Below are 55102 nucleotides of genomic sequence, written 5' to 3' on the forward strand. Positions count from 1 at the left end.
GTGCTTGCAGCAGCGGCAGTTCGATTTCGAGCAGCGTGGCGAGCGACATGGCGGATTCCCGGTGCGGCGGATCCGGAATTATGCGCCCGTGATCATGTCAGCGCGCGGTATCGGCCCGATACCGCTCGAACGCCGCGATCGCGTCTTCGACGGTGACCAGATCCATCACCTCGTCGAACTCGATCTTGGTGCCCCACTTCAACGCGTCGGCAGGTTTGCCAAGGTATTTGCGCGCGGCGGCGTCATAGCGGTCCACGCAGTAGCGGATATCCGAATAGGGGCCGCTGCGGCGCGGATTGCTGGCCGCGTGCAGGCCCAGCACCTTGGTGCCGACCGCGTTGGCGATATGCATCGGGCCGGAGTCCGGCGTGACCAGCAGGTCGGCGCGCTCCAGCAGCGCGGGCAACTGCTTCAGCGTGTCCTTGCCGACCAGGTCCAGGGCCGGCGCGCGCATCGCGGCGAGAATCGCATCGGTGGTGCTGCGCTCCAGATCGCTGCGACCGCCGCACAGCACCACCCGCCAGCCGTGGCCGGCGGCGTGATCGGCGAGCGCGGCGTAACGATCGGCATGCCAGTTGCGGCGCACGTGGCTGGAGCACGGGGAAATCATCAGCACCGGCGCCCCGTCCTGCGGCCATTGCGCGGCGGCCCAGTCGCGCGCTTCCCGCGGATAGGGCAGGTCCCAGATCACCTGGTCCTGTTTCAGGCCCAGCGGTTCGCAGAAGCTGCCGATCGCGTCCAGTACATGGATGCCCGGGCGGTCGGGGATGCGCTCGTTGATGAAGAGGCCATGCAGATCCTTGGAGCGCGCGTGGTCGTAGCCGATGCGCCGCCGGGCCGGGATGAAGGCCGACAGCACGTTGGCGCGCAGGGCCACCTGCATCTGCAGCAGCACGTCGAAGCCGCCGGCCGGCAGCTCCCGGCGCAGGGCGCGCATGCCGGCCAGGCCGCTGCGCTTGTCGTAGGTGTGGAAGGTCACGCCCTCCAGGCCGTCCAGCAGCTTGTGCCCGGCCTTGTCGATGACCCAGTGCAGGCGGGTCCGCGGCCAGTGCCGCTGCAGGGTGCGCACCAGCGGCACCACGTGGGTCACGTCGCCGAGCGCCGACAGGCGCAGCAGGCAGATCGATTGGGGGATGGCGGACAAGAGTTGTTAGACTCGCTGGATGGTCAGTTTCGACGCCACGGAATCCCTGACGCCGTTCCGCGAAGGCCGCGGATACGGTGCGATTCTGTTCGACCGCCAGCACCTGCGGCAAGCCAATCCGGACTGGTTCGTGCCGGAGAAGTGGGGCGATCGCGCCCAACCGGTCGGCGACGGCGGGCGCGGCGGGGCCTGGTTCATCGAAGCGCCGTCCAGCCAGTGCGTGCTGCGGCGCTATCTGCGCGGCGGCCTGGCCGCGCGCGCCAGCCGGGACCGCTACCTGTGGCGGGGCCCGGACAAGACCCGCAGTTTCGCCGAGTTCCGGCTGATGCGCGCGCTGCTGGCGCGCGGCCTGCCGGTGCCGCAGCCGGTCGCGGCCCAATACGTCCACGAAGGCATGTTCTACCGCGCCGCCCTGCTGATGGAGCGGCTGGCCGGGGTGACCTCGCTGGCCACCCTCGCGCAGGAACTGCGCGCACCCTGGGAAGAGGCCGGCCGGCTGATTGCCCGCTTCCACCGGGCCGGGCTCCAGCATGCCGACCTCAACGCCCACAACATCCTGTTCGACGAGCAGGGCAAGGGCTGGCTGATCGACTTCGATCGCGGCCGCCTGCGCATTCCTGCCACCGGCTGGCGCGAACAGAACCTGGCGCGCCTGCTGCGCTCGTTGCTGAAGCTGCGCGGATCGCGGTCCGGCGAGGACGTGCGCCAGGACTTCGCCCGCCTGCGCCGGGCCTATGATCAGGCCTGGTCACGGGGTTTCTGAGATGGACTGGCGGCTGCGCTTCCATGGCGTGGGCAGTGCGACGGCGGTGGCGCTGGGGTCGGCGATGGCCACGATCGAGCGCGACGGCCGCCCCTGGCTGACCGTCGACTGCGGCGGCGAAGGCCTGACCGCGTTCCTCGAACACTATGGCGAATGGCCGCAGGCGCTGTTCGTGACCCATGTGCACCTGGATCATGTGGCCGGCTTCGAGCGCCTGTTCGTCGGCCACTATTTCGAGCCTTCGCGCCGGGGCCGCGTACGCCTGTACGTGCCCGCGCCGGTGGTGCCACTGCTGCACCAGCGCGTGGGCGAGTATCCCAACGTGCTGGCCGAGGGCGGCGCCAATTTCTGGGACGCGTTCCAGCTGATTCCGGTCGGCGGCGCGTTCTGGCACGAGGGTGTGCGGCTGGAGGCATTTCCGGTGCGCCACCACTGGCCGGAGACCGCGTTCGGCCTGCGCCTGCCCGGCAGCCTGGTGTGGACCGGCGACACCCGGCCGATTCCGGAGATGCTGGCACGCTTCGCCGATGCCGATGAAGTGATCGCGCACGATTGCGCGCTGCACGGCAATCCCTCGCACAGCGGGATCGAGGATCTGGAACGCGAGTACCCGCCGGCGTTGCTGGCGCGCTGCGTGCTGTACCACTACGCCAGCGCCGCCGATGGCGCGGCGATGCGCGGGCGTGGTCACCAGGTCGCCGAACCCGGGCAGACGCTGTCGTTGAAGCCGCCGCGCGATGGGATGGAAGCGCGGTGAACGCGATCCCGCCGCCGCCGGAAGATCGCCTGGGCCGGCCGTTGCGCGACCTGCGCCTGTCGGTGATCGAAGCGTGCAACTTCCGTTGCGGCTATTGCATGCCGGCCGACCGGGTGCCGGACGACTATGGGCTGGACGCCGCCTCGCGGCTGTCCTTCGACCAGATCGAAACGCTGGTGCGTGCCTTCATTTCGCTGGGCGTCACCAAGCTGCGCCTCACCGGCGGCGAGCCGCTGCTGCGCAAGGGCCTGCCGGATCTGGTCGCCCGCCTGACCCGCCTGCCGGGCCTGGACGACGTGGCGCTGACCACCAACGGCACGCTGCTGCGCGCGCAGGCGGCGGCATTGAAGCAGGCCGGCCTGCGTCGCCTGACCGTCAGCCTGGATGCGCTGGATCCGGACGTGTTCGCAGCCATGTCCGGCGGCCGCGGCCGCGTGCAGGACGTGCTGGCCGGCATCGACGCGGCGGTGGCGGCCGGATTCGAGCGGCTCAAGATCAACTGCGTGGTCCAGCGCGGCCTCAACGAGCGGCAGGTGCTGCCGCTGCTGGAACACTTCCGCGGCAGCGGCCACGTGGTGCGCTTCATCGAGTACATGGACGTGGGCACCCGCAACGGCTGGCGGCGCGACCAGATGGTGCCGTCGGCGGAACTGCGCGATCGCATCGCCGCGCGCTGGCCGCTGCATCCGGTGCAGGCCAACTACCGCGGCGAGGTGGCCGAGCGACACGCCTTTGACGACGGCCAGGGCGAAATCGGTTTCGTCAGTTCGGTCAGCGCGCCGTTCTGCGGCGACTGCCACCGGGCGCGGGTGTCGGCCGACGGCCACCTGTATACCTGCCTGTTCGCCAGCGAGGGCGCCGACCTGCGCCCGGCGCTGGCACGGGGCGAGCACGAGCTGACGACGCACGTGGCCTCGCTGTGGCGCTCGCGCGAGGACCGCTACAGCGAGCAGCGCGGCCAGGCCGGCGCCCGCCATGGCCGGCCGGTCGAGATGTACCTGATCGGCGGCTGATCCCGGATGTGCGCCGCCCGCGCCGGACGCTACCATGTGCGGCCTGGACCGCATGCCGACCCATGAAGAAACCGACCCCCGCGTTGACGCATCTCGACGCCGCCGGACGCCCGGCGATGGTGGACGTGTCCGCCAAGCCGGCGACCGCGCGCGAGGCGAGCGCGGAATGCCGGGTGAAGTTTCCGGCCGCCGTCGCGCAGCAACTGCGCGCCAATGGCCTGCGCAGCGCCAAGGGCGGCATCGTCGATACCGCCATCATCGCCGGCACCATGGCGGTCAAGCGCACGCACGAACTGATTCCGTTCTGCCATCCGCTGCCCATCGACGGCTGCCGCATCGCCATCGACTGGCATGACGAGCGCAGCCTGGACATCCGCTGCTCGGTGCGCACCATCCATCGCACCGGCGTGGAGATGGAGGCGTTGACCGGCGCCACCGTGGCCGCGCTGACCGTGTACGACATGTGCAAGGCGCTGTCACACGCCATCGTGCTGGGACCGGCGCGGCTGCTCGGCAAGCGCGGCGGCAAACGCGACGTGGGGACGCTGGCATGAGCCGGCGGCTGATCGTGCGTTACTTCGCCAGCCTGCGCGATGCCGCCGGCGTGGCCGAGGAAACCCTGATCACCGGCGCGCCGGATCTGCGCGGCGTCTACGCCGAGTTGCAGGCGCGCCACGGCTTCCGTCTGCCCGTCGCCCACCTGCGCGTGGCGGTGGACGGGGATTTCGCCCGTTGGGAGGACGCACCGCGCGAAGGCAGCGAGGTCGCGTTCATTCCGCCGGTGAGCGGAGGCTGAGCCATGCCGCGTTTTGCCCTGAGCGACATTCCGTTCGATCCGGCGCCGTTGCGCTCGGCGTTGCTGGACGAGCGCGCCGGCGCGTTCGCCGCCTTCGAAGGCTGGGTACGCAACCACAACGATGGCCGCGCCGTGAACGGCTTGCGTTATGAAGCCTATGTGGAACTGGCGGAGAAGGAAGGCGAGCGGATCCTGGCCGAAGCCTGCGAACGGTTCGCCATCCACGACGCGCGCTGCGTGCACCGGATCGGCGAACTGGCCATCGGCGACCTCGCGGTCTGGGTCGGAGTGAACGCCGGCCATCGCGACGCGGCCTTCGCCGCCTGCCGCTGGATCATCGACGAAGTGAAATCGCGCGTGCCGATCTGGAAGCACGAACGCTATGTGGCCGGCGATGCCGGCTGGTTGCACCCGACACCAACAACGGATTGAGGAAAGGATGCTTACGCGGAACAGGGGACAGGGACGTTTGCTGTTGTGGTTGGCGTTGTGCGCGCCGTTGTCCGGATGGTGCGCGGATCTGCTGGTCAGCAACCAGTCCGCCGACAGCGTCTGGCGGTTGTCCGCGCAGGACGGTCGCAAGCGCGGGGAATACCGCACCGGCGATTCGCCGCATGAAATCGCGATCTCGCCGGACGGCCGCACCGCGGTGGTCAGCAACTACGGCAGCGAAGTGTCCGGCAGTACGCTGTCGGTGCTGGACCTGCACGCAGGCCGCCCGACCCGCACCATCGATCTGGGCACCCATGGCGCGCCGCACGGCATCCGTTTCCTGGACGCCGGGCGCGTGGTGGTCACCGCCGAGGGCAGCGCCAGCCTGCTGCTGGTGGACGTGGACGAAGGCAAGGTGACCCGCGCCATCGATATCGGCGACGGCATCGGCCACATGCTGGCCGTCAGCGCGGATCGTCGCCATGCCTACGTCAGCAAGCTGGGACGCGGCACGGTCAGCCGCGTCGATCTGGTGGCGGGCAAGCTCCTGCTGGAGCGACCGGCGGGCAAGGGCGCCGAAGGCATCGCCCTGCGCCCGGATGGCCTGGAACTGTGGGTCGCCAATCGCGACGAGGGCACCGTGACCGTGCACGATCCCAACACGCTGGCGGTGCGGCGGCGCATGTCCAGCCGCGGCTTTCCGTTGCGCGTGGCGTTCACCTCCGATGGGCGCCATGCCTGCGTGGTCAACGCCCGCAACGCCGAACTCCAGGTCTTCGACGCCCGCACCAAGCTCGCGCTGACCCGCGTGCCGCTGACGCGCGAAGGCATGGACATCCGCGACACCGCCCTGGGCCGAGGTGCACTGCCGATCGGCATCACCGTCGATCCGGTGAAACCTCGCGCCTACATCGCGCTCAGTGGCGGTGATCGCATCGCCGTGGTGGACACCCAGAAATGGCAGGTCATCGATTACTGGGTCACCGGCCGCGAACCCGGCGCGGTGGTCCTGTTCCCGTAGAGCGGAGCTCGCTCCGCTTGAACGGTCCGAGTACCGGTGACCTTCTGCCGTCGAGCAAGCTCGGCGCTACAGGAATCTCCACGCCCCGTAGAGCGGAGCTTGCTCCGCTTGAACGGTCCGAATACCGGTGACCTTCCGCCGCCGAGCAAGCTCGGCGCTACAGGAATCTCCACGCGCCGTAGAGCGGAGCTTGCTCCGCTTGAACGGTCCGCATACCGGTGACCTTCCGCCGCCGAGCAAGCTCGGCGCTACAGGAATCTCCACGCCCGTAGAGCGGAGCTTGCTCCGCTTGAACGGTCCGAATACCGGTGACCTTGCGTCGCCGAGCAAGCTCGGCGCTACAGGAATCTCCACGCCCCGTAGAGCGGAGCTTGCTCCGCTTGAACGGTCCGAGTACCGGTGACCTTCCGCCGCCGAGCAAGCTCGGTGCTACAGGGTCGGAAAAGGCGATGACCCCGCCGGTTGACCTCGGCGCCCGCATCAGTCGATACCGTTGCTGCCTTCCGGCCCTGGCGGGGTTTTCAACCTAGCGTCGCGAGGGACCGACGGGGTCACCATAGACGAGGGCCGCGCTGCGCGCGGCCCGTGTATTGCTCGAAATCTGGCGGAGAGAGGGGGATTCACTCGGCGCTGCGCACCTCGCCCTGCGGGCGGCTTCGCCGTGCAAACCGCTGCGCGGTTTGTCGAACCCGGGGTTCTCACCCCCTCTCCAAGTCCCGGCGAAACATCACGGACATGGAGCCTTCACTACGTCATTCAATCTGGCGGAGAGAGGGGGATTCGAACCCCCGAAGCGCGGTTTAGACGCTTACACACTTTCCAGGCGTGCTCCTTCAACCACTCGGACACCTCTCCGGGTCCCCAGGGACCGGCCGGTCCGCGGGGAGTCGGGCATTCTACGGAATTTCCCCGGGCAGGGCAAAAACATCCGGAGGGTTCACCGGGCCTCGCACTGGACGTCGTAGGCGGAGACGGTGGGCGGCTCGTCGCCGAGCGTGGTCACGTGCAGTTGCGCGCCGTCGGCACGTTCATAGTTCACCGCGCAGAAGCCATAGCCGGTGCCGGAGCAGGTCTCGAATTCGGTCAGGCCCTTGGCGCGATAACCCGCGGCGGCGTCGAAGCGGTCTTCCTCGTCCGTCGCCGCTGGCGGAGCCGGGTGCCAGCCCGCCTTGGCCAGGACCTTTCGGGTTTCCGGGATGTCCATGCCACGGAGATTGGGAATCACCAGGTTGCCGCAGAATGTTTCCCGTTCAGCCACCGCCACCACTTCAATGGCGTCCGCGCTGAAGCGGAGGTCGGCCTGGGCCAGGTTGGGGGGCGTCCGGTCGGTGATCCGGACCCGATCCGGCAACGTCGTCCCGGCGACGCCACCAATCGGACCGCCCACATATTCGTCCTCGGCCGGATCGCCATACACGATGGCCGCCAGCGCCGGGCCGCGGAACACGAACACGTTGCCGTCGGCGATCAAGCAGGTGCCGCTGGTGCCTTCGCCCCCGCGGCTGAAGGCGCCCACGCTGGTATACCCGCCGCCCTGGACCTCGCTGGTGACGTACCAGCCGCGCGCGGCGACGGCGCGGCCGGCCGTGGTCTTCGGTTCGGTGACCTGCATCCGGCAGAAATGGCCTTCCTCCAGCACCTGCGGCTTGCGTGGCGCGGGCAGCGCGTCGCGGGCGGCGATATGCAGGCCCTTGACCTCGCTGCGGACCGCCGGCGCGGCGGCGCTGGCCGAAAACACGGTGAACAGCAGGCAGCAGGCGGCCGGAACGGCCCGAAAACGATGGAACATGCGGATCCCTGTCATGGACGCGTCCGGCGTCCGTCCTGGCCGGCAGTGTATCCATCGGTTCCGGCCTTGACCGCGACCGGGTGTGGCAAAATCCACCGATGAGCTATCTCGTCCTCGCCCGCAAGTGGCGTCCGAAGCGCTTCGCCGAACTGGTGGGGCAGGAACACGTGGTCCGCGCGCTCAGCAACGCGCTGGACACCGGCCGCGTCCATCACGCCTTCCTGTTCACCGGTACCCGCGGCGTCGGCAAGACCACGATCGCCCGCATCTTCGCCAAGTCGCTGAATTGCGAGAAGGGCACCAGTGCCGATCCCTGCGGCCAGTGTGCGGCCTGCCTGGACATCGACGCCGGCCGCTACATCGATCTGCTGGAAATCGACGCCGCGTCCAACACCGGCGTGGACGACGTCCGCGAGGTGATCGAGAACGCGCAATACATGCCCTCGCGCGGCAAGTTCAAGGTCTACCTGATCGACGAAGTGCACATGCTGTCGAAGGCGGCGTTCAACGCGCTGCTGAAGACGCTGGAAGAGCCGCCGGAACACGTCAAGTTCCTGCTCGCCACCACCGATCCGCAGAAGCTGCCGGTGACGGTGCTGTCGCGCTGCCTGCAGTTCAACCTCAAGCGGCTGGAAGAGCCGCAGATCGCCGGCCAGATCGCCAAGATCCTGGGTGCCGAAGGCATCGAGGCCGACGACGGCGCGATCCGCCAGATCGCCAAGGCCGCCGACGGCAGCCTGCGCGACGGCCTGTCGCTGCTGGATCAGGCCATCGCCTATGCCGGCGGCGCGTTGCGCGACGAGGGCGTGCGCACCATGCTCGGCACGGTCGATCGCACCCAGGTCGGCGCGATGCTGGAGGCGCTGGCCGAAGGTGATGGCGAACGCCTGTTGCAGGTGGTCGCCGCGCTGGCCGATTTCTCGCCCGACTGGGATGGCGTGCTGGAAGCGCTCGCCGAAGCGCTGCATCGCATCCAGGTGCGCCAACTGGTGCCCGGCGCCGGCGCGGACGGCGAGGGCGTGGATGCGGATAGATTCGCATCGCAACTGCGGCCGGAAGTGGTGCAGCTGTGGTACCAGATGGCGCTTGGCGGACGTCGCGATCTGCCGCTGGCGCCCAGCGCCCGCGCCGGTTTCGAAATGAGCGTGCTGCGCATGCTGGCGTTCCGCCCGGCGCCCGCGACGGGCGAGGGCAAGGGCGAAGCCGTGCCGACGACGCGGCAAGCGGCGTCGATGCCCGCCGCGACGACGAGCGCCGCTTCCAAACCTTCGGAAACCGCGCCCGTGCGCGCGGTGGCCGACCAGGCAGCCCCCGCCGCCACACCGCGACCCGCTGCCGCGCCGATGCCCGCGCCGGCCGCCGATGACGACACGCCGCCGTGGCCGGTCGAACCGTCGCGCGCCGTGTCTTCCGCGCCGGCGGCGATTGCGCCTTCCCAGGCGATGGCACCGCCACCATCGGCACCGGCCCCGGTCGCCGCAACCCCGACATCGACGCCGAAGCAGGAAGCCCATCCCGCCGATCGCGACTTCGCCTTTTCCTCCGACATCGGCATCACCAACGCCGATGTATGGATGCACTTCGCCAGCAACAGCGAACTGAAGGGCGCCACCCGCCAACTGGTCGAGAACGCGGCGTTCGTCGGCTACGACAGCGGCGTGCTGCAGCTGTCGCTGGATCCGGGCTTCGACTACCTGCGCTCGGAGCGTTCCGTCCGCGATCTCGGCGACGCCATCGCCCAGCGCTACGGCACCGCGCCGAAGATCGTGTTCCAGGCCGCGCCGGCGGGCTCGGAAACGCTGCGCCAGCGCACCGACCGTGAACGCGGCGAACAGCAGATCGCCGCCGAGCAGGATTTCATGAACCACCCGGACGTGCAGCGCCTGATCGAGCAACACGGCGCGAAGGTCGTACCGGATTCCATCCGTCCATTCGAAGAGTAAGCACACATGCGTGGAAACATCGCCCAACTCATGCAGCAGGCGCAGAAGATGCAGGAAAACCTGCAACGCGCCCAGGAAGAGATCGCCAAGCTGGAAATCACCGGCAACGCCGGCGGCGGCATGGTCAGCGTGACCCTCACCGGCGCCAAGGAGTGCCGCAAGGTCCGCATCGATCCGTCGCTGCTCGGTGACCAGGAAATGCTGGAGGATCTGGTGGCCGCCGCCTTCAACGACGCCTCCAACAAGATCGACGCCGAATCCAAGTCGCGCATGGGCGCGCTGACCGCCGGCATGCCGATGCCGCCGGGCATGAAGCTGCCGTTCTGAGCCCACGGGTGGACGACGTGCCGACGGGTTTCGATGAACGCCCGCCGCGCGTGAACCGCTTCCGACGGATGCATGCCATGCCGCCCGCCGCGCCGGGCGGCTTCTTTTCCTTCGCACGTCCATGTCCCTGTCCCTGCTCGAACAACTGATCGAATCCCTGCGCGTGCTGCCGGGCGTGGGCCAGAAGACCGCCCAGCGCATGGCCTACCACCTGCTGGAGCGCGAACGCGAGGGCGGCAAGCACCTGGCCGAGACCTTGTCCGTGGCGCTGGAGCGGATCGGGCATTGCAGCCAGTGCCGCGATTTCACCGAGGGCGAGATCTGCGCGATCTGCGCCAGCGGCAGCCGCGATCGGCACCTGCTGTGCGCGGTGGAATCGCCCGCCGATCGACTCGCCATCGAGCAGGCCACCGGCTATCGCGGGGTGTACTTCATCCTGCAGGGCCGGCTGTCGCCGCTGGACGGCATCGGCCCGCGCGAACTGGGCCTGGAACAGCTCGGCGAACGCCTGAAGCAGGGCGAGATCAGCGAGCTGATCATCGCCACCAATCCCACCGTGGAAGGCGAGGCCACCGCGCACTACCTCGCGCAGCTGGCCCGCCAGCACAACGTCAAACCCAGCCGCCTGGCCCACGGCGTGCCGCTGGGTGGCGAACTGGAATACGTGGATCGCGGCACCCTCTCGCACGCCTTCGGCTCGCGCAGCGAGATGCCCTGAAGCACTTCCACCCTGTCTTGTGGGAGCGACGTAAGTCGCGATAGCTCTGGTCGGTTTCGTCTGTTCAACCCGCCATCGCGACTCACGTCGCTCCCACAATGCATCGATGTCGACCGCCAGGCACTATGCTTGCACCCACCCCATCCCGGACCGCGCCATGACCCAGAACGACACCCTGTTCGGCAAGATCCTCCGCCGCGAGATTCCCGCCACCATCGTCTACGAAGACGATGAGGTGCTCGGTTTCAAGGACATCGCGCCGCAGGCACCGGTGCACGTGCTGTTCATTCCGAAGCAGCTGCTGATTCCCACCATGGACGACCTGTTGCCGGAACAGGCCGCGCTGGTCGGCAAGCTGGTGCTGGCGGCGGCCGAATACGCGCGCCGCGAAGGCTTCGCCCAGGACGGCTACCGGGTGGTGATGAACTGCCGCGAACACGCCGGGCAGACCGTGTTCCACCTGCATCTGCACCTGCTGGCCGGCGCCCCGCTGGGCCACTTCGGCGTCCCCGGCCGCTGATCTTCCACGCGGTGCCCACCGCAAGCCGTCATTCCAGCGCAAGCTGGAATCCATGTCCGCGCGATGCCCGGACACTCGGCGTGGTTCCCCCTCCCGGGAAAATGGATTCCGTCATTCGCCGGAATGACGAGGAAAGGGGCAGTCCAGTGATGTGGGACACGACCAAAGAAAAACGCCGCTCGATGAGCGGCGTTTTGCATCCGGCCAATCCTCAGGCCACGGAGGCGATCACCACCAGCCCCAATAACCCCAGCGCGGTCCCCAGTAGGGACCCCAGAACGGGTCATAGAACGGCGACGGACGCACTTCGACCTCGCGGACTTCCGGCCACAGGTAGACCACGTCGGCGTCCACCCTCGGCAGGCGGTAGTCGTACTCGCCGATGCGGGTGTTCTCGTAGCTGTTGATGCGGCCGACGAAAGTCACTTCGCGGCCCGGCGCGAACACGGCCGGATCGTAGAAGCCGGAGCGGCAGGCGAGGAAGCGGCCGTCGGTCGCGTCCGGCGCCGATTCCATCGGCCGGCCGGTGGCGTTCAGCGGACGCGAGACCAGCTGGAAGCAGGTGCTGTCCTGGCCTGGCTTGGTTTCGATGATGCGGCCGCCCCAGCGCACCTGCGAACCCACCTGCGCGCCGGCGACGGCATCGCGCGGCGTGACCGGGGTGAAGGTGCCTTGCAGTGGTTGCGGGGCGGTGGCGCAGGCGGCGAGGGCCGCGACGGCGCCGGCTAGCATGAGGTGACGAAGTTTCATGGAAATCTCCTTCAGGGCCGATGGCGGCGCAGGTCGCGAACCAGCGCGGGAATGTCGCTCACGGCGGCAGCGTAGCGCGCCTCGGCGAAACGTTGGCTGAGCGGCACCAGCACCGCGCCGGCGGCCGGATGGCTGGCGGCGACCCGTCGCGCCCAGTCCAGCGCCGGCTCGTGGGGCTGGCGGCCCAGTCCGATCCGCGCGTAGCGCGCGCCCAGCGCGTGCCAGGCCCGCAGCAAGGGATCGCGCTCGCGTTCGCCGCGGGCCAGCAACCAGGCCATCGCACCCACGGCAAGCAGCGCGGCCAGCGCGAACAACGCGCCCAGCCGGCTGGCGTCCAGCGGGGGAAGACCCAGCGCCCTGAGCATGTGCTGCTGGCGGCGGGCGTCGAAACCCAGCACCAGATCGTTCCAGCCGCGCCGCAGCCAGTCGCCGGCGTCGAACAGCGGATTGCGCTGGAACACCGCGCCGGTGTCCGCGCCCAGGCGATCTTCCAGCGTGTCGAAGATCCGCTCCGGCGCCACCGCGGCGGTGGGGTCCACACGCACCCAGCCGCGCTGCGGCAGCCACACCTCGCTCCAGGCATGCGCATCCATCTTGCGCACGATCCAGTAGTCGCCGAAACGGTTGCGATAGCCGCCGGCGTAACCCACCACGACCCGCGCCGGAATGCCCGAGGCGCGCATCAGCGTGGTGAACGCGGAACTGAAATGCTCGCAGTACCCGCGCTGCTGGTCGAACAGGAACTCGTCGACCGCGTCGCGTCCGGGCAGCGGCGTATCCAGGGTGTAGCCGAAGTCGCGCCGGATCCATTCCAGCGCGCGCCGCACGATGGCCGGATCGTCGCCGCCGGCTTCGCGCCGCCACTGCTGCGCCAGTGCATGGGTCCGCGGATTCAGGCCGGCCGGCAACGCCAGGGCACGTTCGCGCAATGGCGCAGGCAGTCGGGTGTCGAAGCGCGACGGCGGCGCCGAAGCCACGCGCCAACGGGTGACGCCGTTCATGGGCTGCGTGGCCACCAGCGCCCGATCCCGATCCAGTTGCGCATCGGCGGGGGTGGACACCGGCAGATCCAGCGCCACCAGCCAGCGCTGCTCGGTCGGTTCCACCATCATCTCGTAGTCCCAGCGCGGTGCCTGTGCCGACACCGCCGGCGCCGCCGGCAAGGTCGCGATCCACGGCGAGCGCGTCCACTCGCGACCGTCGTAGTCCCACAGCACCAGTCCGCGCCAGTACATCTCCTCCGGCCTCGGCACCGCGCCGAAGAACTGCACGCGCAGGGCCGGGTTGTCGTCGGCCATCAGGTCCAGCCAGCCGCCCGGCGACATCCGATCGGACAATCCCGGCTGGGCCAGCGCGCGCTCGGGTACACCCCACAGCGGGGAAGGAAAGCGCGGGAAGAACCAGAACGTCGCCAGCATCAGCGGCAATCCGATCAGCAGCAACCGGCCCACCCGCCACAGGCGCTGGCGCAGGGACACGCGCGGCATCGGCGCATCGGCTTCCGCGTCGGCCAGTTGCGACAGCGCCAGCAGGCCCGCCGCCACGCCGAGCGCGGCCAGCAGCAGGGTGAGCGGTCCCTGGTCCAGCAGGAACGCCGAGAACGGCGCGAACAGCGCGAATCCCAGCAGGCTGCGCGCATCGCGCAGGCTCACCGTCTCCGCCGGCTTCAGCGCCAGCATCGCCGCCAGCAGCGCGCATCCGGTGTCGCGGCCGAAGCGCATGCCCATCACCGCCAGCACCGCGCCGATGATCAGCAGTGCCAGCAGCAACCGCAGCGGGCCGGGCAGCGCGCGCCGCCAGGACAGCGCGGTCGTCGCCACCGCCAGCGCGCCGATGCCGGCCGCCACTCCGGCCGGCAACTGGATCAACAGCGCCAGCAGGCACAGCCCGGTCGCAAGCAGCGCCCACAGGCGACTGCCGGCGTCCAGCGTCCCGGCGCGGGGCGTGGCGGCCTTAGCCATGCGGCAACAACGCCAGTGCGCGCAGGCAGGCATGCCGGTGCGCGGGGCCGCGCGAGGGGCCCAGCGCGACGTCGCCGGGCAACCGGAGCCGGTAGCGGCGGCCCTCGCGCTCGGCCAGATCCACCCAGTGGGCGAGCCGGCGGATGCGTTGTTCGCCCGGCAGCGCGGCCAGCGCCGACCACGCCAGATCCACTTCCAGGCCCACCGGCTGTTCGAACTCGCGCACCAGCAGGTGCTCGCGCCGCGCGGAGGGCTTCCAGGCAATCGCGCGCAACGGATCCCCGGCGCGGTAGGCGCGCAGATGGTGCACGTCGTCGCCGCTGGCCTGGCGCCGGGCGCGGCTGCCGCCACCCTCCGAGTCGGGCAGGGGAGGACCGTTCGGTTCCGGCGACGGATACACCAGCAGCCACTGGCGCGGCCAGAACCAGGCCCAGGCGCGCGCCAGGCCAAGCGGTTGCGTGGTCCAGATCTCCAGCCGATCCGGATCCAGCCAGCCGCGGCGCGTCGTGGGCACGATCAGTTCCGCCACCACCGCGTCTCCGGTGATCACCGGCACGCCGCCGGCGATCTCCAGGCACGAGAGCCGCAGTCCGCGGCGCTCGCGCTGATCGCGCGTGGACAGCGCGACCTGCACCCGCAGCGGTTGCCCGGCCGGCACCGGTTCGGCGGACACCGCGTCCAGCTGCAGGCCGGACAGTTGCAGGTGCGCGGCGATCAGGCTGGCCAGCCCGGCCGAGGCCAGCAACAGCGCCAGCAGCAACGCCGGGTTGTTGTTGTAGTTGAGCGCGCCGACCAGCATGGCGGTCACCAGCACCGCATAGAACAGCCCGAAACGCGTGGGCAGCACATACACCCGGCGACGGTCCAGCCGGGCCGGCAGGGGCTCGGACTGGCGCGGCCGCGCGAACCGCGACAGGCGCCGGCGCAACCGTTGCCGCAGCGTGTCCGCCATCGACTCAGTCCACCGCCACCGCGTGCAGGATCGCCTTGGCCAGCGCGGCGGTCGAATCGGCTTCCGCCTCGGCGACCAGCCGGTGCGCGGCCACCACGCCGAACAGCGCCTGGATGTCTTCCGGCAGCACATGCGCGCGGCCGAGCAGCAGCGCATGCGCGCGTGCCGCGCGCAGCAGCGCGATGCCCGCGCGCGGCGACAGGCCCACGCGCACGCCCGGATGATGGCGGCTGCGCGCCAGCAGCGCCTGCACGTAGACGATCAGCGCGTCGCTGGCGTGCACCTGGTTCACCGCCGCGCGCAGCGCCAGCACGTCGTCCGAACTCAGCACCGGCAGGGTCTGCGCGATCAGCGCGCGCCGATCCTCGCCGGCCAGCAGCGCGCGTTCGGCATCCGCGCCGGGATAGCCCAGCGCCAGCCGCAGCAGGAAACGATCCAGCTGCGAGTCGGGCAGGGGATAGGTGCCCGACAGATCCACCGGATTCTGGGTGGCGATCACGAAGAACGGATCCGGCAATCCATGGGTCACGCCGTCCAGCGTCACCTGGTGCTCGGCCATCGCTTCCAGCAGCGCGCTCTGCGTGCGCGGCGGCGCACGGTTGATTTCATCGGCCAGCAGCACCTGGGTGAACACCGGGCCGGGATGGAACTGGAATTGCCGCGCCGCGCCGTCGTAGATCGACACGCCCAGCACGTCGGCCGGCAACAGATCCGAGGTGAACTGCACGCGCTGGAAGCCCAATCCGAGCGTGGCCGCCAGCGCATGCGCCAGCGTGGTCTTGCCCAGGCCCGGCAGATCCTCGATCAACAGATGCCCGTCGGACAGCAGCGCCACGAACGCCAGCCGCACCTCGTATGCCTTGCCCAGCACCAGTGCGTTGACTTGTTCCTGCGCGCGCTTGAGGGCATCGCGAAGGGCATCGGATAGCATAGGCGGCGTGGGCGTGGTGGGCATCGCGTGCTCGGGACCTGACCGTTGGGATGAAGAGGAAGTGTAGCGGCATGCAGGACGTGGCAAGCGCAAGGAAAACCTTTCTGGCGGTCTGGCTGATCGCATCCGTGATCAAGGTCGTGATCGCGGCCCGCCTGCCGCTGTTCGTCGACGAGGCGTTCTACTGGCAGGAAGGCCGCCACCTGGCCGCCGCCTATTCGGATCTGCCCGGCCTCACCGCCTGGCTGACCCGGCTGGGCACCGAACTGGGCGGTCAGCACCGCCTGGCCCTGCGCGCGCCGTTCCTGATCATGGCCGCGCTCATTCCCTGGCTCATCGCCCACATCACGCGCCGCTGGTTCGACGAGGCCGCCGGCTGGCAGGCCGGCACCCTGACCGTGCTGATGCCGCTGTCGGGCACGCTGGGCTTGCTGGCCCTGCCGGACGTGCCGATGGCGCTGGCGGCGGTGCTGTGCCTGGATGCGGGTGCGCGCCTGCTGCGCGAGATCGACGCCACCTCCGCCGCCGAACTCGCGCTCGGACTGGCCATCGGCGCGCTCAGCCATTACCGCTTCCTCGGCGTGATCGGCGTGGGTTTCGTCGCCCTGCTGTGCCTGCCGGAAGGACGCCGCATCCTGCGCGACCCGCGCATCTGGATCGCGCTGGCGGTCGGCGTCGCCGCGTGGGCGCCGCTGCTGGCATGGAACCTGGAATATGCCGACGCCGGTCTGCGCTTCCAGTTGGTCGATCGCCATCCGTGGTCGTTCCAGCCCACCGGCGCCTGGTTCGTGATCATCCAGGCGTTGATGGTCACGCCACTGCTGTTCGCCGCATTGATGATCGCGGGTTTCCGTGCCAGCCGCGGGGCCGCCGGCGTGCCCTCGCAATGGCGCTACTTCGGCCTGCTCGGCATGGCCTCCACGCTGGGCTTCTTCGCGCTGGGTTTCTTTGCCGACGTCGAGCGGGTGAGTTTCCACTGGCCGCTGCCCGGCTACCTGGCGCTGATCCTGGCGGTGCCCGCGCTGATCGCCGGCTGGCCGCGATTCTGGCGGCGCGCGCTGTGGATACTGGCCGGCGTGGGCATGATGGCGATGCTGGGGTATTACCTGGTGGCCTCGGTGCCGTCATGGCGCGAGCGCTTCGCGGCGGAGAAGTACTACCCCTACAACTTCGCCGGCTGGTCGCACCTGGCCCGCGCCGTACGCGAGGAACGCGCGCGCCTGCCGGCCGACACCACGCTGCTGGCCGGCAGCTTCAAGGTGGGCGCGGAACTGGGCTTCGCGCTCGACGATCCGGACATCCGCGTGCTCGATCATCCGCTCAACCGCAAGCATGGCCGCGCGCCGCAATTGCAGCTCTGGAAACTGCAGGACGACGGCACCCGCGACACGCCGGTGTTGCTGGTGATAGGCCATGGCGACGTGCAGTACAAGCACCTGCTGGACTACTACCACACGCTGTGCGGGCAGGTCGGGCCGCTGCCGCGGCCGCGCGTGGTCAACATCGACCACGGTCACCAGCGTTTCCTGCTGTTCGCCTTGCCGAAGGAAAAAGCAAAGGGCGCCTGCGTGGCCCCGGCGATGGCCTGGATCGACGCGCCGGTGTCGCGCGCCGGCGTGTCCGCGCGCTTCCCCGTGCAGGGCTGGGCGTTCAAGGAAGGCGTGGGCCTGAAGGGCGTCGAAGTGCTGATCGACGGCAAACCGGTGGCCAAGGCCGAATACGGCAGGCCCGAGCCGGGCGTGGCCGCGTTCTGGCGCATCTCCAACGATCCGCAGCACCCGCGGGTCGGGTTCCGCGCGGACGTGGATGCGTCGGCCCTGCCGCCCGGACGGCACTGGCTGGGTCTGCGCCTGCACGGCAACGACGGCAGCGTCGAGGACTGGGAAGAGCAGCCGATCGATATCGAGCCGTGACTGGGCGGATTGCGAGAGCGGGCCGAGGCCCGCGCTACAAGGGGGACCCGGTCAGGGCAACTGGAATCCCGCCTCGCGCAGCAGGCGCGACAGCGCGATCAGCGGCAGGCCGATCAGGGCGGTCGGATCCTGCGAGTCGATGGCCTCGAACAGGGTGATGCCCAGGCCCTCGCTCTTGAAGCTGCCGGCGCAGTCGAATGGCTGCTCGGCGTCCACATAGCGTTCGATTTCCTCCGCCGACAGCGTGCGGAACCGCACCGTGGTCACATCGCTGGCCTCATGCCGGCTCTGGTCCCGCAACAGGCACAGCGCGGTGTGGAAACGGATGGCCCGGCCGGACATGGCGGTCAGCTGGGTGATGGCCGCCTCGCGGTGGCCGGGCTTGCCGATGGCCTGGCCGTCCACCTCGGCCACTTGGTCGGCCCCGATCACCCAGGCCTCGGGGTGGTGGGCGGCGATCGCAGCGGCCTTGAGACTGGCCAGTCGGGCCGCCAGCGCGGCCGGAGCCTCGCCGGGCGCGGTCGCCTCGTCCACGTCCGGGCGGGCCACATGGAAGGGCAAACGCAGCCGTTCCAGCAGTTCGCGGCGGTAGCGGGAGGTCGAGGCGAGCAGCAGGGGCATCATGGCGGGCCGGGAGACGGGGGCGGGCAGTCTGCCGAGCGGGGCCGCGTCCGGCAATCCCTTATCCTGTGACCGTTGGACAGGTTTGACAGCTCGGCGCGCAGTCCTTAACATTCAGCGGCTTATGTCCGCGAATACGCCCGAGATGTTGGATGCTTGGCGCATGGTCGCGGCACGGCGCAGTTTTGAAGGTCGCCTGCCGCTGTCGTCCATGACGCGCTTGCAGGGTCTGCTGAACGATACCGATGGCGAAGCACGCTACACGATCGAATTCGATCAAGACGCGCTGCGGGTGCCTTACGTGGAGTTGAGGATCGAGGCGCAGTTGCCGCTGGTGTGCCAGCGCAGCCTGCAACGATTCCTGCTTCCGGTCAGTCTCGTGCAGCGGCTGGGCCTGGTGCGCGACGAGGCCGACGAGGCCGCGTTGCCCCCGGACTACGAAGCGCTGCTGGTGCCGGAGGACGGCATGCTGCACCCGGCGGATCTGGTGGAGGACGAACTGGTCCTCGCCGTTCCGGTGGTTCCGGTCAATCCGGAATCGGACGCGGTGGAACGTGACTGGCCGGCGCAGGAAGAGGAATTGGCAAAGGCCAACCCGTTCGCGGCGCTGGCCTCGCTGAAAAAGAACTAGCCGCTTCGGCGGTCTGGCAATACGAATCGCAGATTCATTTCAAGGTTTATAGCTGGAGCAATCCCATGGCTGTGCAGAAATCCCGAGTCACCCCGTCCCGCCGTGGTCAGCGCCGTTCGCACGACGCCCTGACCGCCAAGCAACTGTCCACCGATCCGACCTCCGGTGAGACCCACCTGCGTCACCACGTGACCGCCGACGGCTACTACCGCGGCAAGAAGGTCATCGCGACCAAGACCTCGGCCGTCGAAGAAGATTGATGCGCTCCCGGCGCGTCCGCTTAATCGCGGACGCGCCCGCCATCATCGTCGTGGTATCCAGGGCCCCGTTGCGGGCCAGCAACGGGAGCAGGCATGAGCCAGCAATCCAACGGGCGTATTTACGCGCGTATCGCCGGAACCGGCAGCTACCTGCCTGAGAAGGTCCTGACCAACGACGACCTGGCCAAGCTGGTCGACACCAGCGACGAATGGATTCAGACCCGCACCGGCATCCGCGAGCGCCACATCGCCGCGGAAGGCCAGACCGCGGGCGATCTCGGCTACCAAGCCGCCCTGCGCGCGATGGAAGCCGCCGGCGTCGAGGCCTCCGAGATCGACATGATCGTGGTGGGCACCACCACCCCCGATCTGATTTTCCCGTCCACCGCCTGCCTCATCCAGGCCCGCCTGGGCGCCGAAGGCTGCGCCGCGATGGACGTCAATGCCGCCTGCTCGGGCTTCCTGTACGCCCTGAGCGTGGCCGACAAGTTCATCCGTTCCGGTGACGTCAAGACCGCCCTGGTCATCGGCACCGAAACCCTCAGCCGCATCGTCGACTGGACCGAGCGCACCACCTGCGTGCTGTTCGGCGATGGCGCCGGCGCCGCCGTGCTCAAGGCCGACACCGAAACCGGCATCCTCAGCACCCACCTGCATGCCGACGGCAGCAAGAAGGAACTGCTGTGGAACCCGGTCGGCGTGTCCGCCGGTTTCGACAACAATGCGCCGAACAACGGCAGCCGCATCCACATGAAGGGCAACGACGTGTTCAAGTACGCCGTCAAGGCGCTGGACTCGGTCGTGGACGAAACCCTGGAAGCCAACGGCCTGGACAAGCACGATCTGGACTGGCTGATTCCGCACCAGGCCAACCTGCGCATCATCGAGGCGACCGCCAAGCGCCTGGAGATGTCGATGGACAACGTCATCGTCACCGTCGACAAGCACGGCAACACCTCCTCCGGCTCGGTGCCGCTGGCGCTGGACGAAGCGATTCGCTCCGGTCGCGTGCAGCGCGGCCAGCTGGTGCTGCTGGAAGCCTTCGGCGGCGGTTTCACCTGGGGCTCGGCGCTGCTGCGTTACTGATCGCAGGCGACGTTCTCATCCGCGATATCGCAAAGGGCGCTCTTCGGAGCGCCTTTTGTTTTCGGGGAGAGGCAAGTCGCCGTGCGCGAAAACACCGCGTCATCTCGCACCCTGTCGCGCGTGTTTCGCATCCGCGAATTCGCCATCGTTACAAGCGGGCGAGGTGGCCGCCATCGAGTGACGTCATTGGGTGCGCAGGGTTCGCGCTGGAAGCTCGCGACTGACGTCGCTCCCACAGGAAGCAGGTGTGGGGGCGATGGTTCCGGAGGCGTGGGGAGGGGCCGCAATACGCCTGGGTACAGACAATCCGGCGCTTTCGCACGTATCATCCCCGCTCGTTTTTTTCACCGGACCCCCGCGTGACCTCCACCCCGCTCGCATTCGTTTTCCCCGGCCAGGGCTCGCAGTCGCTCGGCATGCTGGCCGAACTGTCGGAGCTGCATCCGATCGTGCGCGAAGCGTTCGCCGAGGCCTCCGACGGCGCCGGCGTGGATCTGTGGGCGCTCTCGCAGGGCGGCCCGGAAGAAATGCTCAACCGCACCGAATACACCCAGCCGGCGCTGCTCGCCGCGGGCGTGGCGGTGTGGCGCGCGTGGCAGCAGCAGGGCGGTGCCCAACCGGCCGTGCTCGCCGGCCACAGCCTGGGTGAATACACCGCGCTGGTCGCCGCCGGCGCGCTGTCGCTGCGCGATGGCGCGCACCTGGTGCGCCTGCGCGGCCAGCTGATGCAGGAAGCCGCGCCCGAAGGCGTCGGCGCGATGGCCGCCGTGCTCGGCGCCGAGGATGCCGTGGTCGCCGAAGTCTGCGAACAGGCCTCCAACTCGCGCGTGGTCGTGCCGGCCAACTACAACTCGCCCGGACAGATCGTGATCGGCGGCGACACCGAAGCCGTGGAACGCGCCATCGCCCTGCTGGGCGAGCGCGGCGTGCGCAAGGTGGTCAAGCTGGCCGTCAGCGTGCCCTCGCACACCCCTTTGATGCGCGAAGCCGCCAACCGCCTGGCCGACGTCATGGCCGGCTTGAGCTGGCATACCCCGGCGCTGCCGGTGGTGCAGAATGTCGACGCGCGGGTGCATGCGGATCTGGACGGCCTGCGCGATGCGCTGGTGCGCCAGCTGTACCTGCCGGTGCGCTGGACCGAATGCGTGCAGGCGCTGGCCGGGCAGGGCGTCGTCCGGGTGGCCGAATGCGGCCCCGGCAAGGTGCTGACCGGCCTGGTCAAGCGCATCGACAAGGCGCTGGACGCGCGCGCCATCGGCGGCGTTGGCGACTTTGAGGCCGCGCTGGCGGAGTGGGCCGTCTGAGCCCCGCCGACCCATCCTTCCGGCGCGCGCACCGCGCGCGCCCCTGATTCCGAGGACCCCGCAATGAGCAAACCCCTGCAAGGCGAAATCGCCCTCGTCACCGGCGCCAGCCGCGGCATCGGCGCGGCCATCGCCGATGAGCTCGCCGCCCAGGGCGCGACCGTCATCGGCACCGCCACCACCGCCGGCGGCGCGCAGGCCATCGGCGAGCGCCTGGCCGAGCGCGGCGGCCACGGCCGCGAACTCAACGTCACCGATGCGGCCGCCGTCGAGGCGCTGATCGAGGACATCGCCAAGCAGTTCGGTCCGGTCTCGATCCTGGTCAACAACGCCGGCATCACCCGCGACAACCTGCTCATGCGCATGAAGGACGAGGACTGGCAGGCCATCCTCGACACCAACCTCACCAGCGTCTACCGCACCTCCAAGGCGGTGATGCGCGGCATGATGAAGGCGCGCAAGGGCCGCATCGTCAACATCGCCTCGGTCATCGGCGTCACCGGCAACGCGGGGCAGGCCAACTACGCCGCCGCCAAGGCCGGCATCATCGCCTTCTCCAAGTCGCTGGCCAAGGAAATCGGCAGCCGCGGCGTCACCGTCAATGTGGTCGCGCCCGGCTTCATCGACACCGACATGACCAAGTCGCTGCCGGAAGACGCCAAGAACGCCATGCTCGGCCAGATCGCGCTCGGACGCTTCGGCGAACCGGCCGACATCGCCCGCGCGGTCGCGTTCCTGGCCGGCCCCTCGGCCGGCTACATCACCGGCGAGACCTTGCACGTCAACGGCGGCATGTACATGCCGTAACAAAAAATAGCGGTAAGTGGTTGATTTGGTGACGGATCCGGGCATCTGCCCGCCGCCGCCGGTTTCCACTACACTATCCCCCGGTTTGCCATCGCCAAGCGTGGCAATATCAACTAGTCACCCAATCTCCGTCTGGAGCGATATCCAATGAGCAGCATCGAAGAACGCGTCAAGAAAATCGTCGTCGAACAACTCGGCGTGAAGGAAGAAGAAGTCACCAACAGCGCATCGTTCGTCGATGACCTGGGCGCCGACTCGCTGGACACCGTTGAACTGGTGATGGCGCTGGAAGAAGAGTTCGAGTGCGAAATTCCGGACGAAGAAGCCGAAAAGATCACTTCGGTGCAGCAGGCCATCGACTACGTCAAGGCCCACGTCAAGGCGTAAGCCCGGCGTTCTGAAGTCTTCGTGTCGGGGCCGCGAATGCGGCCCCGCGCGTGTCCGGGGTTGCACCGCCCGGCAAGCAAAACGGGCGTACCGAAACAAATGCATTTGAGGAGCGTGTTATGAGCCGGCGTCGCGTCGTCATTACGGGAATGGGTTTGGTGTCGCCGCTGGGCAACGACATGGCCACCAGTTGGGATGGCATCGTCAACGGCCGTTCCGGCATCGGTCCGGTCACCTCGTTCGATGTTTCGGCCTACACCACCCAGATCGCGGGTGAAATCCGCAACTTCGATCCCACCACCTTCGTCTCCGCCAAGGACGCGAAGAAGATGGATCCGTTCATCCACTACGGCATCGCCGCCTCGTTCATGGCGCTGGATGATTCCGGACTGGAAATCACCGAAGCCAACGGCGAGCGTATCGGCGCCATCATCGGCTCGGGCATCGGCGGCATCCACGGCATCGAGGAACAGACCATCAAGCTGCACGAAGGCGGCCCGCGCAAGGTCTCGCCGTTCTACGTGCCCAGCACCATCATCAACATGCTGCCCGGCCAGCTGTCGATCCTGAAGGGCATCAAGGGCCCGAGTTTCTCGGTCGTCTCGGCCTGCGCCACCTCCAACCACTCCATCGGCGTGGCCATGCGCGCCATCCAGTACGGCGATGCCGACGTGATGGTCGCCGGCGGCGCCGAACTCGGCTCCTCGCCGACCTCCATGGCCGGCTTCTGCACCATGAAGGCCATGTCCACCCGCAATGACGACCCCACCCGCGCTTCGCGCCCGTGGGATCGCGATCGCGACGGCTTCGTGCTGGGCGATGGCGCCGGCGTGCTGATCCTGGAAGAGTACGAACACGCCAAGGCGCGCGGCGCGCGCATCTACGCGGAACTGGCCGGCTTCGGCGCCAGCTCCGACGCCCACCACATGACCGCCCCCAGCGAAAACGGCGAAGGCCCGGCCCGCTGCCTGGTCGCGGCCATGAAGGACGCCGGCATCACCGCCGAACAGGTCGAATACCTCAACGCGCACGGCACCTCCACCCCGCAGGGCGACCTCGCCGAAACCCTGGCCATCAAGCGCGCGCTGGGCGACCACGCGTACAAGATCATGGTCAGCTCCACCAAGTCGATGACCGGCCACCTGCTGGGCGCGGCCGGCGGCGCGGAAGCCATCTTCTCCGTGCTGGCGATCCACCACGGCATCATTCCGCCGACCATCAACCTGGACAACCCGAGCGAAGGCTGCGACCTGGACTACGTCCCGCACACCGCGCGCGAGAAGAAGATCGACATCGCGGTGTCCAATGGTTTCGGCTTCGGCGGAACGAACGGCACGCTGGTGTTCAAGCGGATCTGACGCCGGGCGATGTTGCGCGATATACGAAACCCCTCGCTGGAAGGCGAGGGGTTTTTGTTTGTCTGGTAGGAAAAGCGCCCCCATCCGCCCTTCGGGCACCTTCCCCCGCAGGCGGGGGAAGGGCGATGTATCAACATCTTCTTGATCCCAACGAAAGTCCCTTCCCCCGCGTTGCGGGGGAAGGTGCCCGAAGGGCGGATGGGGGCAAGCCCGCAATGCCAGAACCCCCACCACATCCGGCACAATGCACCCTGCTTCCCCGCGCCCCCGCAAGACGATGATCGAAACCCGCGCGCTGTCCCCCGACACCGATCTGCTCGCCCTGCACTGGCGCGATCCAGCGCGCTATCCGGTGCTGCTGGAATCGGTCGCCTCCGGCACCGTGCAGGGACGCTGGGACCTGCTGCTGATGGCCGCCGAAGGCGAAGGCTTCACCCTGCATCACGACGGCCGCGTGCGCGATCTGCACGGCATGCAACAGGACACCAACTTCCTCGACACCCTCGACGCCCACTGGCAAGCCGCGCGCATCGATCGCGAAGAACCGCGCTGGCCGTTCCGCGGCGGCTGGGCCTTGCTGCTGGCCTACGAACTGGCCGGCGAAGTCGAACCCGTCCTGCAACTGCCCCCGCGCGATGACGACGCGCGCATGCCGATTGCCGTCGCCCTGCGTTGCCCCGCCGCGATCCTGCGCGATCGCGGCACCGGCGACTGCGTGGCGATTGCCGAACAGGGCCACGCCGCATTGCTCGAACGCATCGCCGCCGACCTCGCGTCACCCGCACCGGCGTTGCCCGCCTGGCACCCGCCGCTGCGCATCGACGAGGACGCCCCCGAACGCTTCACCGACGGCGTCGTCCGCATCCTCGACTACCTTGCCGCCGGCGACGTCTTCCAGGTCAACCTCTCGCGCGCCTGGAAGGCGTGGTTCGATGGCACCCTGGAACCTTCAACGCTGTACGCGCGCCTGCGCACCGCCAATCCCGCACCGTTCGCCGGCCTGTTCGCAGGGCAGGGCTGGGCCGTGGTCAGCTCCTCGCCCGAACGCCTCGTCTCCGTGCGCGGCGACGTGGTCGAAACCCGCCCCATCGCCGGCACCCGCCCGCGCTTTCCCGGCGACGATGACGCCGCCCGCATCCGCGAACTCGTCGGCCATCCCAAGGAACGCGCCGAACACGTCATGCTCATCGATCTGGAACGCAACGACCTGGGCCGCGTCTGCCTGCCCGGCAGCGTACAGGTCGACGAACTGATGACGGTCGAAAGCTACGCCCACGTCCACCACATCGTCAGCAACGTGCGCGGCCACCTAAAACCCGACGCCACGCCCGGCCAGGTCATCCGCGCCACCTTCCCCGGCGGCACCATCACCGGCTGCCCCAAGGTGCGCTGCATGCAGATCATCGCCGAACTGGAACAGGTCGCCCGCGGCGCCTACACCGGCGCCTTCGGCTGGCTCAACCGCGACGGCGACCTGGACCTCAACATTCTCATCCGCAGCGCCGAAGTCCTCCCGCGCGAAGGCGGCACCGAAGTCCGCTTCCGCACCGGCGCCGGCATCGTCGCCGACTCCGTCCCCGACCGCGAACTCGACGAAACCCGCGCCAAGGCCCGCGGCGTACTGAAAGCCCTGGAAGCCTGACCGACTCTCTTATCCCGCTTTGCAGGGAAGAGATTTGCGTAGGGATTTTTGGCCGTCATTCCGGCGCAAGCCGGTAAGTGGGGTGGCGCGGAGCGTGCCCCCATCCGCCCTTCGGGCACCTTCCCCCGCGTTGCGGGGGAAGGGACTCGCCTCGTGATTTTCGAGGCGTGCCGCCCCCGCATATCCGCAAAGCAAACTCCTTCCCCCGCAACGCGGGGGAAGGTGCCCCAACGGGGCGGATGGGGGCAGCCTTCCCGCGACTCACCCACAGCCCCTTTCGTCATCCCAACGAACGCCCGGACCCATCTCCGCGAACCTCGCCCAAATGCATCCCGGCCCCCACCGAAATGACAACCCAAAACCCCAACGAAACTCCCTTCCCCCGCAACGCGGGGGAAGGTGCCCCAACGGGGCGGATGGGGGCGCCTTCCCGCGACTCACCCACAGCCCCCTTTCGTCATCCCGACGAACGCCCGGACCCATCTCCGCGAACCTCGCCCAAATGCATCCCGGCCCCCACCGAAATAACAACCCAAAACCCCAACGAAAGTCCCTTCCCCCGCAAAGCGGGGGAAGGTGCCCGAAGGGCGGATGGGGGCAGCCTTTCCCCACACCCTCAACCCCACCTGTCAACCCATCGCCCCCTTAACACCGAGCGGTTATCCTCCTCAGCTTCCGTCCCATTCCGAGACCTACGTGGCTTCAGGTTGCAAAAGCGGCTGCCGCAACATCGTCATCGTCCTGATTGTGCTGCTGCTGGCTGCGGCCGCCGGTGGCGCCTGGCTGTACCAGCGCTACCACGGCTTCGCCGATGAACCGCTCACCGGCCTCAAGGGCGATCAGGTCATCGAAGTCGCCAGCGGCGACGCCTTCGGCACCGTCCTGCGCAAGCTGCGCGACCAGGGCGTGACCGACGGCCAGAACATCGAATGGCAACTGCTCGCCCGCGAACTCGACGTCGCCGGCAAGCTCAAGGTCGGCGAATACGCCCTGCAACCCGGCACCACCCCGCGCGACCTGCTCACCCGCATGCGCGACGGCAAGACCGTGCAGTACCGCTTCACGATTGTGGAGGGCTGGAACATCCGCCAACTGCGCAACGCGCTCAAGGCCGCCACCCCGCTCAAGCAGGAAACCGCCCAGCTCGACGACGCAGCGCTGATGAAGGCGCTCGGCCACCCCGGCCAGCACCCCGAAGGCCGCTTCCTGCCCGAGACCTACGTCTACACCCGCCGCGAAACCGACCTCGACGTGCTCAAGCGCGCCTACGCCGCCATGGACAAGGCGCTCGCCAGCGCCTGGGCCGAACGCGACCCGCAGGCGCCGCTGGCCTCGCCGGAGGAAGCGCTCATCCTGGCCTCCATCGTCGAAAAGGAAACCGGCATCGCCTCCGAGCGCCCGGCCATCGCCGGCGTATTCGCCCGCCGCCTGAAAATCGGTATGCGCCTGCAGACCGATCCCACCGTCATCTACGGCCTGGGCAGTGGCTACGACGGCAACATCCGCAAGCGCGACCTGCTGGCCGATACGCCCTACAACACCTACACCCGCGCCGGCTTGCCGCCCACGCCCATCGCCATGCCCGGCGTGGACGCCCTGCGTGCGGTGGCCAAGCCCGAAGCCGGCGACGCGCTGTACTTCGTCGCCGTCGGCGACGGCAGCGGCAAGCACGTGTTCTCCGCCTCGCTGGACCAGCACAACGCCGCCGTCGCCCGTTACCTCGTCACCCGCCGGGAGACCCTCGACAAGGCGGCGCAACAATGACGCAATCCGTCCTCAGCCATCCGCACTTCATCAGCCTGGAAGGCGGCGAGGGCGCCGGCAAGACCAGCGCCATCACCGCCCTGCGCGATCTGTTGCAGGCGCGCGGCCACGAAGTCGTGCTCACCCGCGAACCCGGCGGCACCCCGCTGGCCGAACGCATCCGCGAACTCGTCCTCAACCCGCGCGACGAACCGTTGCATGCCGACACCGAACTGCTGCTCGTGTTCGCCGCCCGCGCCCAGCACGTGCGCCAGGTCATCCGCCCGGCGCTGCAACGCGGCGCCTTCGTCGTCAGCGATCGCTTCACCGATTCCAGCTACGCCTACCAGGGCGCCGGCCGCGGCCTGGACGCGCGCTGGATTGCCGAACTGGAACGCCAGGCCGTCGGCATCAAGCCCGGCCTGACCCTGCTGCTGGATCTGGACGTGCGCGAAGGCCGCGCCCGCGCCGCCGGCCGCGACCTCTGGCCCGATCGCATCGAAAGCGAACAGGACGACTTCTTCGAACGCGTGCGCCAGGGCTTCCGCCAGCGCGCCGCCGAGGAACCGCAGCGCTTCCGCCTGATCGACGCCAGCCAGACCCCGGCCCAGGTCGGCGCCGCCGTGCGCGACGCCCTCTGGCAATGGCTGGAAACCCTCGAAACCCTGGAATGATGTGGAAGTGACCCCGGAATGACCGAGTTCTCGCCCTGGCAGCAACGCGCCTACGACCACGCCGTCGCCGCGCTGGACGGTGGCCGCATGGGCCACGGCCTGCTCATCTGCGGACCGGCCGGACTGGGCAAGCGCGCCGTCGCCGAGCGGCTGGCCTTGCACGTCTTGTCCGGTGGCAATGCCGCCCACGCCCAACGCGCCGCCGCGCTGATGGCCGCCGGCACCCATCCGGATTTGCAGGTGGTGTCCTTTGGCTTGACCAAGGACGGCAGCAAGCTGCGCACCGAGATCGTCATCGACCAGATTCGCGACCTCTCGCAGAAGCTCGCGCTCACCCCCCAATACGGCACCGCCCAGGTCGCCCTCATCGACCCGGCCGACGCCGTCAACCGCTCGGCCTGCAACGCCCTGCTCAAGACCCTGGAAGAACCCGCGCCCGGCCGCTACCTGTGGCTGCTCAGCGCCCAGCCCGCGCGCCTGCCGGCCACCATCCGCAGCCGCTGCCAGCGACTGGAATTCCGCCTGCCGCCACGCGCGGAGGCCCTGGAGTGGCTGCAAGGGCAGGGGCACTCGGCCGCCGCCGCGCAGGAAGCCCTGGACGCCGCCCGCGGCCATCCCGGCCTGGCCGACCAGTGGCTGCGCGAGGACGGCCTGGCCCTGCGCAAGCAGATCGCCAGCGACCTGGACAAGCTCGCCCGCGGCCAACTGGGCGTGGTGGAAACCGCGCAGAAGTGGGCCAACGACGAACTGGCCGACGCCCGCCTGCGCCACGCCGCCGATCTGGTCCTGGCCCGCGCCAGCGACGCCGGCTTGACCGACACCGCCCGATTGACCAAGCTGGCCGCGTGGTTCGACGCCGCCAACCGGACAAGGGATTTGCTGCGTACCACCGTCCGGGGGGATCTGGCGGTGGCCGAACTGCTGCTGCTGTGGACGCGACAGATGGGCGAACCGCGCCCCACCCGCGCCGCACGCGGCTGACGTCACAAGGAGCAAGGGGACACCGATGAACACACCCGCCGCCACCGGTCGCCAGGGCATCCTGTCGCTGGCCGTCAAGGACAAGGCCGCCCTCTACAACGCCTACATGCCCTTCATGAAGGGCGGCGGCATCTTCGTCCCCACCCCCAAGCGCTACTTCCTGGGCGACGAAGTCTTCCTCCTGCTCACCCTCCCCGAATCCACCGAACGCCTGCCCGTCGCCGGCAAGGTGGTGTGGGTGACCCCCGCCGGCGCCCAGGGCGCCCGCACCGCCGGCATCGGCGTGCAATTCCCGGACAACAGTGATGGCGAAGCCATCAAGAACCGCATCGAGACCATCCTGGCCGGCACGCTGAACGCGGATAAGCCGACGCATACGATGTAGTAAAAGCTAACTAGTGAGGCTTAGTGAGTGTCGCTGCCGCTCACTTGACTGGCGTCAAATTTGCGTGAAATATTCGCCAACTCTTTACGCGTTAGGCAAGGGAACTGCCAGCACTATGCGGGAATGGTCCGGCGTTGCGCCGGACAGCAAAGAATTGTCTGGGTTTATCGCCCCGTACAGCCGGATTGGTCTCACCGCTCCGGCCCTTCGTACCTCCGCGGTAAGCCCAATCCGGCTGTACGGGGCGTTTTTGGGGTAAAGAGTGCATGTCAGAAGTACCAGATCCGAGGGATGTCTTTCTATCTCGGATTGATATCTCAGCCACCCGAGTTAAGAAGTTCAACGGCTTTCTATTCCTGTGTGGCGGCCCACGCGGTACGGATGAAGCCAAGCTTGAGTCTGTCAGACAGCTACTTTATTCAGAGCTGACTTCCGGGAAGTATTCTGATTTGGCTAAGAAGCTAAAGCTCGCGGAAGATATTCAAGATTGGTTTCGCGATGGAAAGTATGCCGATCTCGTTACTTTCGAAGAACATTTGGCCTGCCTATCTTCAGTCATTCTTCTGGTCGTAGAAAGCGCGGGAGCTATCGCAGAGCTAGGCGCATTCTCAGTTACCAAAGCCATCAACGAACGACTCGTCACGTTGGTTGCCGAGCATCATTTCAATGATGACTCGTTCATAAGACTTGGACCTATTATGCGGCTGGAAAAAGAAACTGGCCGCCAAGTTCTTGTTCATGACTGGCAAGAGCAGGATGCGTTAGGTCGAAGAAAGGATAATTTTGAGAAAGTTAGGCCCGAATGTGCCGCAATATTTGAAGAGGTCAGGAAAGTTGCCTCCTCTAGTGTTGGTGAGCACGTTTTTAAGGATCTTGATCCCGGGCACGTGATGCTGCTGATTTGCGAAATGTGCGATCTATTTGGTGCTTTGCAGGAAAGCGAAATAAAGGCTTATCTCAGTGCTCTCAGTGAAAAAATAAAGGGAGCTGAAGTCGAGCAGTATCTGTTTTTATTAAAAAAATGTGGAATCCTTGAGATAAAAGCCAAAGGGCATGGCCGGTACTACTATGCACCAAGTTGGGAGAGCCACATTGTTTTTGGTTTGAAAGACAGTCAGCGCATCGATAGAGACCGCTTGAGGGTAGATGTTTTTGATTTCTACAAGGAGAAGTTGAAGTCTCGCTCCGAGGTGGTTAAAGCGATAAGGAAAACAGCATGACGCTTGGATTGATTAGCGCCATCGCCAGCGAGGCTGGCATATCCAAGGGTTCGGCACTGCGAGTCGCTGTTTCCGCATACAAGAGATATAAAGTATTCAAAATAAAGAAGAGATCCGGTGATGGCACTAGAACTGTTGCACAGCCGGCCAGAGAGGTGAAGGCGATACAGCGAGCCATTGTGCAGTTTCTTTCCTCGCGACTGCCTGTTCACGACGCAGCTACCGCTTATGTCGGCGGGTCTTCGATCTACGCTAATGCGAATTTTCACGCGGGAGCTCGATATCTCCTAAAGATGGATTTCTCGAATTTCTTCCCGTCGATCCGTCCACTTGATATTGAACGTCATCTTCTTAGGCATCTAGGGAGTGAAATTTCTCCGGCAGAAGTATCTTTCGTTATTCAGGCGTGCATTTGGAGAGATCCCGAGATGGGTGGTTTTGGTCTATGCATTGGTGCGCCCAGTTCGCCATTTATTTCAAATACGATTCTGCATGAGTTTGATACTTCGGTGCGAAGTGTCTGTGATGAATATCTCGCCAAATACACGCGATACTCTGATGACATGACTTTTTCGGCTGACGGGCCAGATGTTTTGGCTGAAGTTGAAAGGCGCGTTCGTGCGGTAGTAAAAGAAATGCGATCCCCGGTTCTTCTCTTAAATGAAAATAAGCGGGTGGCTGTCTCACGTTCCGCGGCATTTCGGGTCACGGGGCTAACGCTGCCAAATCAGGGAGGGGTAAGTGTCGGGCGTAAACGAAAGCGTGGTGTCCGGGCTGGTGTTCACAAATTTGTGCTCGGGCAATTAGATGCGAAGGGTGTGGAAAAGCTCAAGGGAGAGCTTGCATTCGTTCTTAGCATCGAGCCGGAGTTTAGATATGTCCTTGTGGAGACGTATGGCGGTGCAATTCACCAGTTGCTCCCGGGCAAATGGCATTAGAGTTTTCGCCCTGCTGCTGCGCTATCTCTCTGTATGAGCTGCCAGTTCAATGTTAGTCGACTCCACACCCACCCTGTAGCAGACTCCTTCCTCGGAGTTTAGAAGCTCCAGTACAGCGGCAAGCCACCACCGAAACGCGGTGGCTTTTCCGTATTGCGTGTCACAATACGGACCGACGCAAAGCTCCGCGTCGGGAGGGCGGCTAATACAACACCCGCCAGGGAAATACGCCCACCGTTCTGTACGCGGCTTCTAACCTCCCGACAACCACGTACATCCCGTGCGTGGAGAGCAGAAGGAGTGTTTGCATGAACGGAAAGAAGCCCGCCACCCCCAGGCCCGATCGCGGCTACCTGATCACCGAGGACAGCCAACGCCAACTCCGGCGCATGGCCGAGCAGTTCCAATTGGCCGCCGTCCTCATCGCCCCCCGCAGCGCCCAGGACGACACCATCCGCATCCCCGTCCACGTCCTCCCGGTCACCGAACTCCTCTACGACCACGCCCGCCACCTGCGACGCATCCTCAACACCGCCCACCACATCTTCCTGGACGGCAAACAGCGCTAACGCAACCCCGGGACTGGCCGCGCCAACGCGTGGGCGCGGCTGGCTCCAACTTGTAGAAATCCATCTCGTGGCAACCACGATCCACGGCTGCGCGACATTCTTACATGAACCCCGTCTGCCGCATTTCAGAAGAATCTGATGGCGGCGCGGTGGAAGCGCGCGTCTGATTGGCTCGGCGGGAGGGGCTTCCGCCACAAAGCCGAATCTTTCAAGGAGAAATATATGCGTGAACTTTCCATGGCGGAATTGAACTATGTGAGCGGTGGCATGAGCAATCAATGCTATTTCGAGGGCGCGCTGAACTATGGGGTGACTGCCGCCGCGATTGGAGTAACCCTGGTGACCGGAGGAATTGCAGGATTTGGGGCCCTTGCAGGAGCAGCCTTGAGTTGGTCAAGTTGGTATCGCAATTGTGGACCGGCTGCAAACTACGGCGTACCACGCAATTGAAGAGGCTGGCGGCACTGGCATTTCTTGCCTCCGGCGGCTGGAACCTCTATCAGGGAATCATGGCCACACCGGAAGGCGAGATCGATTCGCTGCGCTGCTGGGCAGGCGGTGTCTGTGTACTGGCGGCGGTATTGATAGAGAAGTCGCGACGTCGCCCGCAACGCCGCTAATGGAGATCCCTTCCCCGCCCGTGCCTGGGCGGGGAAGGGCGGAACGACGATGAAATAGGCGGGGCAACGGCTACAGACTCGTTGCATGGAAACCTGTGGAGCGCTGGCATAAGGAGCTCACCAGAATGGCTGCCAATAGAAAAATCGCGGCGCTGGCTGTGACGGCATTGCTCGTTGGAACCGCTTGCTTGTACTTCTTTGGCAGGGGCACTGAGCGGGAAAATCAGAATGCCTTCGCGCCTGAGAAGGAGTTCGGGCAAAAAAAAGCAGCCGCGCTAATGCCGGTACCTCCAGCTACAAGTGCCACGACACCCACGGCTCCTTCCAGCGTTTTCCAGCACTGTCAATGCCCGTCGGACACAGAGGATTGCGAGCGCAATCCCAACGTGGCCGCCACGCCGGAGGAAGCCCGATGGCTATTGACGCACGGCTATCCCACGGTCAAACAGATTCAGGATCTTCGCACGCGGTCCACGGCGGACTATCGGGAAGAGTACCAGCGGACCGGCAGCAAGGTAGCCCAGTCGCTCTATGCGATGAGCCTGGCGCTGGACGGTGAGGCGAGGACGGCGATTGGCCTGCTTTGGCAGGGAGCAGCCCAGGGGAATGTCTACGCGTTTCACTTGTTGTCCGATCTGTATCGTCGTACGGAGGAATTGGCAAACCTGATCACCAGCGCTGCATATCTGCGTGCGGCCTATCTGGCCGGTGACTCCCGCGCGGCGGACCGATACGCCTACCAATTCGGCATGCTTTCGCCGCCTGAAAACCTGCTCGCCGACAAGGAGGCGTTCCGGCTTTTCACGACCTACGGGCAGGGACGCAACTATCCGCGTCCTTGAGAATGGCGTCAGCCGAAGTGCCCTCGACCGACCATACAAACGGATTGGAGTATCCGGTGACTGGTGGACTGGTGGAGGGCGTATCAGGCAATTGAAGAGGGCTGCGGCACTGACGTTTGGATGCCCTGTTCAGTCCGCTAAGCCCGGGGTGACCAATAACCCCAACGGACATAAGTTGATGATTCATGGTGGCCCCGGTAAGCTGGGGGCATGAATACCCTGAGCGCTCCAACTGGCGCCAGCCGCGGGCCGGCTACTCATGACATTCGCGACCAGATTGTCGTGGCGGCGACTGAGCACTTCAGCCACTACGGCTACGAGAAGACCACTGTTTCCGATCTGGCCAAGGCGATCGGCTTCTCAAAGGCTTACGTCTACAAATTCTTCGAGTCGAAGCAGGCCATTGGCGAGATGATCTGCGCCAACTGCCTGGCGGAACTCGAACAGGAAATCCATCAGGCCATTGATGGCGTGGAGCAGCCCGCAGAGCGGCTGAGGAAGTTTTTCAAGGCTTCCACGGAGGCGCACCAGCGACTCTTCTCCCAGGATCGAAAGCTCTACGAAATAGCGCAGTCGGCCGCCGCCGAGCGGTGGCAATCCGTGTCGGGATACGAGGAGAGACTACGCGCGCTGCTTCAGGAAATCCTCCAGCAGGGCCGGGATTCGGGCGATTTCGAGCGCAAGACGCCGCTGGATGAAACCACCAATGCCGTCTATCTGGTATTGCGCCCGTATTTGAATCCACTTTTGTTGCCGCATAGCCTCGACTACAGCGGGCAAGCGCCCATGCTGCTTTGCAGCCTCGTGTTGCGGAGCCTGTCTCCTTAGGAAATTCGTTGTGACTATTGACTATTTTGGTCACTAGGTTCAGAGTCCCGTCCAGATTGGACCGACGGGACTCCCATGCGTCATTTTGTTAAAAATTCATTAGCCGTTGCTCTCCTGGTTTTTCTGGCGGGATGCGGCGCCGAAGCACCGTCTGACCCCAGAACAAAGGCGCCTTTCGTACGCACGGCGACGGTGGTGGGGGATGGCGCGCCAGCTCGCGCATTTACAGGAACGGTGGCGGCGAGAGTCCAGAGCGATCTCGGATTCCGTGTTCCAGGCAAGGTGTCGCAGCGGCTGGTGGATGCGGGGCAAAAGGTCCGGCGCGGGCAGATCCTGATGCGCATCGACCCGGCCGACCTTCAGTTGTCGGCGCAGGCGCAACAGCAGGCGGTCGTGGCCGCGCAAGCCCAAGCCAGACAGGCGATCGCCGATGAGGCCAGGTATCGGGCCCTGCTCGGCACGGGCGCCGTCTCCGCCTCCTCGTACGACCAGAGCAAGGCCGCGGCCGATGCGGCGCGCGCCCAGCTCAGTGCCGCCAGAGCGCAGGCACAGGTGGCCAGCAACGCCAATCGCTACGCGGAGCTTCTCGCCGATGCTGACGGCACTGTGATGGAAACGCTGGCCGAACCCGGCCAGGTGGTGAGCGCCGGCCAGCCCGTCGTGCGGCTTGCGCGAACCGGAGAGCGCGAAGCCATCGTGCAGCTTCCCGAGACCCTGCGCCCGGCACTGGGCTCGGTAGGCCAGGCCAGGCTGTACGGCGATCGCCGGGACCCGGTGCCCGCCAGGCTCAGGCAGCTCTCTGACGCGGCGGATCCGCTGACACGCACCTACGAGGCCAGGTATGTCCTGGACGGCGCGCTCGCGGAGGCCCCTCTGGGCGCCACCGTCACGCTCGAAATCGCCGATGGCCTGCCCGTCACGGCCGCACTTCAGGTCCCGATTGGCGCGCTGTTCGACGCAGGGAAGGGGACCGGTGTCTGGGCGCTGGAGGGCACGCCCGTCAAAGCCGTCTGGCGCCCCGTGCAGGTAATGGGACTTTCGGACGATATGGCGCAGGTCAAAGGCCGCCTGAAGTCGGGCGAGAGGGTTGTTTCGCTCGGTGCGCACCTGATCAAGAACGGCCAGATCGTCAAGCCGCTGGGCGAAGGCAAGGAAACGCGCTCCGGAGCTCAGCGATGAGTGAGGGGCGCTTCAATCTTTCGTCGCTCGCGGTTCGCGAGCGCTCCGTAACCGTCTTCCTCCTGTTCTTGATCTCGGTGGCGGGCGTCCTTGCGTTCTTCCAACTGGGCCGCGCCGAGGACCCTCCGTTCACGATCAAACAGATGACGGTCGTCACTGCATGGCCGGGAGCGACGGCGCAAGAGATGCAGGACCTGGTGGCCGAACCATTGGAAAAGCGGCTGCAGGAACTGCGGTGGTACGACCGCTCCGAGACCTACACGCGGCCAGGCCTGGCCTTCACGATGGTGTCATTGCGCGACGCAACGCCACCCTCCCAGGTGCAGGACGAGTTCTATCAGGCCCGCAAGAAACTGGGAGACGAGGCAAAGAGGTTGCCCGCTGGCGTCATCGGGCCGATTCTCAATGACGAATACGCTGACGTGACCTTCGCGCTCTTCGCGCTCAAGGCGAAAGGGGAGCCGCAACGACTGCTGGTGCGTGACGCCGAAATGCTGCGCCAACAGTTGCTGCATGTGCCCGGGGTCAAGAAGGTCAACATCATCGGCGAGCAGCCGGAGCGCATCTTTGTATCCTTTTCGCACGATCGGCTGGCGACGGTAGGCGTCAGCCCGCAGGACATTTTCACCGCACTCAACAGCCAGAACGTGCTGACGCCAGCCGGGTCCATCGAGACCCGTGGGCCGCAGGTGTTCGTGCGCGTGGAGGGCGCCTTCGATAGCCTGGAGAAGATCCGCCAGACGCCGATCGTGGCGCGCGGACGCACGCTGAAGCTCTCCGACGTGGCCACCGTCGATCGGGGTTATGAGGATCCGGCCACCTTCCTCGTTCGCAACAACGGCGAACCCGCGCTCCTGCTGGGCGTCGTCATGCGCGATGACTGGAACGGGCTGGATCTCGGCAAGGCGCTGGAATCGGAAGTCAGCAAGATCAATGCGCAACTGCCTTTGGGCATGTCGCTTGCCAAAGTCACCGACCAGGCCGTGAACATCAGTTCGGCGGTCGACGAGTTCATGGTCAAATTCTTCGTCGCGCTGCTTGTGGTGATGCTGGTGTGCTTCCTCAGCATGGGCTGGCGGGTAGGCATGGTGGTCGCCGCGGCCGTACCCCTGACCCTGGCCGCGGTGTTCGTCGTCATGGCGGCCACGGGCAAGAATTTCGATCGCATCACGCTGGGCTCGCTCATCCTGGCATTGGGGCTGCTGGTGGACGACGCCATCATCGCCATCGAGATGATGGTGGTGAAGATGGAAGAAGGCTACAGCCGCGTGGCCGCCTCGGCCTATGCCTGGAGCCATACGGCCGCGCCGATGCTGTCCGGAACGCTGGTCACCGCCATCGGATTCATGCCCAACGGTTTCGCGCGATCCACCGCGGGTGAATACACCGGCAACATGTTCTGGATTGTCGGCATCGCGCTCATCGTGTCCTGGGTGGTGGCCGTGGTGTTCACTCCCTACCTGGGCGTGAAGCTGCTGCCGGACATCAAGAAGGTGGAAGGCGGACATCAGGCGATCTACGACACCCGCAACTACAATCGCTTCCGGGAACTGCTGGCGCGGGTGATCGCGCGCAAATGGTGGGTCGCCGGCGCGGTGGTGGGGCTGTTCGCGCTGGCCGTCGTTGGCATGGGCGCGGTCAAGAAGCAGTTCTTTCCCACCTCCGATCGACCGGAGGTGCTGGTCGAGGTGCAGATGCCCTACGGCACGTCCATCCAGCAGACCAGCGCCGCCGCGGCCAAAGTCGAAGCCTGGCTCGCCAGGCAGGAAGAGGCGCGCATTGTGACGACGTACGTCGGACAGGGCGCTCCTCGCTTCTTCCTGGCGATGGCCCCGGAACTGCCGGATCCGTCGTTCGCCAAGATTGTGGTACTGGCAGGCGATGACAAGGAGCGGGAAGCGTTGAAATTCCGGCTGCGCGAGGCGATCGCCGACGGACTGGCGCCCGAAGCGCAGGTGCGTGTCACCCAAATCGTGTTCGGTCCGCCATCCCCGTTCCCGGTGGCTTATCGGATCATGGGGCCGGACACGGAAAAACTGCGCGAGATCGCCGGGGAGGTCGGCAACGTCATGCGGGCGAACCCGATGATGCGAACGGTCAACTCCGACTGGGGACCCCGCGTGCCCACGCTGCACTTTGCACTGGATCAGGACCGCCTCAACGCCGTGGGCCTGACCTCGAACTCGGTGGCGACGCAATTGCAGTTCCTGCTCAGCGGTGCGCCGCTCACGGACGTACGCGAAGACATCCGTTCCGTGCAGGTGGTAGGTCGCGCGGCGGGCGATACGCGTCTGGATCCGCAGAAGATTGCGGACTTCACGTTGGTCGGAAGTGCTGGTCAACGTATCCCGCTCTCCCAGGTGGGGACCGTGGAGGTGCGCATGGAAGATCCCATCCTGCGCCGACGCGACCGTACGCCCACCATCACCGTCCGCGGCGATATCGCCGAAGGCCTGCAGCCGCCAGATGTCTCCACGGCGGTGCTGAAGGATCTGCAGCCGCTGATCGAGCGGCTCCCGGCGGGCTACCGCATCGAGCAGGCCGGTGCGATCGAAGAGTCCGGCAAGGCCACGGCGGCGATGCTCCCGCTGTTCCCGATCATGATCGCGCTCACGTTGCTTGTCATCATCCTGCAGGTTCGCTCCATCGCCGCGATGGTCATGGTGTTCGCCACCAGCCCACTGGGGCTCATCGGTGTGGTGCCGACCCTGCTGGTCTTCCAGCAGCCATTTGGCATCAACGCACTGGTCGGACTGATCGCGCTGTCAGGCATCCTGATGCGTAACACCCTGATATTGATCGGCCAGATTCACCATAACGCGCAGGAAGGCCTGGGTCCTTTCGATGCCGTTGTTGAAGCGACCGTGCAGCGGGCGCGGCCCGTCATCCTGACCGCGCTGGCCGCGATTCTGGCCTTCATACCGCTGACGCACTCCGTGTTCTGGGGGACGCTGGCATACACGTTGATCGGGGGAACGCTGGCGGGAACCGTCCTCACACTGGTCTTCCTGCCGGCGATGTATGCAATCTGGTTCAAGATAAAACCGTCTTCACCCGATGAAACGGCCCAACCCGTGCTTGCCCCTGCACACTGAGCGTGGTCCGACGCATGAATGCCGAGTCTTTTGCACCGTTTGACGGGACGAGCGCCGACGCGATGCTGAGCCTGTTTCATCGGGCTCTTTCCGGGCCGCCTCTGCCGCACATGCATGGCGCTGTTTCTGACCGAGGTTCCAGTTCCGGGCCCTTCGAGCGCGTATCGCTGGACAATGCGCACCTGGCCCCAGCCCAACCCCAACCCTTCCACCCACAACGCGGAGCCCATCACCATGGATGACGTCATCATCATCGGCGGCAGCTTTGCCGGTCTCGCTGCCGCCCTGCAACTCGGCCGTGCCCGCCGCAAGGTGACCGTTCTCGATACGGGGCTGCCGCGCAATCGCTTCGCCGGCCACTCGCATGGCCTGCTCGGCCACGATCACAAGCCACCGCTGGACATCCTGGCCGAAGCGCGGCGGCAGCTGGCGCGCTATCCCACCGTCAGGCTGGTCAATGCCCGGGCCGACAGCATTTCCGGCGCCATAGATGATTTCACCGTTCTCACCGGGGACGGCGAAAGCCTTGGGGCGCGCCGCCTGATCCTGAGCTATGGCGTCGTTGACCAGATGCCTGATGTTCCGGGCTTTGCGGAAGGTTGGGGGACAGCCATTGTGCCTTGCCCCTATTGCGACGGCTTTGAAGTCGCCGACCAGCATTGGGGCCTCGTCTGGTCCGGTCCGCAGTCGCACAATCATGTCAGGCTGTTCCACGATTGGACCGACAGGTTGACGCTCTTCGCCGACGGTCACGACATTGCGCCCGACGTCCGGGCCGATCTGGCGCGTCGCCGCATTCCTGTCGTCGCTGGCCGGATCACCGAGATCGCCCATCACGGGGACCATAACGCCATCGTCAAGCTCGATACCGATCCCGATGTCGCGGTCGACATCCTGTTCGCGCACCCGCGCAACAAGCCGTCCGCAAGCCTGCATGAATCATTGGGCCTGGCCACGGTCGATACGCCCCTTGGCATCGTTCTGAAGGTCGACGAGCGCCGCGAAACAAGCATGCCCGGCATCTACGCCGCCGGCGACCTCGCCAACCCCCTCATGCCCTCGGTCACCACGGCATCATCACAGGGCGCGATGGCGGGTATCTTCGCCCAGCAGTCGATGCTGGTTTGAATGGCCGCCTCCAACCAGTGCGGGACATCCGGCGCACCTTGTCCGCGTCCTTGCCACTGGCCGTCGATGTCACTTCCGGGATTGGCTGCGGAGAGCGGGCAACGTCCTTCAAAATGCCCGCTATCGATCCGAAGCCGGCATTACGCGCAGGGATGCGGTAGCGGCGCGGGGGAGACCCTGTCGACCGCGCGGACGCATGGGGGCCGCGGTTTTGATGGAGATGAAGGGATCCAGGCCGCAACGCCCGCGGATTGCCGCATCTTCACAGCCCATCTACATACGCCAATGTCGGCTGAAGGCTGCTGATGACTCCGGCAAAAAGACCGCTATATTTCGAGCTCCCAGACGAAGGAGGTTGGAATGTTCATGACCCAGAAGCATCTGAAAATTGCACGTACGCTCGGCGTGGCGATCGTCGCCCTGAGCCTTGGCGCCTGCGCCACCTACAAGGACGAGTTCGCGACGATCAACTCGCGCCTCGATCAGCTCGACACGAAGGTGCAGGGCGCGGCTCAAAGCGCCGAATCCGCCAATCAGTCCGCGCAGCAGGCCAACCAGCGGTTGGATCAGATGGAAGGCCGCCTGCAGCGGCTCGAAAGCGCGCCGCGCCGCTCGCCGCGCGGTTGATCGTTCTGCATCATTTGTGACGAACGGTTTGAACCCGGGACCCGGCGGCCTTGCTGGCCGCCGGTCTCCTTTCTTCATCCAGTCTTCGTTTTGAGGAACCGTCCCATCCGTACTTATCTGCACCCCGCGATCCGGACCGCCACTGGCGCGCTGGCGCTGACGCTGGCGCTCGCGAGTGTCGGCGTGGCCACCGCGAAGGATGCCACCGCGCAACCGGTATCCGCCGTCGACCAACTGCCGCGAGGACAGGAAGTGTCCGATACGGTGATTGAGCTCGCGGGCTGGGTGGTCGCAAGCAAGGACAACCTGGGCTATCCGTTCGCGGTCCTGGACAAGGCCGCCGCACAGATCCTGGTGTTCGGCGGTGACGGCCGGCTTCGCGGCGCGGCGCCCGGGCTCTTTGGCTCGGCCATCGGCGATCACACGGCCCCAGGCATCGCCGGCCTCGCGCTTCGCGAAATTCCGGGCCGGGACCGCACGACGCCGGCCGGGCGCTTTGTGGGCGGCTTCGGCCCGTCCATCGACGCGGGGCGCGTGCTGTGGGTGGACTACGAATCCGCGGTCTCCATCCACCCGACCGCGACGGGTGTCCCGGCCGAGAAGCGCCCCGAACGCCTGGCGTCGCCATCGCCGGACGACAACCGCGTCACGCATGGCTGCATCAACGTCTCGCCCGAGTTTTACGAGCAGATCATCCAGCCGACGTTCGAGCGGGGCGGGGTGTTCTACATCCTGCCGGACAAGGCGTCGATGGCGGAGACCTTCCCGGAGTTCGCGCAGAGTCGCCAGACGGCGCGTGGCAACGACGGAAAACGCTCGCGGCGCGCCAACAAGTGACGGACGCGTAGGCGTATTGCCCGGGGTGCGCGGAGCATGCGTCCTCGACCCCGGCATCCGTCGCCCGGCAGCCGATGCTGGTTTGAATGGCCGCTCCAATCAATGCGGCACATCCGGCGCCATGATCAAACAGCGCCGCAAGGCTCGAACGGATTGTCAGGCGGCGCCTGCGGGTGGCATCGCGATGACAACCTTGCCCCTTGCCCGGCCCCATTCCACGTAGGCAATCGCCTCGAGTGTCTCGTCGAACCCGAACTTGCGGCCGAGGATCGGACGCAGCGCGCCAGCATCATGGAGCGCGGAGAGTGTCCGCAGTTGTTGACCATCGGCACGCCCATGCGGAGGCATTCTCCTGTCGCGCGCCTGCCCGGATGACTCACCCCTGGTGGACGAGATCCTGGAGACGTGCCGCGGGCGGATTCTTGCGTCACTAACCACCCAAGACGACGCGGAGAGGGGAACTTCGCGCGGAAAGCGGCCCGGCGATTCGTTCTGACCGAGCGTTGCTTCGTAGGGCGGCAATCCAGGGTTCGCATCGAACAGCCAAGGCCAACGGCCAACCCGTGGGCTGACGAACAGCCATCTCGCCAACCATGCGTTCAGCAGGGCATCCCGGCCATAGGCTTCTCTATTGCGGCAATCCTATGCGTGCGAGCGCGATCGATTGCGCGAACGTGTCGCGGGTCAGTTCGCGTTTTTTTTAAGACGATTCCTAAAGAAATCGCCATTCGGTCTCTTCAAGAATCAATGGCAACGAAAGTTAGCATCGCTAGCTTTCATGGGAGCCCGTCCCGGGAGACCGAGCGCTCTTTCCCGTTCGTGCGGTATGCGTTGAGCAGTCTCTGGTCGCCGAGGCATGCCTGTCTGTCTCCCCCGTGGGGATCGTCATTCGAGCGTGGCCATGCGTCATGCAGGGAGTTCATAGAAGCACCATGAATTACATTGTCCGAATCCTGCTGGCAGCTTCGCTGTGTGTGTTGGCGCATGAGAGCCATGCGATGGTCTGCGTAAAAGATCGGCCCCCGACAGGTGGAGGGACTGTCACCTACAAGCAGGGCATCGGTACCACGGTCGCAGTACCCAGAGTGCTGCCTGCGGGCACGGTCTTGTGGCGATCGCCCACCTATACCTTCGTCATCACCTGCTTTCATGATCGCGATGCCGGTGCCGAGAACGTCTACTTCTACATGAGTCCCGACGACCCGAATTTGAGCGAATTGGGGAGGGATGTGGAAATAGGGATCGGACTGGTAGGTCCTGCCGATGGTAGCGGTCCGGGCGACAAGCGCTGTTCCGCCATCGGCGGGGGACAGGGGGGAGGAAACTGCAAGATCAAGCTCGATGCTGTCGTCCCCGCTTGCTGGGGAACGCAGGGCCGGGGATGTGGCGGCACCCGGTTCATGGTCAAGTTCACGCTGACCTTCAACTTCTTCCTGGCAAAGCGCTCGGGACCCGGCGGCGGTCAGGACGGCCCGCTGACCGGCATACGCGGCGAGTATCCCATCTTCCAGTTGGACGGCGCGCAGGCGCTCAACAACGTGCCAGACCGGAACCTGCGCATGATCGTGACCGGCCTGGACAAGCTGCACTACGTTGCCTGCGCCTCCACCCTGTCCATCGAACCCGGAACCATTCGGTTTGGTGGCATCCATTCGATGTACGCCGAGCGGGACAAGATCGCCAAGGTCGTGCCTTTCAGCATCACCGCCAGGAAACCCTGCACCAGCGTGTACGCGCTGACTGCCCTGATGAAACCCCTCAACGGCACCATTCAGCCCGGCAATCATGTGCTGGTGCCGAACGACAACCCGTCGGTGGGCATCACCCTGCGGCGTGCGGAAGACGAAAGCGCCGTTCCCTTCAATCAGGAGTTTGACCTGATTCCTCGCACCGGTGACATGGTGGTGGCGAAGAAGTTCTTCGCCCAGCTCAAATGGCTGACTGACAAACCCACCCTCGGCCCCTTCAGTACCGGCGCGACGATTGATGTCTACTACAAGTGACGAGGGATGCCCTCCGCAGTCATGCATGACAACGCGTCAGAAAATCCCGCACCAACGGCAGCGCTTCGTCAAAATGGGTTTCCAGCAGCCAATGGCCGGCATCCTCGATGAGGTGCAATTCGGCCTGCGGCAGGTCGCGCAGGTAGGCCCGTGCGGATTCGGCCGGCATATAGCCATCCTCCGGACCCCAGACAATCAGGGCAGGGGGGTGATGCTCGCGCAGATAGGTCTGATAGCGGGGGAACCACGCCAGGTTGGCCTCCAGCTTTTCCATCAGGCCGACGGCAACCTGCCGGCGCACCGGCGTATCCATCAGCGGCCAATGCAGCTTCCATAGATCCGGTGGCACGCGCTTGGCGACGGTTTCATTCACTTCCCCGACGAATTCGTGCCGGAAGCCTTCCTCGCTGACCGCTTCCTCCAGCGGTCGATGCGCTTCCGGCGTCTTGTTTCGCCAGTACGCCTGGATGGCTTCGTATTTGGGGCCGAGCACATCCTCGTAGATATCCCCGTTCTGGATGATCAGGGCCGCGATGCGGTCCGGATGGGCGATGGCATGGCGCAACCCGATCTGCGAACCGTAGTCGTGCAGCCACAAGGCGTAGCGCTCCAGACCCAGATGATCGGCCACCGCCGTCAGCACACCCTCGTAGGCGTCGAAGTCGTAACCGAACTCTCCCGCAGCCGGCGTATCGCTGTAGCCAAACCCGGGCCAGTCGAACGCCACCGTCCGCCAGCGGTCGGACAGCGCCGGCATCAGCCGCCGGAACTGGAAAGAAGAGCAGGGATAGCCATGGGGCAGGAGCAGCACCGGCGTACCGGGCGGCCCGGCCTCGCGAAGGAAGAGGTCGTGGCCGCCGATTCGAGCCCATTGATGTCGTGTCGCTTGTACTTGCATGGTGCTGGTCCCGCACCCAGTTGACTTCTCAGAACTCTATATGGCCCCGCATCCCTGCCAGGTGACGGTCAAACCGAACCCATCTTCAACATTGCTATCGATCCGAAGTGGTCGTTCAAGGCACACTGATCCGCACCGGCGTTTATGGGTTTGTCAGGAATAATCATCAGTTTCGACAACAAGGAGGCGGGAATGAACTGGTTGAAATCGCTTTTTGGTTCCAGGAGTACAGTCAAACCTGCATCGGCTGCGCCGCCACCGGATGTCGCTCCGGTCGCGGTTCCCTGGGAGACCCTGGAGGTGCCGGGAGCCGAGGCGTTCTCCACGGTCCTCGCCTTGCGTAATCGCGAACCTTCCGTCACTCCTGTCGTACTCGGAGACGAAGAGGACATCGAGCGGGTGCTCGAGGCGTTCGAATATGCCGAGTCGTCCGTGGACGAAATCATTTCGGCGGGAGAAGCCCTGGATGTTCCAGGCTGGATAGAGGAGCGCATCGCTGCGGATCCCGAGTACTACCATGAGGCGCCGTCGGAATCTGCCACAACCGGCGAGCCGGAACAGGCCCAACCTCTCTCGCTCGCGTTCGATGTTCTCAGCGGCGAGCCAAAGCGACTCGTCCACATTGCCTTGATTCCCACGGCCAAGTCATGGGAGGTTCCCGCGCACCTGAAGTTGGGTAGCTGGAACGAATGTCCGGCTACCGAGGTGCATGTGGCCTTTTTCAAGTCATGGTTCGAACGATATGGCGCTGTCGTGACCGCGATAGGCCCTGACACGGTGGAGTTCAGCGTCGCGAATCCACCAAAGACCATGGAAGAAGCCCGCATCCTCGCCCGCGAGCAGTTTGTCTATTGCGCAGATATCGTTTTTCAGGGCGTTCAGTCCGTGGAGAATCTCGCCAAGGTCCTCGTCAATGGCGGCAACTGGTACTTCTGGTGGGACTGACGGCCACAGCATTGCCAGTGGCAGGCGAGGGTGGATCCCACTGCCTCGCTGTCAGATAGTTGGCTGGCTTGGTTTTGACGGTTGGACCAGGTGCCTTCCGACCCGTAGTAGACTTTGCGGACGCTCCGGTGTCGAACTGCCGAACGGACAGGAGAGGGCAATTGATCGAGCTTCCCATAAGAGACCCTTGTGATCTGTGTGAAACGGCAGGGCGCGAAGACAGATGGGCGGTCATCGATGAGGGCGAACATACGCTCACCGTGATCAATCCGTGGCAATTCGAAGCCGGCCAGTGTTGCGTCATCACACGCCGGCATGTCGCCACGCTGCTCGATCTTTCCCGCCAGGAATGCGAGGAAGTACTGGTGTCGGCCAAGCGGCTCGCGGAGGCGCTGGTCAGGACATATCAGCCCCTTGGAATACTGACGTTCCAGAACAACGGGGTCTACAGCGGACAGGAAACACCGCACTTCCATTTCCATGTCGTGCCCCGGCAGAAGGGCAGCGACTGGGGCATCGGACCGCCCCAACTCGCGACCTTCGATGGCGCCGGCCGTCAACGGGGGACGCCGCACGATCCGAGCGGGAATGCGCAGCGCCTGGCCAGGGTTCGCGTTCCTACTACCCAACTGGCGGAAACCGCGCGCCTGATTCGCGCGAATCTGCCTGGGTAACCGGATTTGCTGCCGGAGTTCGTCTCGCAGGAAGGAAAGGCCAGCACGGGCATTGGACATGGTCCTTCCCCAACGCCGACATGAGTTTTGCCGAGGCATCCGTGGCCCGCTCAGGCGGCGGGCGCGTCGCGCTTCTCGACCAGAAAGTCCAGGAAGGCACAGAGTTTCAGCGGCAAATGTCTTCTCCGACGTTGCCCCCGCACTAACGCCGTACGAGTGGAGATACCAAGCTAGCCGCCTGTGCAGCCATCATTGGAGGCAGACGGCAATCGGCAACAGCCTGACGGACACCGCATCCTTGGCCAAATAACAGCACCGGCGACTGACTCCATCGGGAGATAGCTAGATCGCCACACCCATCATGGTTGAGGTCGCCTGTTGCGAAGTAGTTGAGCCGACCATGAAATTGGTAGGCATCAATGAGGGTCTCGGGTGTGAAGCCAGTACCTGCCTGAAGGTAATATCCGACGTAGCTCCATCCGGTGTGCGCGATCGCCAAATCGGTCCGGCCATCGCGGTCGAGGTCGGTGGCGAGCAGCGATCCGCTACCTCTGTTCCTGGGGATGTCGACACTCGATAATGGGAGATTACCTTGCGGATCCTGGAAATACAGGTGCAGATCTGCGTAGTCCTTCGCTTCCTCCCACGCCAGGTCGCCGCGACCATCAGAGTTGAAATCGCCGACCGCGAGTGACCCTGCGTGGTTGGAGCCGTTTGGCCGATAGATCACCACCGGCGCTGCGTAGCCTCCTGATGCCAGTGCCCGGTAAACATGAAATTCCTGCAGCGGCCTGTTGAAGATTGTGGCAAGGATGAGATCATCCAGGCCGTCGCCAGTGACGTCGCCTGTCGTGCGAACCGCGGAGGAGGGCAAGGGCAGCGTCGAGGTGCGCGCGATACCGCCATGGCCGTCGCCATGGACGACGGTGGCTGATGTGTTGCTCGAGTCGACGAGGACATCGAGGTGACCGTCGCGATCTACGTCGGTCACCACCAAGTCGTAAGGGTCACCGGCCACCGCGGTACTCGACGTAAAGGTGCCATCCGCATTCGACCGGAGCACCTTTACCCCACCCAGGGTGGCGGTAACAATGTCCCCTACACCGTCCCGGTCCATATCGGCCACCAGGAGCTGGTATGCGAGATTGTTGCCCGTCTCACCGATCTTGACGGCCGCATCGAGGCGACCATCGACGCGCTGGTAAGCGGCGTAAATGTCCGTACGGTAATTCGCCGGGTCTTGTGCGGGGTACTGGGATAGGAACACGAGGTCGTCCCTTCCGTCGCCGGAAACGTCGCCCACGGCAATGGAGTTCGCCCGGGCGGTCGCTGGATCCGAGAGGAACTCAGGCGCAGACATCGAGTAGCCCTGTTGCTTCAGGGACACCGGTGACATCGACGGGAAGGCGGTGCCTGCCTGGCGGTGCGCGCCTGCCGTAGCGCTGGTCCATGCGCTGGAGGAACGGTAAGCAAAAAGCGGCTGGCGGCCGGCGAGCGGCTGGCGAGCAACGGCCAGTCGCCTGCCAGCGCGCGTGTCGGACAGCGCGCCAGCCGGAATATCTGACCGGGAAGAGGGCCGGCGAATGAAGTCGGCCAAACTCTGCGAAGCCCAGAGCAAGCCAGCGCATATACCGCCGGCCACCATCACCAGCACCACACCCGATCGCTTGCGCACGTCCATTCTCCCCCTATCTCCCGAGCGGAGTATATCAGTGGGTGATGAGGCGGCGGCCTCCATGGCTGTCCTCGCTTTTTCCAGTTTCGGGATCTGCGCTGCCGCCGTCCCGGCGCTCGCATGACTCGGCCGCTGTCGGATGTTCGCGAGTGATCCGGAGAAACTATCGAATCCTCTCAGCTTCAGCCGGAAACCCTTGCAATCACCTTGATCTCGAAATCGAAGCCCGCCAGCCAGTTGACGCCGACCGCGGTCCAGTTGGGATAGGGCGTTTCTGGAAAGACTTCGTTCTTGATCTGCATGACGGTGTCGAACTGGTGCTCCGGATCGGTATGGAAAGTGATCACGTCGACGATGTCGTCCAGCCCGCAGCCACCGGCCTTCAGGGTTGCTTCCAGATTGGCGAACGCCAGTCGGACCTGCGCCTCGAAATCCGGCTCCGGCGAGCCGTCCTCGCGGCTGCCGACCTGCCCGGACACGAACAGGAAACCGTTGGAACGCACCGCCGGGGAATAGCGGTTGCGCTCGTACAGGGCACGGCGGCCCGGGGGAAAGACGACATCACGGGTACTCATGGAAATCTCCTGATGGGGCGGCGCCCGGTTTCTGCCGCTCACTCTAGGTAGCCGCCCTGGAGGGATAAACACGCCGAACGCGGGATCACTGTTTGTAGAATCCAAACAATCCCAACGTCCGGAACCCCCATGGACCGTCTCGATGCGATGCAGGCCTTCGTCCGCGTGGTGGAAACCGGCAGTTTTACCAAGGCGGCCGAGACCTTGCAGTCCAGCAAGACCCGCGTCACCCAACTGGTGCAGCAACTGGAAACCCATCTGCGGGTCAAGCTGCTGAACCGCACCACGCGCAAGGTCAATGTCACCGCCGACGGCGCCGCCTACTACGAGCGGGTGGTGCGCCTGCTGGGCGACCTGGACGACGCCGAGACCAGTCTGTCCGCTGCTTCCGCATCGCCGCGCGGGCGCCTGCGCGTGGACGTGCCCGCACCGCTGGCCAGTCTGGTGCTGGTGCCGGCGCTTCCGGATTTCCACGCGCGCTATCCGGATATCCAACTCGATCTGGGCGCGAGCGATCGCAAGGTGGATTTGATCGACGAGAACGTGGACTGCGTGGTGCGCGGCGGCGAACTCGCCGACCCGTCACTGCGCGCCCGCCATGTCGCCGATCTGCCACTCGGCGTCTATGCCGCACCGGCCTACCTCGCGCGCAACGGCACGCCGGCGCATCCGCAGGCACTGGAAGACGGCCGGCACCGCATCGTCGGCTACCGCAGCTCGCGCATCCGCAGTGCCTTGATGTCTCCCCTGCGCCAGGGCGGGGAAGAGGTGCGCGTGCAGGGACGCCACGTATTGTCGGTGGATGACGGCAATGCCTATCTGGCCGCCGGGGTGGCCGGCCTGGGGGTGATTTGGCTGCCGCAATACATGGCCAATGGACCGACGGCGCGCGGCGAGTTGGTGCGGCTGTTCGAGGACTGGCAACTCGACGCGATGCCGTTGTATCTGGCGTTCCCGCCCAGCCGGCACGTCAGCCGCAAGCTGCGGGTGTTCATCGACTGGGTGGTGGAACTGATGGCGCGGCATGCGCCGGCCATCCAGCCGCCGGGGACGCCGGCGTCGCGATGAGACGCCGTGGCTGGATGCCCTCAGCTGATTGCATTCAACAAGCCCATCAACCGGTACGGCTTGGGAATGAACTCGAAGCGTTCCGGCAGTTGCGGCAGATGCCCCAGCTGATGGCCGGAGGCGACGATGATTTTCGCGGCGGGATTGAGCCGCGCGGCCTCGTGGGCCACGTCGATACCGGACACGCCGTCCGGCATGCTCACATCGGTAATCACCGAATCGAACGGGATGCCGGTATGGAGCAGTTCCAGTGCATCGCGGCCGTTGGCGGCCACGCAGACCTCGAACCCTTCCGAAGACAGGGCGTCGGCCACGACTTCCGCGATGTCGGGCTCGTCTTCAACGAACAGGACCCTGCGAACCTTCTCCATCGTCTTTCTCCATGCCTGCGGGCAACCAGATGCGGAACGTGGCGCCTTGACCGGGACTGCTGGCGAGTTGGACAAATCCACCGGACTGGGAAGCCAGGCCGAACACCTGGCTGAGACCGAGGCCACTTCCCTTTCCTACTTCCTTGGTTGTGAAGAAGGGGTCGAATACCCTGGCTTGCAGCTCGACGGGAATGCCGGGCCCGTCATCGCTGACCTCGGCGCAGACGTGCAGCGAGGGTTCGCTGTCGGGCTGCAGGGGATTGTTCATCAGGGCGGCGGACGTCCGCACGACGATGCTGCCGTTCCCGGACAGGGCGTCGCGGCTGTTGCAGACGAGGTTGAGGATGGCCGCTTCCAACTGGGCCCGATCCACCAGCACGGGCGGGAGATGATCGGACAGCTCGAAGCGCAGGCTGACCTGATCCGCGCAGGCACGCTCGAACAGGTCGGCCGACTTGCGAATGAGTTCGCTCAGGTGGGTAGGTTGTGAAAGCAGGTTCTGCCCGCGTCCGAAGGTCAGCAATTGGCGGGTGAGCAGGGCGCCACGGTCGCAGGCGCGGATGGCGGCCTTCAGCGGCGAGGCGATGTTGTCGTTGCCGACCGTCCTGGCCGCGATCACGTCCAGGCTGTTGAGGATGACCGTGAGCAGGTTGTTGAAGTCGTGCGCCAGCCCCAGGGTGAGCTTGCCGATGGCCTCCATCTTCTGCGCCTGCAGCAGGGCGTCGCGCGCTTCCTCCAGTCGCTTCTGCGCCGAATACCGCTCGGTCACGTCGCGCGTGACCTTGGCGAATCCGATCAAATCGCCATCCTCCCAGATGGGTTCGATGACGATGCTGGCCAGGAACCGGCTGCCGTCCTTGCGCACGCGCCAGCCTTCGGCGGAGAGGCCGCCGTTTTCGGCGGCGGCGCGGAGATTGTTGCGCGGAACCTCGGCGGCGATGTCCTCGGGCGTGTAGAAGCGGGAGAAATGCTCGCCGATGATTTCCCGCGCGGAATAACCCTTGATGCGCTGGCCGCCCGGATTCCAGGAGCAGATGTAGCCTTCGGGATCGAGCATGTAGATGGCGTAGTCCGTGACGCTCTTGATGAGCAAAGACAACTGCCTGGATTCGTCCTCCAGTGTCTTGGGTTGGCTGAGTCTGAGCATGTGAATGTCTCGTGGCCCCATGCCTGAAAACTAGGATGCTGTTTGTTAAAAAGGAGTGAGTTCGGCCCCTCGATTCTTGCAGGACCCGTCCCGAGAGCGTATATGTGTAGGACTTGCTGAGCGGCAGCTCATTCTCGCCATCCATCCAAGGCGACCACACTTCCTTTCGGCACACACTCATGGCCTTGTGGCCAAGGATGCATCGTGTCCCGAGGTCGTCGTCAGGTGTTTGTCCTGCATGTGGGCGCCGCGCAGTCCGTCGGTCCGGACGAGTTGCGGGTCATGTGGGCGACTGCCTGCGGTTCGCTGGATATCAACGTGACGCGGCAGGCGCGCGGTGGCGAGCACCCGGGACGCCCGAGCTACGGACTCTGGGTGGGCGAGACGTTCGACCGGCACGGCGCGGAAGCCCGGATGCGGGATCTGCTCATGGCGCGCGGCTATTTGTTCACTCTCAGAAGTACGGCCCAGTAGGAGGTTGCATGGCGTTCGACATTGGAATCGGGAAGTGCCGTTCGATCACGAACGATACGGTGGATGTGTGGGTGGACAGTTCCGTGGTCCGCCGGATTCTCCCCGATGTGGCGTGGAAGCAGGCCGGCATCAGCGTGCTGCGGATTCCGCAGACGGTGTGCAGCACGGTCCGACCGCTGGTCGTTGGCGAGGAAGTGTTTCTGGGCAGCGACGCACTGAACGCGAAGAGCTTCGGCCAGCTCGACTTCCACGGCACCGGGGATTTCAGCCGTGTTGGCCTGGGAAAGCTGGTGCCCGTCCTCGACGAAAGCCAGCCGCCGCCGCCGAGCCGGAAGAACAGCTGGCGCTGAAGCGTCGCCCGCCAAGGCTGTTCACCCGGAAAAGGTCGCCACTGCTGCGGATTGTCCGCCCGTTCCAGCTCGGCTAAAGTGCCGCGACCGGCGGGGGACGGGCGATGACAGGGAAGTTGGACCAATGGATCATGGGAGTGGCCTGGTTGCTGGCCGGCCTGTGCGGCACGGCTTCGGCGCAGTCGCTGGACCGCATCACCCTCAACGCGCCCGAGCTGTCAGCCGGCGCCTATACCTGGGACGCACCCGGCGCGCGCATCGAAGAAAGCCTGGAACCGGGCGATGAAATCTACGGCGGTACCCTGAATCTGACGCCCAGGGGCGGACCGGGTGGCGAGTACCGCGTGCGTGTGCAGTTTGAAACCAGCCTGGGCATCAGCGGAGAAGGTCCGCATGTGGACCTGATCGACTTCCGCCATTGCGTATCGGAATGGCATGTCGCCAGCAGCGCCGACGGGCGCCGTTTCACCGTGCCAACACCGACCGACGAGGAATCCGGATGTGTTCCCCGGGCCACTCCCGATGAAATCCGCGTCGCCGCCCGCGAGGCATTGGCCGGTTGGAGCGACACGCAGGAGACCACGGAGCATTGGCTAGGCCTCATCAAGGACATCAAGTCACCGGCCGACTCGCCGATGTATTCGACCATCAGCGAAATCAGAATCCAGGTGGAAGCGCGTGTGGACGGTCGCTGGAAACCGGTGACGCGACTGGTGTTTGCGGTGCCGATGGGATGTTGAATGGCGCAACACGGGCGCCCGGAACGACAGGACCTTGGGAGGGGGAATGTACGAGGAACGCGTGGAAATCTATTCCGACCGCACCAACGCGGTCGTGCTGCGCCATCACGGTCGCAAGCATCCCGGCGTGCTGGTGCAGGGCGATGCATTGTTCATGATGTTCCAGTGTGCCGATGCGGCGTGCGAGGCCGCGCGTGGCGTGCTTCCTGCGGAAGCACAGGATGAACTCACCGACTTGCGCGATACGTTGCTGGCCTATCTGGATCACTACAAGACCGTGCTGGATGAGCACGGACTTGTTCCACCATTTCACGAACACGCGTAGGAGAGTGAGCACGCCCCACCGTCATCTTTGGACCGGAAGCGGAGAGGTGAGCAGAGAACAGACGCCCACCTTCGACGGGCAAAGAATTGGCGGACTGGGACCGGTCCATGGCAAGGAGGTGTTCGATGCGATTCCTGAGAGAAGGCTTGGCGCTGCTCGCCGGTGTCGTGGGCTTCGTCCTGGGGGCTTTGGGATCCTTGGCTGTGTTGATGCGCCTGCTCATCCCGGACGGCGATTGCCAATCACCCTGCGATGGGCCTGCCTACATCGCCATGTGGATAGGCGTTTTTGTCGCGCCGGTGGTGGGGGTCATTTGCGGAGGACTGGCTTACTGTGGAATGGCATATTGGAACAAGCGTCAATGACCTCAGGCGAACCACGATTATGAAGCGAACAAGGAGGAAGAATGCGGATTGAGTCACCACACCACTTCTGGGATGCAGGAAGGTGGTTTCTGATTGCGTTCGCCACTGCGGGCGCAATCGCGGTGGTCCTGGAAAGAAATGGGCATGGACCCGGATTCTCTATCCTCCTGGCCTGGGGCATCAATCTTGTCGTAGCCTGGAAACTGGGTAGGGCGCACGCGGTGCGCGGTGTACGCCGATGGGCGGTGACCTGTGCGGCGGCGCTGGGTCCCCCGCTGTCGTTTTTCCTGCTCTTTCGGATGTGGCCGACAATCGCGCAGGCATGACCTGGGTATGCTTTGACCCACCCTAAGAGGACGGCGGGGTCTTCTGGCGCCACAGCCAGATCGCCAGCGGCACGAAGCTCAGATAGACCAGCGGCAGGTAGAGCGTGCCGTAGAGCGCGTCGAACTTCGGTCCGATGAGGTAGCTGTCGATCATCCGCAGGAACAGTCGCACGGCATTCAGGCCGAAGGCCCACAGCGCCAGCCAGTGCATGCGGTCGCGGCCCAGCGCGAGGCATGCCAGCACGCTGCCCAGCAGCCACGACAGGCCCAGCGGGAAGTACAGCGCGTACTGCACCGACTGGAAGCTGCCCTGCGCGGCCAGGATGCGTGCGTGTTCGGCCGTGTCGGTGGTGGCCCGGTATTGCTCCGGCAGGGCCAGGTAGACATGGAACAGCTCCACCGCGCGCAAATGGACTTCCAGCAGGCAGAACACGAAGAAGCCGAGGAACGCCAACACCGCCAGTGCAGGATTGCGCCGCCAGGCGATACCGCAGGCCACCAGGAACAGATAGGCCAGCCCGAAGAACGACAGCAGCATGCTGGTCGCGCGCGCCAGGTTGAGCGGATGTGGCCCCTGCAGCAGTTGCTGCACCGGATCGCCGGCTTCCGGCAGATGCCCGAACACGTACCACTGGAAAGATTGCACGGCGACGTAAATCAAGGCGACGACGGCGGCGATGCGACGGTGCCGAGGGGTATCGAACATGCGGACTCCCGGAACGGGGACGGGAACGAACGGCGCAAGCGTACCCGAATCGGAGCGCCGGGCGAGGGCTGGCCTCCGTTTTCTGCATGCGTCTTTTCTGTTGATAGTGGTTTGACGCGCAGGCCACTGATGCCTGTCAAAGTCCCTTCCCCCGCGCTGCGGGGGAAGGTGCCCGAAGGGCGGATGGGGGCGCTCCTTCGCCCTGCCGTCCCGGCTCGTTCGCCACCCTGTGAAAGCCGAGCACGGACTGGTGTGACCCGGCAGGCCGCGGATACTTCACCCGTCCCGCGAAACCCGCAGACGGATGCCTCTCAACCGTCCAGCATCGCTTGCGCCAGATCGGCGACGGCGAAGTCCGAGGCGATGCCCTGTTCGTCCTCATCCTCCAGGAACCATGCCGCCGACAGGCCGGCGAAGGCGACCACCCAACGCAGCAGGCGTTGCGGCTCCAACCGCGCAGCCTCGGCAATCACATCGAATTGACGATGGAAGCGTTCGGGCCGGGTGACGGTGGGCAGGTCCGGATTGGTCAGCAGGTTGGCGTAGTCGAAGCCGCGTTCGCCGGTGACGCATTTGGGATCGATGGCGAGCCAGCCGCGCTCGTCGAAGTCCAACACGTTGCGGTGATGCATGTCGCCGTGCAGGACCACTGGATCCTGCGGGTGTTCCAGCAGTGCCCGGGCGGTAGCCCAGGAGCGGGCGAAGCGCGTGTTTTCTCCCGACGCCGCTTCCAGCGAACGAAACCACGGCCGCAGCGGCACCAGGTGCGCTGGCGGCGGAGCGGCGCGTGGCGCATACAGGCGGGCGAGGGTGGCGCAGAGGATGCGGCTGGCTTCATCGTCCCGGCCGTCCAGCGCCATCGCGAACAGATCGCGCGTGCCGGTGGCGCGTTCCATCAGCAGGGTGTCGTCTTCATGCCCATACACGTGCGCGGCGCCGTCGCCGTTCCACCAGCGCATCAGTGCACC

The 55102-nt window shown here is 65.7% G+C and carries 58 protein-coding genes, 1 tRNA gene, 2 other RNA genes and 1 pseudogene (2 of these 62 cut by a window edge); 44 read left to right on the plus strand and 18 right to left on the minus strand.

What is annotated here, in order from left to right:
- Together IB228_RS13050 and IB228_RS13055 are read right to left on the minus strand one after the other, a co-directional pair.
- Nucleotides 1-49, minus strand: the 5' end (the start) of a protein-coding gene (locus IB228_RS13050; RefSeq protein ID WP_192198816.1) for a nitronate monooxygenase. The gene continues 1016 nt to the left of window position 1, outside the view; only the first 49 of its 1065 coding nucleotides appear in the window; it begins with the start codon at nucleotides 47-49; the stop codon falls past the left edge of the window.
- A 48-nt stretch (nucleotides 50-97) separates the two neighbouring features.
- A complete protein-coding gene (locus IB228_RS13055; RefSeq protein WP_183637691.1) occupies nucleotides 98-1144 on the minus strand; it encodes a glycosyltransferase family 9 protein in 1047 nt (348 codons plus the stop codon).
- 19 nt (nucleotides 1145-1163) lie between these two features.
- Here IB228_RS13055 and IB228_RS13060 point away from each other — a divergent pair, with 19 nt between their 5' ends.
- The 7 genes from IB228_RS13060 to IB228_RS13090 all read left to right on the plus strand — a co-directional run bounded on the left by IB228_RS13060 (nucleotide 1164) and on the right by IB228_RS13090 (nucleotide 5926).
- Complete coding sequence (locus tag IB228_RS13060) at nucleotides 1164-1907, plus strand: 3-deoxy-D-manno-octulosonic acid kinase (RefSeq protein ID WP_183637687.1); 744 nt, start codon at nucleotides 1164-1166, stop codon at nucleotides 1905-1907.
- Between the two features lies 1 nt (nucleotide 1908).
- Complete coding sequence (locus IB228_RS13065; protein ID WP_192198817.1) at nucleotides 1909-2664, plus strand: MBL fold metallo-hydrolase; 756 nt, start codon at nucleotides 1909-1911, stop codon at nucleotides 2662-2664.
- Nucleotides 2661-3677 carry a GTP 3',8-cyclase MoaA gene (gene moaA / locus IB228_RS13070; RefSeq protein WP_343227079.1) on the plus strand — a complete coding sequence of 339 codons (1017 nt, stop codon included), beginning with the start codon at nucleotides 2661-2663 and terminating at the stop codon, nucleotides 3675-3677. Before IB228_RS13065 ends, moaA begins: the two co-directional genes overlap by 4 nt.
- A 62-nt stretch (nucleotides 3678-3739) precedes the next feature.
- Nucleotides 3740-4231 (plus strand): cyclic pyranopterin monophosphate synthase MoaC, encoded by a 492-nt coding sequence (gene moaC / locus IB228_RS13075; protein WP_192198818.1) that lies wholly within the window; start codon nucleotides 3740-3742, stop codon nucleotides 4229-4231.
- The gene (locus tag IB228_RS13080; RefSeq protein WP_183637679.1) at nucleotides 4228-4473 is read left to right on the plus strand and encodes a MoaD/ThiS family protein; all 246 of its coding nucleotides are present in this window, start codon (nucleotides 4228-4230) and stop codon (nucleotides 4471-4473) included. The genes moaC and IB228_RS13080 overlap by 4 nt, the downstream gene beginning before the upstream one ends.
- A 3-nt stretch (nucleotides 4474-4476) precedes the next feature.
- Nucleotides 4477-4905, plus strand: coding sequence for a molybdenum cofactor biosynthesis protein MoaE (locus IB228_RS13085; RefSeq protein ID WP_192198819.1), 429 nt, complete (start codon nucleotides 4477-4479; stop codon nucleotides 4903-4905).
- 37 nt (nucleotides 4906-4942) lie between these two features.
- On the plus strand, nucleotides 4943-5926 hold the full coding sequence (locus IB228_RS13090; RefSeq protein ID WP_192198820.1) for a YncE family protein: 984 nt from the start codon (nucleotides 4943-4945) through the stop codon (nucleotides 5924-5926).
- A gap of 452 nt (nucleotides 5927-6378) precedes the next feature.
- Here IB228_RS13090 and ffs read toward each other — a convergent pair.
- From ffs to IB228_RS13110, 4 genes are all read right to left on the minus strand, one after another.
- An RNA gene (ffs, locus tag IB228_RS13095) (signal recognition particle sRNA small type) lies at nucleotides 6379-6475 on the minus strand.
- Between the two features lie 53 nt (nucleotides 6476-6528).
- Nucleotides 6529-6648, minus strand: a non-coding RNA gene (locus IB228_RS13100) — RtT sRNA.
- Nucleotides 6649-6688: 40 nt separating this feature from the next.
- Nucleotides 6689-6781: transfer RNA gene (locus IB228_RS13105), tRNA-Ser, on the minus strand.
- Between the two features lie 82 nt (nucleotides 6782-6863).
- Nucleotides 6864-7715, minus strand: a complete 852-nt coding sequence (locus IB228_RS13110; protein WP_192198821.1) for a hypothetical protein — start codon at nucleotides 7713-7715, stop codon at nucleotides 6864-6866.
- Between the two features lie 98 nt (nucleotides 7716-7813).
- Between IB228_RS13110 and dnaX the strand changes: the two genes are divergently transcribed.
- The 4 genes from dnaX (at nucleotide 7814) to IB228_RS13130 (ending at nucleotide 11223) form a co-directional block, all read left to right on the plus strand.
- Nucleotides 7814-9658, plus strand: coding sequence for a DNA polymerase III subunit gamma/tau (gene dnaX / locus IB228_RS13115; protein ID WP_192198822.1), 1845 nt, complete (start codon nucleotides 7814-7816; stop codon nucleotides 9656-9658).
- Nucleotides 9659-9664: 6 nt separating this feature from the next.
- Entirely contained in the window at nucleotides 9665-9985 is a 321-nt protein-coding gene (locus tag IB228_RS13120; protein WP_141456287.1) for a YbaB/EbfC family nucleoid-associated protein, read from the plus strand.
- 121 nt (nucleotides 9986-10106) lie between these two features.
- Nucleotides 10107-10703, plus strand: coding sequence for a recombination mediator RecR (gene recR, locus IB228_RS13125; protein WP_183637662.1), 597 nt, complete (start codon nucleotides 10107-10109; stop codon nucleotides 10701-10703).
- Between the two features lie 157 nt (nucleotides 10704-10860).
- On the plus strand, nucleotides 10861-11223 hold the full coding sequence (locus IB228_RS13130) for a histidine triad nucleotide-binding protein (protein WP_192198823.1): 363 nt from the start codon (nucleotides 10861-10863) through the stop codon (nucleotides 11221-11223).
- Between the two features lie 228 nt (nucleotides 11224-11451).
- On the opposite strand, the gene IB228_RS13135 is transcribed toward IB228_RS13130, so the two are convergent.
- From IB228_RS13135 to IB228_RS13150, 4 genes are read right to left on the minus strand one after another with little or no spacing between them, the layout of a single operon-like run.
- Complete coding sequence (locus IB228_RS13135; protein WP_183637658.1) at nucleotides 11452-11973, minus strand: Slp family lipoprotein; 522 nt, start codon at nucleotides 11971-11973, stop codon at nucleotides 11452-11454.
- An 11-nt stretch (nucleotides 11974-11984) separates the two neighbouring features.
- The gene (locus IB228_RS13140) at nucleotides 11985-13934 is read right to left on the minus strand and encodes a DUF3488 and transglutaminase-like domain-containing protein (protein ID WP_192198824.1); all 1950 of its coding nucleotides are present in this window, start codon (nucleotides 13932-13934) and stop codon (nucleotides 11985-11987) included.
- Entirely contained in the window at nucleotides 13927-14886 is a 960-nt protein-coding gene (locus tag IB228_RS13145) for a DUF58 domain-containing protein (RefSeq protein WP_192198825.1), read from the minus strand. The genes IB228_RS13140 and IB228_RS13145 overlap by 8 nt, the downstream gene beginning before the upstream one ends.
- A 4-nt stretch (nucleotides 14887-14890) precedes the next feature.
- Nucleotides 14891-15841, minus strand: a complete 951-nt coding sequence (locus IB228_RS13150; RefSeq protein WP_225562449.1) for an AAA family ATPase — start codon at nucleotides 15839-15841, stop codon at nucleotides 14891-14893.
- A gap of 47 nt (nucleotides 15842-15888) precedes the next feature.
- On the opposite strand from IB228_RS13150, the gene IB228_RS13155 reads away from it, so the two are divergent.
- Nucleotides 15889-17730, plus strand: coding sequence for a glycosyltransferase family 39 protein (locus tag IB228_RS13155; RefSeq protein WP_192198826.1), 1842 nt, complete (start codon nucleotides 15889-15891; stop codon nucleotides 17728-17730).
- A gap of 51 nt (nucleotides 17731-17781) precedes the next feature.
- Here the strand turns inward: IB228_RS13155 and IB228_RS13160 are convergent, their stop codons facing one another.
- A complete protein-coding gene (locus tag IB228_RS13160) occupies nucleotides 17782-18354 on the minus strand; it encodes a Maf family nucleotide pyrophosphatase (RefSeq protein ID WP_141456296.1) in 573 nt (190 codons plus the stop codon).
- A 121-nt stretch (nucleotides 18355-18475) separates the two neighbouring features.
- Between IB228_RS13160 and IB228_RS13165 the strand changes: the two genes are divergently transcribed.
- From IB228_RS13165 to IB228_RS13285, 24 genes are all read left to right on the plus strand, one after another.
- Nucleotides 18476-18982: a YceD family protein gene (locus tag IB228_RS13165; protein ID WP_183637643.1), complete on the plus strand. Its 507-nt coding sequence runs from the start codon at nucleotides 18476-18478 to the stop codon at nucleotides 18980-18982.
- A gap of 65 nt (nucleotides 18983-19047) precedes the next feature.
- Nucleotides 19048-19242: a 50S ribosomal protein L32 gene (gene rpmF, locus IB228_RS13170; RefSeq protein ID WP_097119893.1), complete on the plus strand. Its 195-nt coding sequence runs from the start codon at nucleotides 19048-19050 to the stop codon at nucleotides 19240-19242.
- Nucleotides 19243-19335: 93 nt separating this feature from the next.
- The gene (locus tag IB228_RS13175) at nucleotides 19336-20328 is read left to right on the plus strand and encodes a beta-ketoacyl-ACP synthase III (protein ID WP_192198827.1); all 993 of its coding nucleotides are present in this window, start codon (nucleotides 19336-19338) and stop codon (nucleotides 20326-20328) included.
- Between the two features lie 359 nt (nucleotides 20329-20687).
- Nucleotides 20688-21632 carry an ACP S-malonyltransferase gene (gene fabD / locus IB228_RS13180; protein ID WP_192198828.1) on the plus strand — a complete coding sequence of 315 codons (945 nt, stop codon included), beginning with the start codon at nucleotides 20688-20690 and terminating at the stop codon, nucleotides 21630-21632.
- A gap of 63 nt (nucleotides 21633-21695) precedes the next feature.
- Nucleotides 21696-22439 (plus strand): 3-oxoacyl-ACP reductase FabG, encoded by a 744-nt coding sequence (fabG, locus tag IB228_RS13185; RefSeq protein ID WP_183637634.1) that lies wholly within the window; start codon nucleotides 21696-21698, stop codon nucleotides 22437-22439.
- A 147-nt stretch (nucleotides 22440-22586) separates the two neighbouring features.
- Entirely contained in the window at nucleotides 22587-22826 is a 240-nt protein-coding gene (gene acpP / locus IB228_RS13190; protein ID WP_093297108.1) for an acyl carrier protein, read from the plus strand.
- A 119-nt stretch (nucleotides 22827-22945) separates the two neighbouring features.
- Nucleotides 22946-24184, plus strand: coding sequence for a beta-ketoacyl-ACP synthase II (fabF, locus tag IB228_RS13195; protein WP_183637631.1), 1239 nt, complete (start codon nucleotides 22946-22948; stop codon nucleotides 24182-24184).
- A 277-nt stretch (nucleotides 24185-24461) separates the two neighbouring features.
- Complete coding sequence (locus tag IB228_RS13200) at nucleotides 24462-25826, plus strand: aminodeoxychorismate synthase component I (RefSeq protein ID WP_192198829.1); 1365 nt, start codon at nucleotides 24462-24464, stop codon at nucleotides 25824-25826.
- Between the two features lie 696 nt (nucleotides 25827-26522).
- A complete protein-coding gene (mltG, locus tag IB228_RS13205) occupies nucleotides 26523-27590 on the plus strand; it encodes an endolytic transglycosylase MltG (protein ID WP_343227080.1) in 1068 nt (355 codons plus the stop codon).
- Nucleotides 27587-28243 (plus strand): dTMP kinase, encoded by a 657-nt coding sequence (tmk, locus tag IB228_RS13210; RefSeq protein WP_141456307.1) that lies wholly within the window; start codon nucleotides 27587-27589, stop codon nucleotides 28241-28243. Before mltG ends, tmk begins: the two co-directional genes overlap by 4 nt.
- An 18-nt stretch (nucleotides 28244-28261) precedes the next feature.
- Entirely contained in the window at nucleotides 28262-29224 is a 963-nt protein-coding gene (locus IB228_RS13215; protein ID WP_192198831.1) for a DNA polymerase III subunit delta', read from the plus strand.
- 25 nt (nucleotides 29225-29249) lie between these two features.
- Nucleotides 29250-29609 (plus strand): PilZ domain-containing protein, encoded by a 360-nt coding sequence (locus IB228_RS13220; protein WP_141456310.1) that lies wholly within the window; start codon nucleotides 29250-29252, stop codon nucleotides 29607-29609.
- A 266-nt stretch (nucleotides 29610-29875) separates the two neighbouring features.
- A complete protein-coding gene (locus tag IB228_RS13225; RefSeq protein WP_192198832.1) occupies nucleotides 29876-30829 on the plus strand; it encodes a retron St85 family effector protein in 954 nt (317 codons plus the stop codon).
- Entirely contained in the window at nucleotides 30826-31767 is a 942-nt protein-coding gene (locus IB228_RS13230) for a retron St85 family RNA-directed DNA polymerase (protein WP_192198833.1), read from the plus strand. Before IB228_RS13225 ends, IB228_RS13230 begins: the two co-directional genes overlap by 4 nt.
- A gap of 308 nt (nucleotides 31768-32075) precedes the next feature.
- Nucleotides 32076-32336 carry a hypothetical protein gene (locus tag IB228_RS13235; RefSeq protein WP_141456316.1) on the plus strand — a complete coding sequence of 87 codons (261 nt, stop codon included), beginning with the start codon at nucleotides 32076-32078 and terminating at the stop codon, nucleotides 32334-32336.
- Between the two features lie 222 nt (nucleotides 32337-32558).
- Nucleotides 32559-32786, plus strand: coding sequence for a hypothetical protein (locus IB228_RS13240; protein WP_192198834.1), 228 nt, complete (start codon nucleotides 32559-32561; stop codon nucleotides 32784-32786).
- A gap of 295 nt (nucleotides 32787-33081) precedes the next feature.
- A complete protein-coding gene (locus IB228_RS13245) occupies nucleotides 33082-33798 on the plus strand; it encodes a hypothetical protein (protein WP_192198835.1) in 717 nt (238 codons plus the stop codon).
- Between the two features lie 210 nt (nucleotides 33799-34008).
- The gene (locus tag IB228_RS13250) at nucleotides 34009-34626 is read left to right on the plus strand and encodes a TetR/AcrR family transcriptional regulator (protein ID WP_192198836.1); all 618 of its coding nucleotides are present in this window, start codon (nucleotides 34009-34011) and stop codon (nucleotides 34624-34626) included.
- Nucleotides 34627-34701: 75 nt separating this feature from the next.
- Nucleotides 34702-35805 carry an efflux RND transporter periplasmic adaptor subunit gene (locus IB228_RS13255; protein ID WP_192198837.1) on the plus strand — a complete coding sequence of 368 codons (1104 nt, stop codon included), beginning with the start codon at nucleotides 34702-34704 and terminating at the stop codon, nucleotides 35803-35805.
- Complete coding sequence (locus IB228_RS13260; protein WP_192198838.1) at nucleotides 35802-38900, plus strand: efflux RND transporter permease subunit; 3099 nt, start codon at nucleotides 35802-35804, stop codon at nucleotides 38898-38900. Before IB228_RS13255 ends, IB228_RS13260 begins: the two co-directional genes overlap by 4 nt.
- A 234-nt stretch (nucleotides 38901-39134) precedes the next feature.
- Nucleotides 39135-40028 (plus strand): NAD(P)/FAD-dependent oxidoreductase, encoded by an 894-nt coding sequence (locus tag IB228_RS13265; RefSeq protein ID WP_192198839.1) that lies wholly within the window; start codon nucleotides 39135-39137, stop codon nucleotides 40026-40028.
- 360 nt (nucleotides 40029-40388) lie between these two features.
- Nucleotides 40389-40655, plus strand: coding sequence for a hypothetical protein (locus tag IB228_RS13270; protein ID WP_183637577.1), 267 nt, complete (start codon nucleotides 40389-40391; stop codon nucleotides 40653-40655).
- Nucleotides 40656-40805: 150 nt separating this feature from the next.
- Complete coding sequence (locus IB228_RS13275; RefSeq protein WP_192199009.1) at nucleotides 40806-41492, plus strand: L,D-transpeptidase; 687 nt, start codon at nucleotides 40806-40808, stop codon at nucleotides 41490-41492.
- A 932-nt stretch (nucleotides 41493-42424) separates the two neighbouring features.
- Nucleotides 42425-43495 carry a fimbrial protein gene (locus IB228_RS13285; RefSeq protein ID WP_192198841.1) on the plus strand — a complete coding sequence of 357 codons (1071 nt, stop codon included), beginning with the start codon at nucleotides 42425-42427 and terminating at the stop codon, nucleotides 43493-43495.
- Nucleotides 43496-43514: 19 nt separating this feature from the next.
- On the opposite strand, the gene IB228_RS13290 is transcribed toward IB228_RS13285, so the two are convergent.
- A complete protein-coding gene (locus tag IB228_RS13290; protein ID WP_343227081.1) occupies nucleotides 43515-44306 on the minus strand; it encodes an alpha/beta hydrolase in 792 nt (263 codons plus the stop codon).
- A gap of 279 nt (nucleotides 44307-44585) precedes the next feature.
- Here IB228_RS13290 and IB228_RS13295 point away from each other — a divergent pair, with 279 nt between their 5' ends.
- On the plus strand, nucleotides 44586-45338 hold the full coding sequence (locus IB228_RS13295; protein WP_192198843.1) for a DUF4253 domain-containing protein: 753 nt from the start codon (nucleotides 44586-44588) through the stop codon (nucleotides 45336-45338).
- A gap of 161 nt (nucleotides 45339-45499) precedes the next feature.
- On the plus strand, nucleotides 45500-46012 hold the full coding sequence (locus IB228_RS13300) for an HIT family protein (RefSeq protein ID WP_192198844.1): 513 nt from the start codon (nucleotides 45500-45502) through the stop codon (nucleotides 46010-46012).
- A 202-nt stretch (nucleotides 46013-46214) separates the two neighbouring features.
- Here the strand turns inward: IB228_RS13300 and IB228_RS13305 are convergent, their stop codons facing one another.
- On the minus strand, nucleotides 46215-47693 hold the full coding sequence (locus IB228_RS13305) for a VCBS repeat-containing protein (protein ID WP_192198845.1): 1479 nt from the start codon (nucleotides 47691-47693) through the stop codon (nucleotides 46215-46217).
- A gap of 176 nt (nucleotides 47694-47869) precedes the next feature.
- Complete coding sequence (locus tag IB228_RS13310; RefSeq protein ID WP_192198846.1) at nucleotides 47870-48262, minus strand: RidA family protein; 393 nt, start codon at nucleotides 48260-48262, stop codon at nucleotides 47870-47872.
- A 129-nt stretch (nucleotides 48263-48391) separates the two neighbouring features.
- Between IB228_RS13310 and IB228_RS13315 the strand changes: the two genes are divergently transcribed.
- Nucleotides 48392-49330: a LysR family transcriptional regulator gene (locus IB228_RS13315; RefSeq protein ID WP_192198847.1), complete on the plus strand. Its 939-nt coding sequence runs from the start codon at nucleotides 48392-48394 to the stop codon at nucleotides 49328-49330.
- A 20-nt stretch (nucleotides 49331-49350) separates the two neighbouring features.
- Here IB228_RS13315 and IB228_RS13320 read toward each other — a convergent pair whose 3' ends face one another.
- Nucleotides 49351-49701 (minus strand): response regulator, encoded by a 351-nt coding sequence (locus IB228_RS13320; protein WP_183637543.1) that lies wholly within the window; start codon nucleotides 49699-49701, stop codon nucleotides 49351-49353.
- Nucleotides 49670-50841: pseudogene (locus IB228_RS13325) on the minus strand (ATP-binding protein); the annotation flags it as partial. The gene IB228_RS13320 and the pseudogene IB228_RS13325, both read right to left, overlap by 32 nt.
- Nucleotides 50842-51052: 211 nt before the next feature.
- On the opposite strand from IB228_RS13325, the gene IB228_RS13330 reads away from it, so the two are divergent.
- From IB228_RS13330 to IB228_RS13350, 5 genes are all read left to right on the plus strand, one after another.
- On the plus strand, nucleotides 51053-51322 hold the full coding sequence (locus IB228_RS13330) for a hypothetical protein (RefSeq protein WP_183637538.1): 270 nt from the start codon (nucleotides 51053-51055) through the stop codon (nucleotides 51320-51322).
- A gap of 8 nt (nucleotides 51323-51330) precedes the next feature.
- Nucleotides 51331-51672, plus strand: a complete 342-nt coding sequence (locus IB228_RS13335) for a hypothetical protein (RefSeq protein WP_183637536.1) — start codon at nucleotides 51331-51333, stop codon at nucleotides 51670-51672.
- A 104-nt stretch (nucleotides 51673-51776) separates the two neighbouring features.
- Nucleotides 51777-52412 carry a hypothetical protein gene (locus tag IB228_RS13340; RefSeq protein WP_183637533.1) on the plus strand — a complete coding sequence of 212 codons (636 nt, stop codon included), beginning with the start codon at nucleotides 51777-51779 and terminating at the stop codon, nucleotides 52410-52412.
- Between the two features lie 46 nt (nucleotides 52413-52458).
- Nucleotides 52459-52737, plus strand: coding sequence for a hypothetical protein (locus tag IB228_RS13345; protein ID WP_192198849.1), 279 nt, complete (start codon nucleotides 52459-52461; stop codon nucleotides 52735-52737).
- Nucleotides 52738-52862: 125 nt separating this feature from the next.
- The gene (locus tag IB228_RS13350; RefSeq protein ID WP_192198850.1) at nucleotides 52863-53102 is read left to right on the plus strand and encodes a hypothetical protein; all 240 of its coding nucleotides are present in this window, start codon (nucleotides 52863-52865) and stop codon (nucleotides 53100-53102) included.
- A gap of 348 nt (nucleotides 53103-53450) precedes the next feature.
- Here the strand turns inward: IB228_RS13350 and IB228_RS13355 are convergent, their stop codons facing one another.
- Nucleotides 53451-54134 carry a hypothetical protein gene (locus IB228_RS13355; RefSeq protein ID WP_192198851.1) on the minus strand — a complete coding sequence of 228 codons (684 nt, stop codon included), beginning with the start codon at nucleotides 54132-54134 and terminating at the stop codon, nucleotides 53451-53453.
- A 311-nt stretch (nucleotides 54135-54445) separates the two neighbouring features.
- Nucleotides 54446-55102: the 3' portion of an aminoglycoside phosphotransferase family protein gene (locus IB228_RS13360; RefSeq protein ID WP_192198852.1), read on the minus strand. Its footprint extends 162 nt past the window's final position; the window shows 657 of its 819 coding nt (coding positions 163-819); the start codon falls outside the window, past its right edge; its stop codon occupies nucleotides 54446-54448.

Source organism: Pseudoxanthomonas sp. PXM04 (genome assembly GCF_014851695.1).
Taxonomy (GTDB): domain Bacteria; phylum Pseudomonadota; class Gammaproteobacteria; order Xanthomonadales; family Xanthomonadaceae; genus Pseudoxanthomonas_A; species Pseudoxanthomonas_A beigongshangi.

Excerpts from the sequence above, each read along its gene's own strand:
- IB228_RS13245 (WP_192198835.1), top strand. The coding sequence starts at position 33,082 with ATGGCTGCCAATAGAAAAATCGCGGCGCTGGCTGTGACGGCATTGCTC.
- IB228_RS13305 (WP_192198845.1), bottom strand. The coding sequence starts at position 47,693 with ATGGACGTGCGCAAGCGATCGGGTGTGGTGCTGGTGATGGTGGCCGGC.
- IB228_RS13215 (WP_192198831.1), top strand. The coding sequence starts at position 28,262 with ATGACCGAGTTCTCGCCCTGGCAGCAACGCGCCTACGACCACGCCGTC.
- IB228_RS13265 (WP_192198839.1), top strand. The coding sequence starts at position 39,135 with ATGGATGACGTCATCATCATCGGCGGCAGCTTTGCCGGTCTCGCTGCC.
- IB228_RS13135 (WP_183637658.1), bottom strand. The coding sequence starts at position 11,973 with ATGAAACTTCGTCACCTCATGCTAGCCGGCGCCGTCGCGGCCCTCGCC.
- dnaX (WP_192198822.1), top strand. The coding sequence starts at position 7,814 with ATGAGCTATCTCGTCCTCGCCCGCAAGTGGCGTCCGAAGCGCTTCGCC.
- IB228_RS13255 (WP_192198837.1), top strand. The coding sequence starts at position 34,702 with ATGCGTCATTTTGTTAAAAATTCATTAGCCGTTGCTCTCCTGGTTTTT.
- IB228_RS13350 (WP_192198850.1), top strand. The coding sequence starts at position 52,863 with ATGCGATTCCTGAGAGAAGGCTTGGCGCTGCTCGCCGGTGTCGTGGGC.
- IB228_RS13120 (WP_141456287.1), top strand. The coding sequence starts at position 9,665 with ATGCGTGGAAACATCGCCCAACTCATGCAGCAGGCGCAGAAGATGCAG.
- IB228_RS13270 (WP_183637577.1), top strand. The coding sequence starts at position 40,389 with ATGTTCATGACCCAGAAGCATCTGAAAATTGCACGTACGCTCGGCGTG.
- IB228_RS13060 (WP_183637687.1), top strand. The coding sequence starts at position 1,164 with ATGGTCAGTTTCGACGCCACGGAATCCCTGACGCCGTTCCGCGAAGGC.
- recR (WP_183637662.1), top strand. The coding sequence starts at position 10,107 with ATGTCCCTGTCCCTGCTCGAACAACTGATCGAATCCCTGCGCGTGCTG.
- rpmF (WP_097119893.1), top strand. The coding sequence starts at position 19,048 with ATGGCTGTGCAGAAATCCCGAGTCACCCCGTCCCGCCGTGGTCAGCGC.
- IB228_RS13065 (WP_192198817.1), top strand. The coding sequence starts at position 1,909 with ATGGACTGGCGGCTGCGCTTCCATGGCGTGGGCAGTGCGACGGCGGTG.
- IB228_RS13295 (WP_192198843.1), top strand. The coding sequence starts at position 44,586 with ATGAACTGGTTGAAATCGCTTTTTGGTTCCAGGAGTACAGTCAAACCT.
- IB228_RS13175 (WP_192198827.1), top strand. The coding sequence starts at position 19,336 with ATGAGCCAGCAATCCAACGGGCGTATTTACGCGCGTATCGCCGGAACC.
- IB228_RS13150 (WP_225562449.1), bottom strand. The coding sequence starts at position 15,841 with ATGCCCACCACGCCCACGCCGCCTATGCTATCCGATGCCCTTCGCGAT.
- IB228_RS13165 (WP_183637643.1), top strand. The coding sequence starts at position 18,476 with ATGTCCGCGAATACGCCCGAGATGTTGGATGCTTGGCGCATGGTCGCG.
- IB228_RS13320 (WP_183637543.1), bottom strand. The coding sequence starts at position 49,701 with ATGGAGAAGGTTCGCAGGGTCCTGTTCGTTGAAGACGAGCCCGACATC.
- IB228_RS13110 (WP_192198821.1), bottom strand. The coding sequence starts at position 7,715 with ATGTTCCATCGTTTTCGGGCCGTTCCGGCCGCCTGCTGCCTGCTGTTC.
- IB228_RS13230 (WP_192198833.1), top strand. The coding sequence starts at position 30,826 with ATGACGCTTGGATTGATTAGCGCCATCGCCAGCGAGGCTGGCATATCC.
- IB228_RS13220 (WP_141456310.1), top strand. The coding sequence starts at position 29,250 with ATGAACACACCCGCCGCCACCGGTCGCCAGGGCATCCTGTCGCTGGCC.
- IB228_RS13315 (WP_192198847.1), top strand. The coding sequence starts at position 48,392 with ATGGACCGTCTCGATGCGATGCAGGCCTTCGTCCGCGTGGTGGAAACC.
- tmk (WP_141456307.1), top strand. The coding sequence starts at position 27,587 with ATGACGCAATCCGTCCTCAGCCATCCGCACTTCATCAGCCTGGAAGGC.
- IB228_RS13200 (WP_192198829.1), top strand. The coding sequence starts at position 24,462 with ATGATCGAAACCCGCGCGCTGTCCCCCGACACCGATCTGCTCGCCCTG.
- IB228_RS13225 (WP_192198832.1), top strand. The coding sequence starts at position 29,876 with ATGTCAGAAGTACCAGATCCGAGGGATGTCTTTCTATCTCGGATTGAT.
- IB228_RS13260 (WP_192198838.1), top strand. The coding sequence starts at position 35,802 with ATGAGTGAGGGGCGCTTCAATCTTTCGTCGCTCGCGGTTCGCGAGCGC.
- IB228_RS13240 (WP_192198834.1), top strand. The coding sequence starts at position 32,559 with ATGCGTGAACTTTCCATGGCGGAATTGAACTATGTGAGCGGTGGCATG.
- IB228_RS13310 (WP_192198846.1), bottom strand. The coding sequence starts at position 48,262 with ATGAGTACCCGTGATGTCGTCTTTCCCCCGGGCCGCCGTGCCCTGTAC.
- fabG (WP_183637634.1), top strand. The coding sequence starts at position 21,696 with ATGAGCAAACCCCTGCAAGGCGAAATCGCCCTCGTCACCGGCGCCAGC.
- IB228_RS13345 (WP_192198849.1), top strand. The coding sequence starts at position 52,459 with ATGTACGAGGAACGCGTGGAAATCTATTCCGACCGCACCAACGCGGTC.
- IB228_RS13235 (WP_141456316.1), top strand. The coding sequence starts at position 32,076 with ATGAACGGAAAGAAGCCCGCCACCCCCAGGCCCGATCGCGGCTACCTG.
- IB228_RS13160 (WP_141456296.1), bottom strand. The coding sequence starts at position 18,354 with ATGATGCCCCTGCTGCTCGCCTCGACCTCCCGCTACCGCCGCGAACTG.
- IB228_RS13335 (WP_183637536.1), top strand. The coding sequence starts at position 51,331 with ATGGCGTTCGACATTGGAATCGGGAAGTGCCGTTCGATCACGAACGAT.
- IB228_RS13250 (WP_192198836.1), top strand. The coding sequence starts at position 34,009 with ATGAATACCCTGAGCGCTCCAACTGGCGCCAGCCGCGGGCCGGCTACT.
- IB228_RS13130 (WP_192198823.1), top strand. The coding sequence starts at position 10,861 with ATGACCCAGAACGACACCCTGTTCGGCAAGATCCTCCGCCGCGAGATT.
- acpP (WP_093297108.1), top strand. The coding sequence starts at position 22,587 with ATGAGCAGCATCGAAGAACGCGTCAAGAAAATCGTCGTCGAACAACTC.
- IB228_RS13155 (WP_192198826.1), top strand. The coding sequence starts at position 15,889 with ATGCAGGACGTGGCAAGCGCAAGGAAAACCTTTCTGGCGGTCTGGCTG.
- moaC (WP_192198818.1), top strand. The coding sequence starts at position 3,740 with ATGAAGAAACCGACCCCCGCGTTGACGCATCTCGACGCCGCCGGACGC.
- IB228_RS13340 (WP_183637533.1), top strand. The coding sequence starts at position 51,777 with ATGACAGGGAAGTTGGACCAATGGATCATGGGAGTGGCCTGGTTGCTG.
- IB228_RS13140 (WP_192198824.1), bottom strand. The coding sequence starts at position 13,934 with ATGGCTAAGGCCGCCACGCCCCGCGCCGGGACGCTGGACGCCGGCAGT.
- fabF (WP_183637631.1), top strand. The coding sequence starts at position 22,946 with ATGAGCCGGCGTCGCGTCGTCATTACGGGAATGGGTTTGGTGTCGCCG.
- IB228_RS13085 (WP_192198819.1), top strand. The coding sequence starts at position 4,477 with ATGCCGCGTTTTGCCCTGAGCGACATTCCGTTCGATCCGGCGCCGTTG.
- IB228_RS13145 (WP_192198825.1), bottom strand. The coding sequence starts at position 14,886 with ATGGCGGACACGCTGCGGCAACGGTTGCGCCGGCGCCTGTCGCGGTTC.
- IB228_RS13355 (WP_192198851.1), bottom strand. The coding sequence starts at position 54,134 with ATGTTCGATACCCCTCGGCACCGTCGCATCGCCGCCGTCGTCGCCTTG.
- IB228_RS13080 (WP_183637679.1), top strand. The coding sequence starts at position 4,228 with ATGAGCCGGCGGCTGATCGTGCGTTACTTCGCCAGCCTGCGCGATGCC.
- IB228_RS13285 (WP_192198841.1), top strand. The coding sequence starts at position 42,425 with ATGAATTACATTGTCCGAATCCTGCTGGCAGCTTCGCTGTGTGTGTTG.